The organism is Paenibacillus radicis (ex Xue et al. 2023), from assembly GCF_024722015.1.
GTDB lineage: Bacteria > Bacillota > Bacilli > Paenibacillales > NBRC-103111 > Paenibacillus_S.
The window spans coordinates 288,356-346,026 of sequence record NZ_JANQBD010000003.1 but is presented as its reverse complement, the minus strand read 5'-3'; the positions used below and the strand labels follow the sequence as shown (position 1 = coordinate 346,026).

At 43.6% G+C, this 57,671-nt stretch carries 61 protein-coding genes (1 of these 61 cut by a window edge); 60 read left to right on the top strand and 1 reads right to left on the bottom strand.

All coding sequences use genetic code 11. From position 1 onward, the window contains the following. The first annotated feature begins 118 nt into the window (after window positions 1–118). The 17 genes from smc (at window position 119) to NV381_RS06390 (ending at window position 15,240) form a co-directional block, all read left to right on the top strand. Window positions 119–3,691 (top strand): chromosome segregation protein SMC, encoded by a 3,573-nt coding sequence (smc, locus tag NV381_RS06470; protein WP_258212446.1) that lies wholly within the window; start codon window positions 119–121, stop codon window positions 3,689–3,691. 71 nt (window positions 3,692–3,762) lie between these two features. Next, window positions 3,763–4,770 (top strand): signal recognition particle-docking protein FtsY, encoded by a 1,008-nt coding sequence (gene ftsY, locus NV381_RS06465; RefSeq protein WP_258212445.1) that lies wholly within the window; start codon window positions 3,763–3,765, stop codon window positions 4,768–4,770. Between the two features lie 145 nt (window positions 4,771–4,915). Beyond that, complete coding sequence (locus NV381_RS06460) at window positions 4,916–5,251, top strand: putative DNA-binding protein (RefSeq protein WP_379370775.1); 336 nt, start codon at window positions 4,916–4,918, stop codon at window positions 5,249–5,251. Window positions 5,252–5,312: 61 nt separating this feature from the next. Further along, window positions 5,313–6,689 carry a signal recognition particle protein gene (gene ffh / locus NV381_RS06455; protein ID WP_258212443.1) on the top strand — a complete coding sequence of 459 codons (1,377 nt, stop codon included), beginning with the start codon at window positions 5,313–5,315 and terminating at the stop codon, window positions 6,687–6,689. Window positions 6,690–6,744: 55 nt separating this feature from the next. Next, entirely contained in the window at window positions 6,745–7,017 is a 273-nt protein-coding gene (gene rpsP, locus NV381_RS06450) for a 30S ribosomal protein S16 (RefSeq protein WP_171651650.1), read from the top strand. A 21-nt stretch (window positions 7,018–7,038) separates the two neighbouring features. Further along, window positions 7,039–7,269, top strand: coding sequence for a KH domain-containing protein (locus NV381_RS06445; RefSeq protein ID WP_171651649.1), 231 nt, complete (start codon window positions 7,039–7,041; stop codon window positions 7,267–7,269). Window positions 7,270–7,350: 81 nt separating this feature from the next. After that, window positions 7,351–7,872 (top strand): ribosome maturation factor RimM, encoded by a 522-nt coding sequence (gene rimM / locus NV381_RS06440; RefSeq protein ID WP_258212442.1) that lies wholly within the window; start codon window positions 7,351–7,353, stop codon window positions 7,870–7,872. Next, window positions 7,872–8,627 carry a tRNA (guanosine(37)-N1)-methyltransferase TrmD gene (gene trmD, locus NV381_RS06435; protein ID WP_258212441.1) on the top strand — a complete coding sequence of 252 codons (756 nt, stop codon included), beginning with the start codon at window positions 7,872–7,874 and terminating at the stop codon, window positions 8,625–8,627. The genes rimM and trmD overlap by 1 nt, the downstream gene beginning before the upstream one ends. 471 nt (window positions 8,628–9,098) lie before the next feature. Beyond that, window positions 9,099–9,440, top strand: a complete 342-nt coding sequence (rplS, locus tag NV381_RS06430) for a 50S ribosomal protein L19 (protein ID WP_171651646.1) — start codon at window positions 9,099–9,101, stop codon at window positions 9,438–9,440. Between the two features lie 83 nt (window positions 9,441–9,523). Continuing rightward, on the top strand, window positions 9,524–10,096 hold the full coding sequence (gene lepB, locus NV381_RS06425) for a signal peptidase I (RefSeq protein WP_258212440.1): 573 nt from the start codon (window positions 9,524–9,526) through the stop codon (window positions 10,094–10,096). 47 nt (window positions 10,097–10,143) lie between these two features. Then, on the top strand, window positions 10,144–11,013 hold the full coding sequence (gene ylqF / locus NV381_RS06420; RefSeq protein ID WP_258212439.1) for a ribosome biogenesis GTPase YlqF: 870 nt from the start codon (window positions 10,144–10,146) through the stop codon (window positions 11,011–11,013). 126 nt (window positions 11,014–11,139) lie between these two features. After that, entirely contained in the window at window positions 11,140–11,757 is a 618-nt protein-coding gene (locus NV381_RS06415; protein WP_258212438.1) for a ribonuclease HII, read from the top strand. 82 nt (window positions 11,758–11,839) lie between these two features. Continuing rightward, window positions 11,840–13,849, top strand: a complete 2,010-nt coding sequence (locus NV381_RS06410) for a hypothetical protein (RefSeq protein WP_258212437.1) — start codon at window positions 11,840–11,842, stop codon at window positions 13,847–13,849. After that, window positions 13,846–14,154: an EscU/YscU/HrcU family type III secretion system export apparatus switch protein gene (locus tag NV381_RS06405; protein WP_258212436.1), complete on the top strand. Its 309-nt coding sequence runs from the start codon at window positions 13,846–13,848 to the stop codon at window positions 14,152–14,154. The genes NV381_RS06410 and NV381_RS06405 overlap by 4 nt, the downstream gene beginning before the upstream one ends. Then, window positions 14,147–14,521: a YraN family protein gene (locus NV381_RS06400; protein WP_258212435.1), complete on the top strand. Its 375-nt coding sequence runs from the start codon at window positions 14,147–14,149 to the stop codon at window positions 14,519–14,521. Before NV381_RS06405 ends, NV381_RS06400 begins: the two co-directional genes overlap by 8 nt. A gap of 123 nt (window positions 14,522–14,644) precedes the next feature. Beyond that, window positions 14,645–14,965, top strand: a complete 321-nt coding sequence (locus tag NV381_RS06395; protein WP_258212434.1) for an SPW repeat domain-containing protein — start codon at window positions 14,645–14,647, stop codon at window positions 14,963–14,965. Window positions 14,966–15,069: 104 nt separating this feature from the next. Further along, window positions 15,070–15,240 (top strand): hypothetical protein, encoded by a 171-nt coding sequence (locus NV381_RS06390; RefSeq protein WP_258212433.1) that lies wholly within the window; start codon window positions 15,070–15,072, stop codon window positions 15,238–15,240. 98 nt (window positions 15,241–15,338) lie between these two features. Here NV381_RS06390 and NV381_RS06385 read toward each other — a convergent pair whose 3' ends face one another. After that, window positions 15,339–16,892 carry a YifB family Mg chelatase-like AAA ATPase gene (locus tag NV381_RS06385; RefSeq protein WP_258212432.1) on the bottom strand — a complete coding sequence of 518 codons (1,554 nt, stop codon included), beginning with the start codon at window positions 16,890–16,892 and terminating at the stop codon, window positions 15,339–15,341. A gap of 168 nt (window positions 16,893–17,060) precedes the next feature. On the opposite strand from NV381_RS06385, the gene NV381_RS06380 reads away from it, so the two are divergent. The 43 genes from NV381_RS06380 to NV381_RS06170 all read left to right on the top strand — a co-directional run. Further along, window positions 17,061–17,321: a hypothetical protein gene (locus tag NV381_RS06380; RefSeq protein WP_258212431.1), complete on the top strand. Its 261-nt coding sequence runs from the start codon at window positions 17,061–17,063 to the stop codon at window positions 17,319–17,321. 349 nt (window positions 17,322–17,670) lie between these two features. Further along, window positions 17,671–18,831: an ADP-forming succinate--CoA ligase subunit beta gene (sucC, locus tag NV381_RS06375; RefSeq protein WP_258212430.1), complete on the top strand. Its 1,161-nt coding sequence runs from the start codon at window positions 17,671–17,673 to the stop codon at window positions 18,829–18,831. Window positions 18,832–18,897: 66 nt separating this feature from the next. Next, window positions 18,898–19,830, top strand: coding sequence for a succinate--CoA ligase subunit alpha (sucD, locus tag NV381_RS06370; RefSeq protein WP_258212429.1), 933 nt, complete (start codon window positions 18,898–18,900; stop codon window positions 19,828–19,830). Window positions 19,831–19,937: 107 nt separating this feature from the next. After that, window positions 19,938–21,041: a DNA-processing protein DprA gene (gene dprA / locus NV381_RS06365; RefSeq protein WP_258212428.1), complete on the top strand. Its 1,104-nt coding sequence runs from the start codon at window positions 19,938–19,940 to the stop codon at window positions 21,039–21,041. 128 nt (window positions 21,042–21,169) lie between these two features. Continuing rightward, on the top strand, window positions 21,170–23,254 hold the full coding sequence (gene topA, locus NV381_RS06360; protein ID WP_258212427.1) for a type I DNA topoisomerase: 2,085 nt from the start codon (window positions 21,170–21,172) through the stop codon (window positions 23,252–23,254). Window positions 23,255–23,274: 20 nt separating this feature from the next. Next, the gene (trmFO, locus tag NV381_RS06355) at window positions 23,275–24,603 is read left to right on the top strand and encodes an FADH(2)-oxidizing methylenetetrahydrofolate--tRNA-(uracil(54)-C(5))-methyltransferase TrmFO (protein WP_258212426.1); all 1,329 of its coding nucleotides are present in this window, start codon (window positions 23,275–23,277) and stop codon (window positions 24,601–24,603) included. Window positions 24,604–24,832: 229 nt separating this feature from the next. After that, complete coding sequence (gene hslV, locus NV381_RS06350; RefSeq protein ID WP_258212425.1) at window positions 24,833–25,378, top strand: ATP-dependent protease subunit HslV; 546 nt, start codon at window positions 24,833–24,835, stop codon at window positions 25,376–25,378. Window positions 25,379–25,403: 25 nt separating this feature from the next. Then, on the top strand, window positions 25,404–26,789 hold the full coding sequence (hslU, locus tag NV381_RS06345; RefSeq protein WP_258212496.1) for an ATP-dependent protease ATPase subunit HslU: 1,386 nt from the start codon (window positions 25,404–25,406) through the stop codon (window positions 26,787–26,789). A gap of 206 nt (window positions 26,790–26,995) precedes the next feature. Then, entirely contained in the window at window positions 26,996–27,769 is a 774-nt protein-coding gene (codY, locus tag NV381_RS06340) for a GTP-sensing pleiotropic transcriptional regulator CodY (protein ID WP_258212424.1), read from the top strand. A 228-nt stretch (window positions 27,770–27,997) separates the two neighbouring features. Then, window positions 27,998–28,396, top strand: a complete 399-nt coding sequence (gene flgB, locus NV381_RS06335) for a flagellar basal body rod protein FlgB (protein ID WP_258212423.1) — start codon at window positions 27,998–28,000, stop codon at window positions 28,394–28,396. Between the two features lie 6 nt (window positions 28,397–28,402). Further along, window positions 28,403–28,849, top strand: coding sequence for a flagellar basal body rod protein FlgC (gene flgC / locus NV381_RS06330; RefSeq protein ID WP_258212422.1), 447 nt, complete (start codon window positions 28,403–28,405; stop codon window positions 28,847–28,849). Between the two features lie 26 nt (window positions 28,850–28,875). After that, entirely contained in the window at window positions 28,876–29,178 is a 303-nt protein-coding gene (fliE, locus tag NV381_RS06325) for a flagellar hook-basal body complex protein FliE (protein WP_258212421.1), read from the top strand. A 45-nt stretch (window positions 29,179–29,223) separates the two neighbouring features. After that, window positions 29,224–30,813, top strand: coding sequence for a flagellar basal-body MS-ring/collar protein FliF (fliF, locus tag NV381_RS06320; RefSeq protein ID WP_258212420.1), 1,590 nt, complete (start codon window positions 29,224–29,226; stop codon window positions 30,811–30,813). A 14-nt stretch (window positions 30,814–30,827) separates the two neighbouring features. Next, window positions 30,828–31,844, top strand: coding sequence for a flagellar motor switch protein FliG (gene fliG / locus NV381_RS06315; protein ID WP_258212419.1), 1,017 nt, complete (start codon window positions 30,828–30,830; stop codon window positions 31,842–31,844). After that, entirely contained in the window at window positions 31,837–32,655 is an 819-nt protein-coding gene (locus NV381_RS06310) for a FliH/SctL family protein (protein ID WP_258212418.1), read from the top strand. Before fliG ends, NV381_RS06310 begins: the two co-directional genes overlap by 8 nt. Further along, the gene (fliI, locus tag NV381_RS06305; RefSeq protein WP_258212417.1) at window positions 32,656–33,978 is read left to right on the top strand and encodes a flagellar protein export ATPase FliI; all 1,323 of its coding nucleotides are present in this window, start codon (window positions 32,656–32,658) and stop codon (window positions 33,976–33,978) included. It begins immediately after the preceding gene. Between the two features lie 16 nt (window positions 33,979–33,994). After that, complete coding sequence (gene fliJ / locus NV381_RS06300) at window positions 33,995–34,435, top strand: flagellar export protein FliJ (protein ID WP_258212416.1); 441 nt, start codon at window positions 33,995–33,997, stop codon at window positions 34,433–34,435. A gap of 28 nt (window positions 34,436–34,463) precedes the next feature. Further along, window positions 34,464–35,387, top strand: coding sequence for a MotE family protein (locus NV381_RS06295; protein ID WP_258212415.1), 924 nt, complete (start codon window positions 34,464–34,466; stop codon window positions 35,385–35,387). A gap of 25 nt (window positions 35,388–35,412) precedes the next feature. Further along, window positions 35,413–36,975, top strand: coding sequence for a flagellar hook-length control protein FliK (locus tag NV381_RS06290; RefSeq protein ID WP_258212414.1), 1,563 nt, complete (start codon window positions 35,413–35,415; stop codon window positions 36,973–36,975). Window positions 36,976–37,015: 40 nt separating this feature from the next. Further along, a complete protein-coding gene (locus tag NV381_RS06285; protein WP_258212413.1) occupies window positions 37,016–37,474 on the top strand; it encodes a flagellar hook capping FlgD N-terminal domain-containing protein in 459 nt (152 codons plus the stop codon). Beyond that, complete coding sequence (locus NV381_RS06280; RefSeq protein ID WP_258212412.1) at window positions 37,471–37,848, top strand: TIGR02530 family flagellar biosynthesis protein; 378 nt, start codon at window positions 37,471–37,473, stop codon at window positions 37,846–37,848. The genes NV381_RS06285 and NV381_RS06280 overlap by 4 nt, the downstream gene beginning before the upstream one ends. A gap of 87 nt (window positions 37,849–37,935) precedes the next feature. Continuing rightward, window positions 37,936–38,781 (top strand): flagellar hook-basal body complex protein, encoded by an 846-nt coding sequence (locus NV381_RS06275; protein WP_258212411.1) that lies wholly within the window; start codon window positions 37,936–37,938, stop codon window positions 38,779–38,781. Window positions 38,782–38,839: 58 nt separating this feature from the next. Next, window positions 38,840–39,061 carry a flagellar FlbD family protein gene (locus tag NV381_RS06270; RefSeq protein WP_258212410.1) on the top strand — a complete coding sequence of 74 codons (222 nt, stop codon included), beginning with the start codon at window positions 38,840–38,842 and terminating at the stop codon, window positions 39,059–39,061. After that, the gene (locus tag NV381_RS06265) at window positions 39,062–39,541 is read left to right on the top strand and encodes a flagellar basal body-associated FliL family protein (protein ID WP_258212409.1); all 480 of its coding nucleotides are present in this window, start codon (window positions 39,062–39,064) and stop codon (window positions 39,539–39,541) included. 40 nt (window positions 39,542–39,581) lie between these two features. Then, window positions 39,582–40,583 (top strand): flagellar motor switch protein FliM, encoded by a 1,002-nt coding sequence (gene fliM, locus NV381_RS06260; protein WP_171651616.1) that lies wholly within the window; start codon window positions 39,582–39,584, stop codon window positions 40,581–40,583. Continuing rightward, entirely contained in the window at window positions 40,573–41,877 is a 1,305-nt protein-coding gene (gene fliY / locus NV381_RS06255; RefSeq protein ID WP_258212408.1) for a flagellar motor switch phosphatase FliY, read from the top strand. The genes fliM and fliY overlap by 11 nt, the downstream gene beginning before the upstream one ends. Window positions 41,878–41,903: 26 nt before the next feature. Beyond that, a complete protein-coding gene (locus NV381_RS06250) occupies window positions 41,904–42,266 on the top strand; it encodes a response regulator (RefSeq protein WP_258212407.1) in 363 nt (120 codons plus the stop codon). A 46-nt stretch (window positions 42,267–42,312) separates the two neighbouring features. Continuing rightward, complete coding sequence (locus tag NV381_RS06245) at window positions 42,313–42,963, top strand: flagellar biosynthetic protein FliO (protein ID WP_258212406.1); 651 nt, start codon at window positions 42,313–42,315, stop codon at window positions 42,961–42,963. A 44-nt stretch (window positions 42,964–43,007) separates the two neighbouring features. Continuing rightward, window positions 43,008–43,718 carry a flagellar type III secretion system pore protein FliP gene (gene fliP / locus NV381_RS06240; protein ID WP_258212495.1) on the top strand — a complete coding sequence of 237 codons (711 nt, stop codon included), beginning with the start codon at window positions 43,008–43,010 and terminating at the stop codon, window positions 43,716–43,718. 79 nt (window positions 43,719–43,797) lie between these two features. After that, window positions 43,798–44,067, top strand: a complete 270-nt coding sequence (gene fliQ, locus NV381_RS06235) for a flagellar biosynthesis protein FliQ (RefSeq protein ID WP_258212405.1) — start codon at window positions 43,798–43,800, stop codon at window positions 44,065–44,067. Between the two features lie 12 nt (window positions 44,068–44,079). Further along, window positions 44,080–44,859, top strand: coding sequence for a flagellar biosynthetic protein FliR (fliR, locus tag NV381_RS06230; protein WP_258212404.1), 780 nt, complete (start codon window positions 44,080–44,082; stop codon window positions 44,857–44,859). 48 nt (window positions 44,860–44,907) lie between these two features. Continuing rightward, window positions 44,908–45,966, top strand: coding sequence for a flagellar biosynthesis protein FlhB (gene flhB / locus NV381_RS06225; protein WP_379370772.1), 1,059 nt, complete (start codon window positions 44,908–44,910; stop codon window positions 45,964–45,966). 23 nt (window positions 45,967–45,989) lie between these two features. Then, window positions 45,990–48,023, top strand: a complete 2,034-nt coding sequence (flhA, locus tag NV381_RS06220) for a flagellar biosynthesis protein FlhA (RefSeq protein WP_258212402.1) — start codon at window positions 45,990–45,992, stop codon at window positions 48,021–48,023. Further along, complete coding sequence (gene flhF / locus NV381_RS06215) at window positions 48,020–49,444, top strand: flagellar biosynthesis protein FlhF (RefSeq protein ID WP_258212401.1); 1,425 nt, start codon at window positions 48,020–48,022, stop codon at window positions 49,442–49,444. The genes flhA and flhF overlap by 4 nt, the downstream gene beginning before the upstream one ends. Then, window positions 49,437–50,312, top strand: coding sequence for a MinD/ParA family protein (locus NV381_RS06210; RefSeq protein WP_258212400.1), 876 nt, complete (start codon window positions 49,437–49,439; stop codon window positions 50,310–50,312). Before flhF ends, NV381_RS06210 begins: the two co-directional genes overlap by 8 nt. Window positions 50,313–50,360: 48 nt before the next feature. Further along, window positions 50,361–51,470 (top strand): protein-glutamate methylesterase/protein-glutamine glutaminase, encoded by a 1,110-nt coding sequence (locus NV381_RS06205; protein WP_258212399.1) that lies wholly within the window; start codon window positions 50,361–50,363, stop codon window positions 51,468–51,470. A 65-nt stretch (window positions 51,471–51,535) separates the two neighbouring features. Continuing rightward, on the top strand, window positions 51,536–53,581 hold the full coding sequence (locus NV381_RS06200) for a chemotaxis protein CheA (RefSeq protein ID WP_258212398.1): 2,046 nt from the start codon (window positions 51,536–51,538) through the stop codon (window positions 53,579–53,581). Between the two features lie 57 nt (window positions 53,582–53,638). After that, a complete protein-coding gene (locus NV381_RS06195; RefSeq protein WP_258212397.1) occupies window positions 53,639–54,100 on the top strand; it encodes a chemotaxis protein CheW in 462 nt (153 codons plus the stop codon). Window positions 54,101–54,105: 5 nt separating this feature from the next. Next, entirely contained in the window at window positions 54,106–54,726 is a 621-nt protein-coding gene (locus NV381_RS06190; protein ID WP_258212396.1) for a chemotaxis protein CheC, read from the top strand. Beyond that, window positions 54,723–55,217: a chemotaxis protein CheD gene (locus NV381_RS06185; protein ID WP_258212395.1), complete on the top strand. Its 495-nt coding sequence runs from the start codon at window positions 54,723–54,725 to the stop codon at window positions 55,215–55,217. Before NV381_RS06190 ends, NV381_RS06185 begins: the two co-directional genes overlap by 4 nt. A 3-nt stretch (window positions 55,218–55,220) precedes the next feature. Beyond that, window positions 55,221–55,637, top strand: a complete 417-nt coding sequence (locus tag NV381_RS06180; protein WP_258212394.1) for a hypothetical protein — start codon at window positions 55,221–55,223, stop codon at window positions 55,635–55,637. A gap of 18 nt (window positions 55,638–55,655) precedes the next feature. Beyond that, entirely contained in the window at window positions 55,656–56,441 is a 786-nt protein-coding gene (locus NV381_RS06175; protein WP_258212393.1) for a FliA/WhiG family RNA polymerase sigma factor, read from the top strand. A gap of 22 nt (window positions 56,442–56,463) precedes the next feature. Beyond that, window positions 56,464–57,671: the 5' portion of a DUF342 domain-containing protein gene (locus NV381_RS06170; RefSeq protein WP_258212392.1), read on the top strand. It continues 196 nt past the right edge of the window; the window shows 1,208 of its 1,404 coding nt (coding positions 1–1,208); it begins with the start codon at window positions 56,464–56,466; its stop codon lies off the right edge, out of view.

Sequence of the window (57,671 nt, the reverse complement as noted above, 5' to 3'; positions counted from 1 at the left end):
AGGAGCAGTTTTAATGTGCGTGAGACAGTGTTGGCAACTGATAGCAGTTAGGGAAGCGGTAGCTTAACATTGTTCAAGCAATTGGGAATTTGTGATACAATAGCGAGGAGGTGAGACGATGTTTTTAAAGCGTATTGAGCTGGCTGGTTTTAAATCATTTGCCGATAAAACGGAGCTGGAATTCGTACAAGGCATCACCGCTGTAGTAGGTCCAAACGGCAGTGGGAAAAGTAATATCTCCGATGGTATCCGCTGGGTATTAGGGGAACAGAGTGCCCGCAGTTTGCGCGGCGGCAAGATGGAGGATATTATTTTCGCAGGTAGCGACGCGCGTAAAGCAGTTAATTATGGAGAAGTATCGCTCACACTGGATAATACCGATCAGGCACTGCCGCTGGATTATAATGAGGTGACGGTGACACGCCGTGTGCACCGCAGTGGTGATAGTGAGTATTTAATTAACAGACAGCCGTGCAGACTAAAAGATATTACAGAACTCTTCATGGACACCGGAATCGGTAAAGAAGCTTACTCCATTATCGGACAAGGGCGAATTGAAGAAATTTTAAGTACAAAATCGGAGGATCGCCGGGGCATTTTTGAAGAAGCTGCCGGGATCGTTAAGTATAAATCGCGCAAACGAGAAACAGAAAAAAAGCTTCAGGAAACGGAGCAAAATCTGCTAAGGATTCACGATTTGGTTACAGAGCTGGAGGATCAGATTGAACCTCTTCGTGTGCAGTCGGAAAAAGCAATTCGTTTCAAAGAGCTAAAAAATGAGTTAAAGAGCAGCGAAATAGCTATGTATGTGTACCAAATCGAGGAAATTTATTCTTCTTGGACGGAGACTAACACAAAGCTGGAGAAGCTGAAGCGTGAACAGTTAGAGTTCTCTGCGATTGTAGGACAGCATGATGCGCATTTGGAAAAGCATCGGTGGGAGACTCGAAGGCTTGAGGAGGAAATCGAGCGTTTACAGGAGCATTTGCTGCAGCTAAGTGAGGAATTTGAGAAGTGTGAAGGCCAAGGTGAGGTTCTTAAAGAACGCAAGAAAAATTATTCTTCCAACCAGATGCAGCTGAAGCAAGCTGTGACACAGCAAGAGCAGAGAATGGCCGAGAAGGAAGTGGATTTGACCCTTTTTCGAGAGAAGATTGGTGTTATATCGAATGAATTGATACATTATCAAGCTAAGCTTAAGGCTGAAGAGGATCTGTTACTTGGGGTTGCTGGAGGGATCAGCAGCGGCGAAGAAGACCGATTGAAGGGCGAAATGCTGGAAACCTTGAACCAGATGGCTAATGCGCGCAATGAAGTACGTTATACAGAGCAGCAGATTGAGGCTTTGGGTAAACGGCTCGATCGTCTTGTGGACGAGCGTCGCAAGTGGAAGGAACAGCAGGATAGTATTACTGAACGCAAACGTGTGTTCGATATCCGACTTGAAGGAGTCGTTCGTCAGATTGAAACGGCACGCAATAAGTATCTTGAGTTAACACAAGGTCTAAAATCGAAGCAGCTTCTGTCTGAAGAAGCTCTGTCTACCGTGCGTAAATGGGAGCAGAAGCTGGATGCTCTTGTATCCCGGCGCGATACGATGCGTGAAATGGCCAATGATTATGATGGCTTTATTCATGGAGTTAAAGAAGTTTTGAAAGCCAAGGATCGTAACGAGCTCCGGGGTATTCGCGGCGCTGTGGCTGAGCTCGTAAAGGTACCGGCTAATGTAGAGGTGGCCATGGAAACCGCGTTAGGCGGAGCCTTGCAGCACATCGTTGTAGACAGTGAGTCCAATGGACGCGAGGCCATTGCTTTTTTGAAAAAAAGGCAGCTGGGCCGTGCAACATTTTTGCCGCTTGACGTTATTCGTGGGCGTTCAATTCCAGATAATGAAAAGCGCTCAATCGAAGGAATGGAAGGTTTTGTAGGGATCGGTGTTGATTTGGTCCAGTTTAACGATACATACCGCAATATTATTGGAAGCCTATTAGGTAACGTAATTATTGCAAGCCAGCTGGAGGTTGCCAACCGCATAGCAGCCAAGATCCAGTATCGATACCGTGTTGTTACGCTTGAGGGAGATGTGGTTAATCCCGGCGGTTCGATGACAGGCGGCAGCCAACAGAAGAAAACTACAAGCTTACTTAGCCGTCAACGTCAGATAGAAGAGATGGACAAAGAAATTGCTGATTCAGATAAGCAATTGCAGCAGCTGAGGATGAAAGCTGAGCAAGTGCGTAAGGAGATTGCTTCGGAATCAGGTAAGCTGGAGGAACTACGCTTAACAGGTGAAACTCTGCGCATCGAAGAGCAGCAGATTCGTGCCGGCTTGGAGCCGCTGCAGCATGAAGCCAAGCAGGTAGCTGAGCAGCTGGCGTTATATAGCCAGGACGGCGACACGCTTCAAGCGGAGCGCCGTGAGCTTGAAGCACGCGGCAAGACCGCGGTGGAATCGCTCGAACGATTGCAGGAGGAAGAAGCAATCATACAGCAGGCAATTCGTGAAGCGGAGCTTGCGCGTAAGGCGGGTGAACTCCAGAAGGAGGAGCTGCAGACGCAGCTGACCGACCTGAAAATCAAGGTAGCCTCTTTGTCACAAGAGAAGCAATCGCTGCAGGATCAAGAACGAAGATTTAAGACAGAGTTGTCCGAGCTGCTAACTGAGCTAGATTTAAATCGCAGCCTGGTGCAGCAGTTGGAGCTCGATTTAGCTAATCATCAGCAGGAGACTATACAGCAAATAGAGCAGCTTAACGATATCAAGCTGAAGAAACAGCAATGTTCCGATCAGTTGGATATGAAGCGTGCCGAGCGTTCTGGATGGTTAGTCAAGCTGGAGCAAGAAGAGAACAAGACGCGTGAAGAGCGGGGACAATTGCGCCAAGTCGAGGAGCAACTGCATCAAACTGAGGTACGAGTGACTCGCCTTGATGTGGAGCTTGAAAATTTGCTGAAGAAGCTTGCGGATGATTATGAGCTAAGCTTTGAGCTTGCAAAAGAACGGTATCCGGTACCTGAGGATGTATTGGCCACTCAAAATCAGGTGCGTGAGCTGAAACGTGAAATTGCTATTTTAGGCGTAGTCAATCTTGGCGCCATTGAAGAATTCGAGCGGGTTAATGAGCGCTACCAATTTCTCAGCGAGCAAAAAAACGACCTGGTTGAAGCTAAAACTACGCTGTACCAGGTTATTCATGAGATGGATGAGGAGATGGGAAAACGGTTCCGAATAACATTCGATGCCATCCGCTCCCACTTCGTAGTCGTGTTTGCGAAGCTGTTCGGCGGTGGCCGCGCTGATCTGATTTTGTCCGAGCCTAATAACATGCTCGATACCGGGATTGAGATAGTAGCCCAGCCACCTGGCAAAAAGCTGCAAAATCTGCAGCTTTTATCGGGTGGGGAGCGGGCACTGACGGCCATTGCGCTGTTGTTCTCGATCATCCGTGTGAAGCCGGTACCATTCTGTGTGCTCGATGAAGTCGAGGCTGCATTGGATGAAGCCAATGTGGCAAGGTTTGCCGAATATTTACGTGAATTTTCACAGCAAACCCAGTTCATCGTCGTTACCCACCGCAAAGGAACGATGGAGGAAGCGGATGTGTTGTATGGGGTAACGATGGAAGAAGGCGGCGTATCCAAGCTTGTATCCGTCCGATTGGAAGAGGATGAAGCAATCATTGCCAGCTGACGGTTTGTTTGAAATAAAGAGTAATTGAGAGAAGTTATAATCACATCAAAGGTAAAGGGAGTTTGGCTGGTATGAGTTTTTTTAAACGACTGAAGGAAAGCATTTCCTCAAAGGCTGAGGCTGTTACGAATAAATTTAAAGAGGGCTTAACCAAAACACGGGATGTGTTTGTTGAGCGGGTAGAAGACCTGTTCAGTCGCCGCAAAAAGATTGATGAAGATTTTTATGAGGAGCTGGAGGAAATCTTAATTGGCGCTGACGTTGGCGTTAATACGGTAATGAAGCTGATTGAAGATCTGCGTGCCGAAGTGCGCAAACGGAAGATCGAAGAGCCAAGCGACCTCCAGCCCATTCTTTCTGAAATGCTTATCGCACTGTTGAAGGGTGATGAAAACGCGGGCTTGAAAATGGCCCCTTCCGGCCTTACGGTAATTTTGTTCGTTGGTGTTAATGGTGTTGGTAAGACTACAACGATCGGCAAGCTGGCTCATCACTTGAAATCGCAAGGGAAAAAGGTGATGCTAGCTGCCGGTGACACGTTCCGTGCCGGTGCGATTGAACAGCTGGAGGCTTGGGGGCAGCGTGCCGGAGTGGAGGTCATCAAACAGCATTCCGGTTCCGACCCTGCGGCCGTTATGTTCGATGCACTGCATGCAGCTAAAAGCCGGGGCGTTGATGTGCTATTATGTGATACGGCCGGACGTCTGCAGAACAAAGTCAACCTGATGGAAGAGCTTAATAAGATTTACCGTGTTATTCGCCGCGAAGTTCCAGATGCGCCTCATGAGGTTTTGCTGGTGTTGGACGCTACCACAGGTCAAAATGCGTTAAGTCAAGCGAAGATGTTCGATGAAAAGTCAGGCTTAACGGGACTGGTGCTAACGAAGTTGGACAGCACATCCAAAGGCGGCATTGTAGTAGCCATTCGTCAGGAGCTGAAGCTGCCTGTTAAATTCGTTGGTCTTGGTGAAAAAATGGATGATTTACAGCCGTTCGATTCAGACCAATTCGTTAATGCGCTGTTCAGTAAGTGGATTGCTTCTGAAAACGAAGTGAATTCTGCCTCTGAAAAGGGTTAGTTTAGCGGGAATTAGCAGGGCGAATAAACTGTCAAGTAAAGATGCTTGACATCGTTCTTCATTTTGAGTATGATAGGTACTGTTGTTGCTGTAAAGTGTTTTACCTTAACGGAGGCGAGGCACTGTGACGGAAGATAATATCAATATGCTTACGAAAACGAACCGAATCAATATGTTGGTCGATTTTTATGAGAAGCTTTTGACCGATAAGCAGCAGACATTTTTGAAGCATTACTTTTATGATGATTATTCGCTTGGTGAAATTGCTGCTGAGTTTCAGATCAGCCGTCAAGCGGTCTACGAACATATAAAACGGGCGGAAGCTGCGCTCGAGGATTATGAAGCTAAGCTCCAGCTGCTGTTGAAGCATGAGCAAAGACAGCAGGTTGTGCAGCAGCTTCAACTATTCATGACTGAACTAAAGCCGGAACAAAGGCAGCAAGCCCAGTCTATGATGGAGCAATTGATCAACCTGGATTAGCAAGTAAGTGGTTCTGCTCTTAACCAAGAAGTGCAAAGTAACACTTGAGAGGTGAATTCGGATGGCATTCGAAGGATTAGCAGACCGGCTGCAGAAAGTGTTCAGCAAGCTGAGAGGCAAAGGAAAGCTAACAGAAGACGATGTGAACGAAGCGCTCCGCGAAGTTCGTCTCGCGCTTTTGGAAGCGGATGTTAATTTTAAAGTCGTCAAAGAATTCATTGCCAAAGTAAAGGAACGTGCAATCGGGCAGGAAGTATTGCAAAGCTTTACCCCTGCGATGGTTGTCGTTGACATTGTAAACAAAGAATTGACGGAATTGATGGGTGGATCTCAAAGCAAGCTTGCACGGTCCAACCGTCCACCTACTGTCATTATGATGGTCGGATTGCAAGGGGCGGGTAAAACAACCACAACCGGAAAATTGGCTAAGATGCTCCTGCAGCAAAATCACCGACCGCTTCTGGCAGCCGGAGATATATATCGGCCAGCCGCTATCAAGCAGCTCCAGGTTCTTGGAGAGCAGATAAAGGTTCCCGTGTTCTCGATGGGTGACCAAGTGAGCCCGGTTGAAATTGCAAAGAATGCGCTCCAGCATGCCAAAGATCATGGCAATGACTATTTGATTGTCGATACAGCCGGACGTCTACATATTGATGAAGCGTTGATGGATGAGCTGAAGCAAATCGTTGAAGCCGTTAAGCCGGATGAAATTCTGCTTGTTGTCGACGCGATGACCGGACAAGAAGCCGTTAATGTGGCGGAAAGCTTCCACAAGCAGTTGGAGCTAACGGGTGTAGTACTTACGAAGCTTGACAGTGATACTCGTGGTGGTGCAGCGATATCAGTTAAAGCTGTAACGGGATGTCCTATCAAGTTTGCGGCAATGGGCGAGAAGATGGATGCTCTGGAGCCGTTCCATCCGGATCGGATGGCTTCACGGATTCTCGGTATGGGTGACATGCTTACCTTGATCGAGAAAGCCCAGGCAGGCATCGATGCCGATAAGGCAAAAGAAATGGAACGCAAAATGCGGACCGACGGATTTACCTTTGATGATTTCCTCGATCAGATGGAGCAGGTAAAGAAGCTTGGACCACTCGATCAGATTTTGGATATGCTCCCCGGAGCAGGCAAAATGAAGGGGATTAAGGATATCAAGGTAGACGATAAGCAGATGGCGCGTGTTGCTGCAATCGTTAAATCGATGACCAAGGAAGAACGGCAAAATCCGGACATGCTTAGTCCAAGCCGACGCAAGCGGTTGGCTGCAGGCAGCGGCAACTCGGTGCAGGATGTGAACCGTTTTATCAAGCAATTCGATGATATGCGCAAGATGATGAAGCAGTTTTCCGGCATGATGGGGCCTAAGGGACCTAAGGGCGGACTTAAAGGCTTGAAAGGCAAGTTCGGTAAAGGAATGAAGTTCCCGTTCGGTTAATCCGAAGGAGGAATAAAATCATAGGCAGTTTATTCTAAGTTGGAGGTGATTTTCAATGGCAACACGTATTCGTCTTAAGCGTATTGGTGCTCACAAAGCTCCTTTTTACCGTGTGGTAGTTTCGGATTCCCGTTCTCCGCGTGACGGTCGCTTTATCGAAGAGATTGGTACTTACAACCCGATTACTAAACCGGCAATCGTAAATATTGATGAGGAAAAAGCGCTTAAATGGCTTCAAACTGGCGCTCAAGCTTCTGATACTGTACGCAATCTTTTCAGTCAAGCAGGCATTATGAAAAAGTTTCACGAGTCCAAGCTGCAGAAGTAATCTGCCGATTCGGAGGGTATTATGAAAGATCTAATAACCGTTATCGCTAAGGCGCTGGTTGATCATCCCGACGAAGTAAACGTGAAGGTAGACGAGGACGAACGCGACATTACGTACAAGCTGTCGGTTCATCCCGATGATGTCGGGAAAGTAATCGGTAAGCAAGGGCGTATTGCAAAAGCGCTTCGTACTGTAGTCACTTCAGCAGCAGTTAAAGAAAGCAAGCGGGTCTCGGTTGAAATTGTTTCATAATGGAGATGATAAGGGTTAGGAGAAATCCTAACTCTTTTTCTTCATTTATATATTCATATTCAGATGGCCGGAGGGGCTTTCATGAGCGATAAATTATATACGATCGGTAAAATTGTGAATACTCAAGGAATTCGCGGCGAGCTTAAAATTTTTCCTGAGACGGATTTTCCAGATGAACGGTTTGCCAAAGGAAGCGCTTTAGTTTTCTACGATCCAGAAAAACATACGACCTTACCTGTCATTGTGGAATCGGCACGCGAACATAAAAAGCTGTTCATTATTAAATTTGAAGGCTTCAGCAACATTAATGAAGTTGAGAAGTATAAGGGCTGGCTTTTAAAGGTGGAAGAAAAGTATGTGTTCGAGCTACCCGACGATGAGTTCTATCACCATGAGATCATTGGCTGTACTGTAGTTACGGACGAAGGGGAAGAGCTCGGCACTATTAGCGAAATTTTATCTCCTGGGGCCAACGATGTATGGGTGGTTGAACGTGAGGTTGGAAAACCCGTTTTATTGCCTTATATCGATGAAGTAATCCTAGAGGTCAATATTGCCGAGAAGCGGGTTAAGGCACATATTATGGAAGGTTTATTGGACTGATGAGAGTCGATGTTCTTACTTTGTTTCCCGACATGTTTGACGGAGTCTTTTCAGCGAGCATATTGGGAAAAGCCCGTGACAAGGGATTGGTTGACCTACATACAGTCAATTTCCGTGATTATGCCAATAATAAGCATAACACTGTAGACGATTACCCTTACGGCGGTGGTGGGGGTATGGTACTGAAGGCGGAGCCGATTTTTTCAGCAGTTGAAGCATTAACAGGCTCTTTAAATGGAAGCAATAAACCTCGCATTATTTTAATGTGCCCTCAGGGAGAGCCCTTTTCACAGCGTAAAGCAGAGGAGTTGTCAAAGGAAGAGCACCTCATCTTCATTTGTGGTCATTATGAGGGCTATGATGAGCGGATCCGAGAGTATCTCGTTACTGATGAGCTATCCATTGGAGACTATGTTCTAACAGGCGGTGAACTGCCTGCTATGGTCGTCATCGATAGTGTTGTCCGGCTTCTGCCGGGCGTGCTAGGCAATGAAACCTCTGCGGTCACAGATTCCTTTAGCACGGGCTTGCTGGAATATCCGCATTATACAAGACCCGTTCAATTCCGCGACTGGGAGGTCCCAGAAATATTAGTTTCTGGCCATCATGCTAACATTGAGCAGTGGCGTAGACGGCAGGCGATTTGGCGAACTTGGCAGAAACGTCCTGAGCTGCTGGAGCAAGTGGAGCTGACAGCTAAGGAGAAGCAGTGGCTGGAGGAGCAAAAGGGTAGAAATCGGGACAGCGGGCAGTAGCTTTCTGTTTATATCCTTAAGCTTAGCATCTAAGTCTTTAGCTCTAAGGTTTAAGCGCATCCCAAAGGGACAGCCGTGTTTTGCGTGGCAAAACAGCCGCTTCTAAAACAGTAGCTTAACGCAATAACGGATGGTTCATGCTCCAACTGAGAGCGTGTCCGTTAGGACGATAGCGTTCCTACATGCGGGAGATCCAACGTAAAGCGTGTCTCGTAGGGACGATAGCGATCCCTCCATCAAACTACCTAAGGTGCACCAGCAGGTGTCCAGAGGGCGGCAGCCCTTGGGGCCCTCCCAGCGGGGAGGGTTTGGGTGGGGATTGTCGGGACCCCTTGTATTCGTTCCCCCTTTATGATAATATATACAACGTTGTGGCATTTTTGCCCGATTACGGTGGTCCTCTACGCATGACATCTATAGATTCGACATCGGAGGCGGAATGAACACCTAAGTGGAAGGAGGAAGTCATATATGAGTTTAATTCAAGAAATTACAAAAGAACAAATTCGCCAAGATCTACCTAAGTTTCGTCCAGGTGACACTGTTAAGGTTCACGTGAAAGTTATCGAGGGATCCCGCGAACGGATTCAGCTTTTCGAAGGTGTTGTTATCAAACGCCGCGGGGGCGGAATCAGCGAAACCTTTACTGTTAGAAAAATTTCTTACGGTGTAGGCGTTGAAAGAACGTTTCCTTTAAATTCCCCGAAGATTGACAAGCTCGAAGTGGCTCGCCGTGGTAAAGTTCGTCGTGCGAAGCTATACTACCTGCGTGGTCTTCGTGGTAAAGCAGCTAGAATTCAAGAGATTCGCTAAGAAGAAAACAAACGGGGGCTTGTTTACCAAGCTCCCTTTCGTTTTTTTTGGAGACATTATTTTGTTGAAAGGGCAGGTCTGATATGGAGCAAGAACAAACCATGGAGAAATCGAATCCACTCAAAAATGAAGCATGGGAATGGGTTAAAGCGCTGCTGATTGCTGCGGCTCTCGTTTTTTTTATTCGCTGGTTGATTTTTGCCCCCTTTATTGTCGAAGGGCCGTCCATGGAGCCGAATTTCCACACCGGTGAACGATTGATAGTGAATAAAATTATTTATTCGATGGGAAAACCGGAACGCGGTGAAGTAATTGTATTTCATGCGACTAAAGATAAGGATTACATAAAGCGTGTGATCGCACTGCCTGGTGAAACCGTTAAGGTGGAAGGCGACAAAGTATATGTTAACGGCAAATTGTTAGATGAGCCTTACTTAAAGCAAGCTCTGGATGATGCAGCCAAAAGAGGGACACCCTATAATTCGAGAAATTACTCAGAAAAAACAGTTGCCGATGGAACGGTATTCGTAATGGGAGACAACCGGTCGAACAGCGCAGATAGCCGCGATATCGGGTTTATTGAATATGATAAAATTGTAGGAAGGGCCGATTTAATTTTTTGGCCATTCAAAAATATCAGCTTAGTTCATATGTGAAATATAGAAAGAACTGCTGCTGTACTGAAAAAAGTTGAGGTGACCGTATGACGATACAATGGTTTCCAGGTCACATGACAAGAGCTCGCCGACAAATTGAGGCAAAGCTCAAGCTGATTGATGTCGTGATTGAACTGTTGGATGCACGAATTCCGCTTTCCAGCAGAAACCCGATGATTGATGAAATTTTACAAAATAAACCGCGTTTGGTGCTTCTGAACAAAAATGATTTGGCTGACCCTGAAGTAACTGCTCAATGGGTTACCTATTTTGCTGATAAAGGGCTTCAAGCATTGCCGGTAGATGCAGCTAATGGGAATCAGATGAAAGAGATCATGTCGCGTTGTAAGCAGCTTATGGCTGCGAAGTTCGAGACGCAAATTAGAAAAGGGATTAATCCTCGAGCGGTACGTGGACTTATTGTCGGTATTCCGAATGTCGGAAAATCGACACTGATCAATCGATTGGCGGGACGCAAAATAGCGGCCACCGGAGACAAGCCGGGTGTTACTAAAGGCCAGCAATGGATCAAGGTAGGAACAGAGATGGAACTGCTGGATACTCCAGGTATTTTGTGGCCGAAGTTTGAGGATCAAGAAGTCGGTATGCGGCTTGCTGTTACAGGTGCCATTAAGGAAGAGCTGTTGTATACAGCCGATATTGCTTTGTATGCAGTTCGTTATCTGTGCACTCACTATGGATCGTCTTTAAAAGAACGCTTTGGTATCGAGAAGCTGCCGGAAGATCCTAGTGATACGGATGCCGTCATTGAGGTAATGGAAGCAATAGGGCGAAAAAGAGGAGCTCTGTTAAGCGGCGGCCGGGTAGATTTGGACAAGGCATCCTTAACTATTCTACGGGAGCTGCGTGCAGGCAAAATGGGTAGAATTAGTCTTGAAACGCCAAGTGAAGTATAAATCTTGCAAGCCGGTCACTCCTCAGGGGTGGCTTTTTTGTTTTTTATTCGTTTCCGGCAGACATCGTTTCTAGTATAATGTGCTGTACAAGCTTTTTTTGCTGTAGAGAAAGGAAGAAATACATATATGCTTTTGGAATATGAGCAATCGATTTGGAATCAGGGGATGCTCCATGTAGCCGGAGTAGATGAAGTTGGAAGAGGCTGTCTGTTTGGGGATGTGGTTGCTGCAGCAGTTATTTTACCCCCAGGGCTCGTTTTGGAAGAAGTAAATGATTCAAAGAAGCTGAGTGTAAAGAAACGGGAGCATTTATACGAATTGATCAATAAGGAAGCTATCTCTATCGGAATTGGAATAGTAGACGTGAGGACGATAGAACAAATTAATATTAAGCAAGCGGCGCGTCTAGCCATGAAGCAAGCTGTAGAGAAGCTGGATCCATGCCCTGATTATTTATTGGTGGACGCTGAGAAGGTCGATCTCCCATTGGAGCAAATGGCTATCATTCATGGAGACGCATTAAGTCAGTCGATTGCTGCTGCGTCGATTATCGCTAAAGTTACCCGCGACCGTATGTGTTTACAGTGGGAGGTACAGTTTCCAGAGTATGGTATCGCCTTACATAAGGGTTATGCAACAAAGCTGCATCGTGAACGCATTCAAGAATACGGCGCAACTTCCCTTCATCGAAAAACATTCCTGAAAAATATTTTGGTTGAGGTAGAACAGCAGGAGCTTTTTTAACAGAGCACCTGGAAACACTGCAAGATGTATCAACAAAAGCCGATATAATAGATAAATATAAATTGCTGGAAGGTGTGCGGTCTTGAATATTAGCGGATTAATTCGAAGCTTAATCGGTGACACCCAAGCGGCTGAGCCCAGAAAACTGGAGTTAAAGGTAGGGGAAGTTGTTAAAGGGTTGGTACTGCAGCTGCTAGCTGATCAGGACGCACTTATAAATATTGGCGGCGTGCAGGTTAGAGCCAAATTGGAAACACCTCTGAAGCAAGGTGAGGTAACTCTGCTTCAGGTTCAGCCGGAAACAACGCAGTCTGGCCAAATCGTGCTTAAGCCACTAGATGCATCGGGCGTGCAAATTGCAGATACTTCTTTGGCCGAGGTGCTTAAGAATGTCTCCATGCAGGATAACGCGCCTAATCGGCAAATCATTCAAACACTTCATCAATCGGGTATTCCGATTACGAAGGATAATGTTCAAGCCTTCACTCAACTCCAGGCTCAGGTGACTTCTCAGCAGATGGAAGATTTGCTTCCTTCAGCAGCTGTTGCTTTTCAAAAAGGACTTCCTCTAACATTGGATACGGTATCGGCAGTAAGACAAACAATCGCTGGACCCGCGTTTCATGAAACGATTCAGCAGCTGGATTCACAGTTGAACAAGTTGCTGGGCGAGGAGCACGGTTTATCAGGCGCAACACGATCTGCTCTGGATACCGTGAAGCAAGTGGTTGCCATGATCAAGGATTCCTCGAATCAAGTCCTACCGCAGCAGACGGGGCTTGCTACAGAGGTTTTGTCGAGCGCAGGTGAGAGTGAAACCCAGACTGCCAAAAGTACGGCCGTTGTGACAACCAGCCCCCTGTTAACATCAGGTGCAGGTGCTGCGAATTCAATGAATGAAGGTTCTAATCTTACTGGGCAAACAGGAAGTGCACAAGCGACGTTAAATGGAAATAACAGCATTCCCAAGTCGGGGCCTTCTACTCTACCGCAAGGTGATGTAACGGGAACTTCTGCTTCTACAGTCAGTTCAGACCAAGCCGAACCAAACGGACAGTCTGCTCAAGCGTCAGCTGCATCCAGACTGACAGCGCAAACCGTAGGAGCGGCTGCTGCAGGTTTGAATGGCGGACAAGCAGTAACGACTGATGACGGACTTGGTCAAGCACCTACTGCGACAAACACGCCATCACCACTTGCCAGCCAAAGCGTAACTCCAACAGCTGGCAAGGCTAGCTCCGGGAGCACTGCGGAACTTAACAATAATCCCACTGGCAATACAGCAAAGGGAGCTGAAACAGCTGTAACATCAAGTGGTGGAAATTCACAAGAAACAAGCTCTAATGACCATTGGCTTCCCAAGATGATGAAGGCATTGGGAATTGAGCATGAGCATCATATTGGCAAACTGCCTGATAGGATGGTCCAAGGTGGCTCATCCAATAGCGAATGGGGAACACAAGCTACTCCGAATCCGGCTGCGACTTCATTGGAAGATCAGCAGAAGTCCAGTGAAACGTTAAAAAGCGCATTGCTGCAATTGATGCAGGCAGATGATGTGCCACCCGCGTTCAAGGAGTCTGCTCAACAGGCCGTTCAACAGATAACCGGTCAGCAGCTGCTATTGAATTCAGACAGAGCCTCGATGTTTTCGCATATTACATTGTTTGTACCGTTGATGAATGCGAACGGTGAGCAAACGGCAGCGGTTCATATCCAGTCACGCAAGGGGGCGCGAGGGGAAATCGATGCGCAGAATTGCCGTCTTGTATTTGATCTCCGAATGAAATCTCTTGGGGATACGATGGTTGATGTGCAGGTGGTGGACCGAATTGTAAGCTTGCGTGTGTTAAATGATCAGCCCTTCATCCATGAGCTTTTGGAATCGAATCGCGAAGAGATTGCGGCAGGTCTTTCAAGTATTGGCTATCAGTTTATCTCCATAAAATGCGGTCCATATCCAGAAAAAGGACAAGATTTACAAGGGGCATCCGCTGAATCTTCAGGAAATAAGCAGGAAAACCCTGTGACCTCTCACCTGCAAGCAGTTTACGGAAAAAAAGCATACAAAGGAATGGATGTTCGCGTATGATGGAAAACAACCGGAGTCCCATCAAAAAAGCGGTAGCTCTAAAATATTCGCCTGATAATAAAAGTGCCCCCACATTGGTTGCCAAAGGTAAGGGGAATGTAGCTGAAGCCATCATGAAGAAAGCTAAGGACAACGGAGTTCCTGTCCAAGAGGATTCCTCGTTGGTTGAGGTTTTGTCCAAGCTGGACCTGGACCAGGAGATTCCTCCGGAGCTGTACAAGCTTGTGGCCGAAGTTTTAAGCTTTATTTACCGCTCTGATGGTCGTGCGAAGCAGCAGCAGATCAGAAAGAGGTCTAATGAGTAATGTGAAGCTTACACGTAAAATGCTGGGTGCATTGGGAGAACAATATGCGCTTGAGCATCTACAAGCATTGAACTACTCGATTCTGGCTCAAAATTGGCGCTGTCGGACCGGAGAAATTGATTTGATCGGTATGGATGGAGAATTGCTGATTATTATTGAGGTTCGTACTCGCAGCGGAAGTACTTCCTTCGGCATGCCGCAGGAATCCATTAATGCTTTGAAACAACAAAAGGTTAGGGAAACGGCATATTTCTACACTCACCGTCACCAGCTTCTCGATCGCCAACTAAGGTTTGATGTCATATCTATTGTTACAGACAGGGAGGGGCAGCTCCTCACATTAGACCATATACCGAACGCATTCTAGCAGGAAATGGCTTAGAGTGCTTTTTTTTGTATTTCTCAAGAATAGTTTAAAGGTTATGTCACATCTATGAAATCGCTTGCATATATATAAAATATGATAGAGCAAGCAGATGGAGGTGTGACCATGATTGTCAAAAATGTATTGTCTTCTTTTATTGGCGTATGGTTTATATTCACCCCTTGGATTTTTGGCTTCACGGGAAATAGCACAGAATACTATACTTGTCTCACATTTGGAAGTATCCAGTTTATTTTCTCGCTTCTTGCAAGTATGAAACCATGGAAATTTTCTGTAATGAACTGGGCCCCTCTTTTAACTGGCGTATGGTTTATCATTTTTCCTAATGCATTCGATATGTATATTGTGGATATTGTGGTGCTTGAAATACTGGGGCTTGCGACGATTTTGCTTAATTATGCGCTCATTTTTCCTGAATCCCAATAACCAACTATAATAATAAATATCCCCTCGATTCATAATAACTGCATATTTAGTACAAGAAACGTGCAGACTTTACCTATTAACTTATCGAGAAGAAGGGGATAGCTGTGTTTTCCAAGGTAAAAACAATGTTTAAAGATTATTTTATATCTGAGCAGAATAATGACTACGTTTATTACCCGACTGAAGACGGTGTTTTTGCTTACTATTACCGCGAAAATGAAGAGAACAATACGGTTACCAATGAATTGGAAAATGATATCGGCAAAAACAGTTAATAAATGAGCGTAGTTTTTCTACTTAGAAGCCTAAAACTCCTCCGTCAAGGTTGAGCTTTAGGCTTTTGTTTGATTCAACCCGTATAAAAATTTTTAAATTAAAAAGAACGAGAATAGTTTTTTTTATCCAGGCTCCGGTATTGCAACGCTTCGGCAATGTGGGGGGACTCTATGTGTACACTTTCTTCAATATCAGCAATCGTTCGGGCTATTTTTAAGACACGGTCATAGGCTCGCACGCTTAATCCTAAGATTTCAAATGATTTCCGAAGCAGCATTTCAGCATCGGTTTGAAGTCTGCAATGTATTTTCAGAAGCTTGCCTGTAAGCTCACCGTTAAACATGATGCCACATTTTTTATAACGTTCAAGCTGAATGTGCCTCACACGATCCACTTGTTCTTTCATTTCCAGTGAGGACAGCTGCGGCTGAGCTTCCAGAATTTGAGCATAATCGATTCGAGGAACCTCTACCTGCAGATCGATCCGGTCAAGCAGGGGACCCGAAATTTTGGAACGATAGTGTTCAATCTTCAACGGGCTGCATGTGCAGGGATGTGAAGCAGTTTCAGCACCAAAATATCCGCACGGACAAGGGTTCATTGAAGCAGCCATAATAAACTGAGCTGGGAAGCTATATACTGCACGGGCTCGTCCAATCGTCACATGCCGGTCTTCAAGAGGCTGCCGAAGAACTTCAAGCACGGCTCTTGAGAATTCGGGGAGCTCGTCAAGAAATAGTACGCCGCGATGAGCTAGGCTGATTTCACCTGGCTTGGGAATAGTGCCTCCTCCGACTAATCCAGCAGCTGAGATCGTATGGTGAGGCATACGGAAGGGGCGTTTACTAATCAAGCTGCTGCGGTCGGAAAATTTTCCGGAGGCGCTGTATATTTTCGTCACATCCAACGACTCCTGCTCGGACATGTCAGGGAGGATCGTAGGCAATCTTTTAACCAGCATTGTTTTGCCAGTACCTGGAGGACCTAACAGTATAATATTGTGCATACCTGCGGCACATATCATCAAAGCTCTTTTAACATGCAGTTGTCCGCACACATCGCTGTAATCCTCACTATATGAAAGGGCATCATCAGCTTTACTGTCCGGATTTATTAAATGCCGATAAATATTAGTATCATTAACAATAATCTTGTCCTGTTGAAGCTCGCTAATATGGGACAATGACGATACCTTCATCCCTGCGATAAGTGCGGCTTCTTCCGCATTGTGGCGTGGAACGATGACGCGCTCTATTCCTTTATCCTTGGCGTTAGCCATCATGGACAGAACGCCTGGAACCGGACGGACAGAGCCGTCCAGCGCAAGCTCCCCCAAAATCAGAGTATCCTCTGGCTGCTCCAGCTTTAGCTGCCCGCTGGTGGCTAAAATACCGAGAGCGATGGCCAAATCGAATGCAGCTCCTTCCTTGCGAACATCAGCGGGAGCCAAATTCACAGTGATTCGCTGTAAAGGAAACGTGTATCCGCAGTTTTTTATAGCCGCACGTACGCGCTCCATCGATTCTTTGACAGCGCTGTCCGGCAAGCCTACTATATTCATTTGAGGGAGACCATTACTTAAATCCACTTCTACCTCGACCAGTTTTCCTTCAACACCATGCAAGCAGGCACTTATTACTTTACCGTACATAACAAAGAACACCTCTCCTTGGAATAAGATCCATGGCCAAAGGTGCTTCCTTATATGCCTTATGATTTGGTTTAATTGTACATGCAAGCACAGTTTTTGGCAATTCACTTTAGAGTCAACGGTTAAACCTGATGAAAACTGGTTATACAGATAAAGAGGTGATGAGAAATGCAGGACAAACCTTATTTCTGTCCAAACTGTAGATCAAACCGGGTAAAATTCAGTGTGATTTCAAGTTTCTCGCAGCGGTTTCTTAAGGATGCTCTATCAGGCTCTGTACAAGAGGTAACAGAAGCTCAACAAATTCAAGAAGCAGAACCTATTATTCAATGCTTGGTGTGCAGCTTCACGGGCAATGAAATGCGGTTTATTAAGCAAGCAGAGAGAGAACCGCGGATGACGACGTCCACAGATCCCAGCTATACGTGATTATTAATATGGATGGCTATGCCAATGAGAATTCAGCGCATTTTTCTGAAAGATTGTTCAGAAGAATGCGTTTTTGTTATGCTTTCTATTTCCTTGGGAATGATATAATACGTGAAATTTTTCAGTGGCATAAAAAAGATTGATTGAAAAATGACAGCTTTACAAGAAAAAAAGAGGAAACCGTCGAAGAAAAGTGGTACAATTATGAAGGTTTTGTTGCACTGGCTGCAGCAAGCAGGATTCCGCATGATTTGCAGCGAAAGAATTCTTCGTTTGATGCGGGACTCGCGTACGAGCCGCAAGTTCTGATTCAAATAGTAAGCTATAACTGATAGGAGGATTTTGCTAAATGAATATCCATGAGTACCAAGGCAAACAAGTACTAAAGCAATATGGGGTTGCCGTACCTGAAGGAAAAGTTGCTTTTACAGTCGATGAAGCAGTTGAGGCAGCTAAGCAGCTCGGAACTTCCGTAGTTGTAGTTAAAGCACAAATTCATGCAGGCGGACGCGGTAAAGCAGGTGGCGTTAAAATTGCCAAAAACCTGGACGAAGTCCGTACATACGCACAGGAAATTTTGGGTAAGGTTCTTGTAACTCACCAAACAGGTCCTGAAGGTAAAGAAGTAAAGCGCCTGTTAATTGAACAAGGCTGCGATATTAAGAAAGAATACTACATCGGTGTCGTTGTAGACCGTGGAACAGGGCGTGTAGTAATGATGGCGTCTGAAGAAGGCGGTACGGAGATTGAGGAAGTTGCTGAGCATTCTCCTGAGAAAATTTTCAAAGAAGTGATCGATCCTGCGATTGGTTTGCAAGCATTCCAAGCACGCAAGCTGGCCTATGCCATTAACATACCGTCTGAATTAGTAAATAAAGCAGTTAAGTTTATGATTGCCTTGTATACAGCGTTTGTTGAAAAAGATTGCTCCATTGCAGAAATCAATCCTCTTGTTGTAACAGGCAGCGGGGATGTTATGGCTTTGGATGCGAAGTTGAACTTTGATTCCAACGCATTGTACCGTCACAAAGACATTCTTGAGCTTCGTGATTTGGAAGAAGAAGATGCAAAGGAAATTCAAGCTTCCAAGTATGATTTGAGCTACATCGCACTTGATGGAAACATCGGTTGCTTGGTTAACGGCGCAGGTCTTGCTATGGCAACTATGGATATTATTAAATATTACGGTGGCGACCCGGCCAACTTCCTTGATGTAGGGGGCGGTGCTACAGCGGAGAAAGTAACCGAGGCTTTTAAAATTATTCTTTCTGACGAGGCTGTAAAAGGTATTTTCGTTAACATTTTCGGCGGCATCATGAAATGTGACGTAATTGCTAACGGAGTAGTTGAAGCTGCTAAACAAGTGGGCTTAAGCCGTCCTTTGGTTGTCCGTCTGGAAGGCACGAATGTTGACCTCGGCAAGAAGATTTTGAATGAGTCCGGTTTAAATATTGTGGCAGCCGATTCAATGGCGGATGGAGCACAAAAGATTGTTGCTCTTGTATCGTAATTCGTACCATTGTACTAAACTCCACGACTTCTTCGTGAAAAAAATCAAGGGATGTGACCAAATCAAATGAGTATTTTAATTAATAAAGATACAAAAGTAATTACACAAGGGATCACAGGTTCCGTGGGCATGTTCCACACTAAGGGTGGTTTGGAATACGGTACGCAAATGGTTGGCGGTGTAACTCCAGGTAAAGGCGGAACCAATATCGATATTACTTTGGATAATGGCTCCGTAGTTTCCTTGCCGGTTTTCAACACAGTAGCACAAGCCAAAGAAGCAACCGGTGCGACTGTATCCGTTATTTATGTTCCACCAGCTTTCGCGGCTGATGCTATTATGGAAGCAGTAGATGCTGAGCTTGATCTGACGATTTGTATAACTGAAGGCATTCCAGTACTGGATATGGTTAAAGTGTCTCGTTACATGGAAGGTAAGAAAACTCGTTTGATCGGACCGAACTGCCCGGGTCTTATTACACCAGGTGAAATTAAAATCGGAATCATGCCGGGGTATATCCATACTCCTGGTCATGTAGGCGTAGTATCCCGTAGCGGAACATTGACCTATGAAGCCGTTCATCAATTGACGACCCGCGGCATTGGACAATCCTCTGCTGTAGGTATTGGTGGAGACCCGGTGAAGGGCTCTGAGTTTATTGATATTTTGACACTGTTTAATGAAGACCCAGATACTTACGCGGTTATTATGATCGGCGAAATCGGCGGTACTGCTGAAGAAGAAGCTGCCGAGTGGATTGCTGCTAATATGAAAAAGCCGGTTGTAGGCTTCATTGGCGGACAAACAGCTCCTCCAGGCAAACGTATGGGCCATGCTGGCGCGATTATTTCCGGTGGTAAAGGTACAGCAGCAGAGAAAGTATCTACATTGGAACGCTGCGGTATCAAGGTTGCTCCTACACCTTCTGAAATGGGCTCCACTCTTGTGAGTGTTTTGGAAGAAAAAGGTCTCTTGGACAAATGTATCACTAAAAAATAAATGAAGTAGATAGGCAAGCAGCCTTCTATTCCTGATAAGGGAGTAGAGGGCTTTTTTTCGTTCGTATCGGTCAAAAGTTGTTCTCAATGAAGGAGTGATATATACTAATGAACAATACAAACATTTTAATAGCTCTTCATCACATTGAAAATATAGGCTGGAAAACCATTCAAAGAATTGTTAACCACTTTCCAGAACTATCCGAAATGTTGCATTTGCAAGCTGCTGATTGGCAGGCATTGGGTTTGACTCCTTCTCGTGCAGTTGAATTAGCGAGGAATCTTTATGAGCTCACGCCTAAAAAAATGGAAATCCTGCTGGAAGGATATAATAGTAAGGGAATCGGTATCGTTACTTACTTCGATGAGGAGTATCCGACTCTTCTTAAGGAGACTGCACAACCGCCGTGGGTTTTATATTATCGGGGGAATCCGCATCTAATGAAACGCCCGTGCATTGCAGTCGTTGGGACTCGAACGCCGACAGTCTATGGGCGCAAAACGACTGAACAGCTGTCGGAAGCGCTGTCAGCATCGCAGCTATGTATTGTCAGCGGAATGGCTAGAGGAATCGATAGTGCCGCACATGAAGCTGCTCTCCGGGAGAGCGGAGGCACCATCGCCGTTCTGGGCTGCAGCATTGAGCATGTTTATCCTCCTGAGAACAAGCTGCTGTATCAGCTTATTGCCGACAAAGGCTTAATTATAAGCGAATATCCTTTGCAAACTAAACCGCATCCAGGATTATTTCCACAGCGGAATCGGATTATTGCAGGTTTAAGTCTTGGTGTGCTTGTAGTAGAGGCCGCTCTTCGCAGCGGATCACTAATTACAGTAGATCAGGCTTTGGAAGAATCACGTGACGTCTTTGCTGTACCGGGGCCCATCTCTTCACCGAAAAGTCAAGGTACTATAGCGTTGATAAAACAAGGTGCCAAGTTAGTCAGCGACGTTCAAGATATTTTGGAGGAATACACACATCGGATACCGGATGTTCAATCCGCATATAGTAAGCGTGTAGTGGAAATCAAGCCCGGCTTATCGACTGATGAGCAATTTATTGTAAATTTACTGCAAAATCAAGCCCTATCTATTGATGAGCTGTTAGCCAAAAGTCAATTTACCTTTGGACATTTGCACGCAGTTCTGTTAAATTTACTATTGACAAAGCGAGTAGAGCAGTTATCTGGGTCCATCTACGCTTTAAATTGAAATACTTAAGTGAGAACCTGCAGAAAATTGAGTAGAAGCAAAGGCAGCATGAGATATGATAGCCAGCTTCATTCTCACTACAAGTGAGGATTTCACTATATCTTATAATCGAGGGGGGAAGAACGGCTATGGCAGATTCTCTAGTCATTGTTGAGTCACCCGCAAAAGCGAAAACCATTGGCAAGTATTTAGGCAGCAAATTTATTGTCAAGGCATCGATGGGCCATATTCGCGATCTTCCGAAGAGCCAAATTGGTGTTGAAATAAAAAAGAATTTTGAACCTAAATACATAACCATTCGTGGTAAAGGCTCTATACTGAAGGAATTGAAAGATGCCCGCAAAAAAGTGAAAAAAGTTTATCTGGCGGCTGACCCGGATCGCGAAGGGGAAGCAATAGCTTGGCATTTGGCTCATTATTTGGAGCTGGATGAAACCGAGACATGTCGGGTTGTATTTAATGAGATAACGAAGCAGGCTGTCAAGGATGCTTTCAAAACGCCTCGTAAAATCAATCTCGATCTTGTAAACGCCCAACAAGCGCGTCGTATTCTTGACCGGTTAGTAGGTTATAAAATAAGCCCGTTATTATGGAAAAAGGTTAAAAAGGGCTTATCAGCCGGACGTGTACAGTCAGTAGCCGTTAAATTGATTTATGACCGCGAGAATGAAATAAAAGCGTTTGTTCCCGAAGAATACTGGTCAATAACGGCCAGGCTTCTGGCAGGAACTACAGAATTTGAAGCCAAGTTTCACAGCTTCAAAGGCGAGAAGAAGGAGCTTAGCAACCAGCAGGAAGTCAATGAAATATTAGCTGGTGTAGAAAAAGCGGTCTTTACTATTAATGAAGTAAAAGAAAAGGAACGGCAGCGCAATCCTTCGCCTCCGTTCATCACAAGCTCGCTGCAGCAGGAAGCCGCTCGTAAGCTGAACTTCCGTGCATCCAAAACGATGTCCGTTGCTCAGCAGTTATATGAAGGTATTGATTTGGGAAGCGAAGGGACGGTAGGTTTAATTACTTACATGCGTACCGACTCTACCCGGATTTCACCGGTAGCTCAGGAAGAGGCTAAAGAGTTTATCACTCAAAAGTATGGTGACGCTTATTATCCCGAGACCCCGCGGGTATATCTGAAAAAAGCGGCTAATGCACAGGATGCTCACGAAGCGATTCGACCCAGTTCGGTGCTGCGGGAGCCAGATCAAATCAAAGAGCATTTAAGCCGCGATCAATTGCGTTTGTATAAGCTGGTATGGGAGCGCTTTGTAGCGAGTCAGATGTCCTCTGCAGTGCTAGATACCATGACCGTGGATATAACAGCAGGTGATTCCATATTCAGGGCAGTTGGATCGAAAATGAAATTCCCTGGCTTTATGAAAGTTTATGTTGAAGGGAATGACGATGGTACAACAGAGGAAGATAAGCTGCTGCCGCCTATGAAGCCTGGTGAGAAGGTTAAGAAAAAGCAGATTGATCCCAAGCAGCATTTCACTCAGCCTCCGCCGCGTTATACCGAGGCAAGGTTGGTTCGCGCTCTGGAAGAGATGGGAATTGGCCGTCCGAGTACGTATGCGCCTACCTTGGAGACGATTCAAAAGCGCGGTTATGTAGCTATCGACGAGAAGAAATTTATTCCGACTGAGCTTGGAGAGCTGGTAATCCAGCAAATGATTGAGTATTTCCCTGAAATTCTTGACGTTGAGTTCACAGCGCAAATGGAGGGCGAGCTCGACCAGGTTGAGGAAGGCAAAGAGGATTGGGTCAAAGTACTTGCAACCTTCTATGAATCTTTTGAGAAAAGGCTCGAGGTTGCCGAAGAAGAAATGGAAAAGATAGAGATTCAAGATGAGGTATCTGATGAAATCTGCGAAAAATGCGGACGTCATTTGGTATATAAAATGGGACGTTTCGGTAAGTTTCTGGCCTGTTCCGGTTTCCCGGATTGCCGCAACACGAAGCCTATCGTCAAAGATATCGGTGTTACCTGTCCGAACTGTAAGGAAGGGAAAATCATCGAGCGTCGCAGTAAAAAAGGACGAATCTTTTATGGCTGCGACCAATATCCAGGCTGTGATTTTGTATCCTGGGATAAGCCGGTTGAGCAGCCTTGTCCGAAATGTGGTTCTATGATGATTGAGAAGAGGAACAAGAACGGCACCTTCCATCAATGCATCCAATGTGATTTCAAAGAAGAACAGCAAGAGAAAGAGTAAAGATTCAGGAGGAAATGATTTTGTCAGAGACATCAAAAGTTACCGTAATTGGAGCAGGCTTGGCCGGCAGTGAAGCTGCATGGCAAATTGCAAGTCAAGGAGTGCCTGTAATTTTATATGAAATGCGTCCGGTGAAGAAGACACCGGCGCATATTTCCGATCAATTTGCCGAGCTGGTATGCAGCAATTCACTGCGCTCTAATGGTTTAGCCAATGCTGTCGGCGTATTAAAAGAAGAAATGCGGATGTTGAATTCATTAATTCTTCAATCCGCGGACAAGCATGCTGTACCTGCCGGCGGCGCATTAGCTGTTGACCGTGACGGATTTTCAGCGGAAGTAACATCCAAGCTCAGAAATCATCCTTTAATAGAAGTACGGAATGCTGAGCTGGAGTCTTTGCCTGACGGCATAACGGTTGTTGCTACCGGACCCTTAACCTCGCCTTCACTTTCCTCTCATCTAAAGGAGCTTATGGGAGAGGAATATTTATATTTCTATGATGCGGCGGCACCGATCGTAGAGAAAGACTCGATAGATATGAGTAAAGTATACTTAGCTTCTCGATACGACAAGGGAGAAGCAGCCTATTTGAATTGTCCGATGACAGAGGAAGAATTTAATATTTTCCATGATGCGCTCGTATCGGCGGAAGTGGCTCCCATCAAGGAATTTGAGAAAGAAATTTATTTTGATGGCTGTATGCCGATTGAAGTCATGTCCAAGAGGGGCAAACAAACGGCGCTGTTCGGCCCAATGAAGCCGGTAGGTCTTATCAATCCCCATACTAATGAACTCCCTTACGCTGTGGTTCAGCTTCGTCAAGACAATGCAGCAGGTACCTTATATAATTTAGTAGGTTTCCAAACTCATTTGAAATGGGGAGAACAAAAGCGGGTCTTTTCATTGATACCAGGATTGGAAAATGCAGAATTCGTTCGTTATGGTGTTATGCATCGTAATACATTTATTAATTCACCCAAGCTTTTGAAACCGACTTATCAATTTGTAAATCGGGACAATCTGTTTTTTGCAGGTCAGATGACAGGTGTAGAAGGTTATGTAGAATCAGCTGCATCAGGCTTAATTGCCGGACTGAACGCAGCGCGCTTTGCAAAGGGTCAGGAATGCATAGTATTTCCGGAGGATACGACTCTTGGAAGTATGGCTCATTATATAACGACAGCCGATTTCAAACATTTTCAGCCGATGAACGCGAATTTTGGATTGTTCCCGCCATTAGGTGAAAAAATTAAAAACAAGAAGCTTAAAAATGAAAAAATAGCTTTGCGTGCAATTGAGAAAATTCAGAATTTTTCGCAAAACGAATACAATTCCACTTGTAAGTAAAAGCTGTATTATGTTACGATAATGTTGTTTTGATAACATCTTTTATTGGTATTCAGCAGAGCCTTTGTTGAATGGTTTGATAGGAGCGCTGCTGTTTATTCTTTAATAGTCATATATCATGTAAATCCAACCTCTGCATCGCGGCTGCCCTGTTAGTGCGTCTCGAACGAGGTTTTTCTATTGAATGACTGTTTTGTTTTGGGAGTACTATCTTTGGAGGTAGGTTGGAATGGAGCAAGCTTTTCATGCAACAACGATTTTTGCTATTCGGCATCAGGGCAAAGGTGCTATTGCAGGGGATGGCCAGGTTACTTTCGGCAACAGTATGGTAATGAAGTCACAAGCTAAAAAAGTGAGAAGACTGTACCGCGGGAAGGTAATAGCAGGCTTTGCAGGCTCTGTAGCAGATGCAATAACGCTTTTTGAGAAGTTCGAAGCCAAGCTTGAGGAGCATCAAGGCAATTTGCAGCGTGCAGCTGTAGAGCTTGCCAAGGATTGGCGGTCTGATCGTGTTCTAAGAAGATTGGAAGCTATGATGATAGTTATGGATACTTACAATGTGCTGCTAATTTCAGGCAATGGAGAAATAATTGAACCCGACGATGGAATTCTTGCTATCGGTTCGGGGGGGAGCTTTGCCTTATCAGCCGGAAGAGCGCTTCATCGCTATGCATCGCATATGAGTGCCAAAGAAATCGCACAAGCGGCTTTGACAATGGCAGCCGAAATATGTGTGTTTACCAATCACAATATTATAGTAGAAGAAATCGAGTGAATGAGGAGGTACTCTCTTGAAGCATATGGCTCTTACACCCAGAGAGATTGTCACCCAGCTGGATAAATATATTATCGGTCAAAAAAATGCCAAGAAGTCAGTAGCGGTTGCGCTTCGCAATCGTTACCGCCGCAGCCAACTGGACGAAGCAATTCGAGATGAGATCGTTCCTAAAAATATTTTAATGATTGGACCAACCGGTGTTGGAAAAACAGAAATCGCTAGACGGCTAGCCAAGCTGGTGAATGCTCCTTTTATTAAGGTTGAAGCGACCAAGTTTACGGAAGTAGGCTATGTCGGCCGTGATGTGGAAGCTATGGTGCGTGATTTGGTGGAAACCTCAATCCGCATGGTTAAGGTGGAGTGGGCGGATAAGTTGAAGGATAGAGCCGCTCAGCTTGCTGACGAACGGATTGTTGCACTGCTTGTACCAGGACCTTCCAAGCAGAAGTCTCAACGTAATCCATTAGAAATGCTGTTCGGTAACAATTCTGCCAATGAACCGCAGGAACAGGAGAATGACCCTTATCTGACGACACGGCGTCAGGAGGTTAAAGAGCAGCTGGCCAAAGGCGAGCTGGAGCAGAAGATCATCGAGATTGAGGTGGAGGACAGCACACCTACTGTACTCGATATGATGTCGGGTCAAGGCAACGAGCAGACCGGCATGAATATGCAGGAGTTGTTTGGCAGCCTGATGCCTAAGAAATTGAAGAAACGTAAGCTTCCAGTTAAAGAAGCGCGTAAAGTGCTGATTCAAGAAGAAGCCCATAAGCTGCTGGATATGGATGAGGTCATTGAAGAGGCCGTCCTCCGAGCTGAGCAGCTGGGAATCATTTTTATAGATGAAATTGATAAGATTTGCAGCTCCGGCCGCGGAGGTGGACCCGATGTATCCCGTGAAGGTGTGCAGCGAGATATTCTGCCTATTGTGGAGGGCTCAACAGTCATTACGAAATACGGTCCGGTGAAAACCGATTATATTTTATTTATTGCTGCAGGAGCTTTTCATATAGCAAAGCCTTCAGACCTAATTCCTGAGCTTCAAGGAAGATTCCCAATTCGGGTGGAATTAAGCAGCCTGACTCAGCAGGACTTTATGCTCATTCTAAAAGAGCCTAAATATGCTTTGACTAAGCAATATACAGCTTTGCTGGAAACTGAGGGCATTCAGGTTCAATTTTCAGATGAAGCCATAGAGGAAATTGCGAAAATTGCAGCAGAAGTAAACCAAAATACCGATAACATCGGAGCAAGACGATTGCACACAATCCTTGAGAAGCTGCTTGAGGATTTATCATTCGAAGCACCTGAAATTACGCTGGAGCAGATTATGATTACTCCTGAGTATGTGAGGGAAAAGCTTTCGGATATCGTGCAAAACCGAGACTTGAGTCAATATATCTTATAACATAAGAATTTATAAGTTTTCAGCGTAGCTGAACAATTCTTATGTTTCAAGAAAACTTACATCTGAATCGCGGTCGCTCATCCTGAAAGGCCTCGATAGAGGTTTTCTTATAACATAAGAATTATAAGTTTTTAGCTTCATCGAAAGGCTTCGAATATTTTTTATAAAAGTTTAATAAACCGTAGGTCGCACTGGGAGGCAGTACCATGACATTGTTGGAAAAGACTAGAAGGTTAAATAAATTATTGCAAAAGGAAGCCGGTAACTCGGTAAGCTTTAAGAACATGGCAGAGGTTTTAAGTGATATATTGCGTGCAGATATATTTGTTGTAAGCCGTAAGGGAAAGGTGCTTGGGAGGGCGGTTTCAACAACGGAGCAGCATTCAGAGTTGCTTGAAACGATCCTGCAAGAAAACCGATTTTCCGTAGAATATAACCAACTGTTGTTGAAGGTTGAGGAAACCTCATCCAATATGGATGCCAAAAACGATCATCATTTGTTTGGTGACCATTTGCCGGAGGAAGCTATTTCCATTACCATTGTCCCTGTTATAGGTGGTGGAGAAAGGTTAGGTACATTGATATTAACTAAGCGGGACGGTGCATTTATTGATGACGATCTGATTCTGGCCGAATACGGATCAACGGTCGTCGCGATGGAGATTTTAAGGGAAAAGACGGAGCAAATTGAAATTGAAGCACGAAGCAAGGCTGTAGTTCAAGTGGCGGTTGGATCTTTATCCTTTAGTGAATTAGAAGCTGTAGAACATATTTTCGAACAGCTTGAGGGATCGGAAGGTTTACTGGTAGCGAGTAAAATAGCAGATCGTGTCGGAATTACGAGGTCGGTTATTGTCAACGCCATGCGTAAATTAGAGAGTGCAGGAGTCATTGAAACACGGTCGCTCGGCATGAAAGGAACCTACATTAGAGTACTAAATGATCAACTAATACAAGGTATCCAAAGTATTAAATTATAGTGAATGTCTTATTCTAAGCCCTATATTACAAATATAGGGCTTTTTTCATATTGTAATTCTTTCTTTATTTATTCAATATAGATATAGTCCAGATTTACTAAAAAAAAGTTAGAAAATTCTCCTTACATATCAATATTTTTTTCGCTTAAATTGTCGAAGAAAGGAGGATAATGCAAACAACTTGTTGAATAGTACATTCAAACATCACACAAAAGGCAGGGAGATCCAGTGGATATACTCAATAAACCGGCATTTAATCAAATGGAACGATCTTTGAACGCCTCGACCATTCGTCAGCGTGTGATTGCTGATAATATTGCCAATGCGGATACTCCTTATTTTAAAAGATCCGAAGTTCAGTTTGAGGAATTACTGCAAAATGAGTTAAATGGTTCATCCATCCAAGGATACAGAACCGACCCAAGACATTTTGTTATCGGACGTCCTGCTAAACCAGAGGCTCAAATAGTTAAAGATGGCTTGTCCACGATTAACAATAATTTGAACAACGTGGATATGGACTATGAAATGTCTCTATTGGCAAAGAATCAGCTTCGGTATAATGTCATGGTTCAACAAGTCAGCAGTGAAATCAAAAAAGCCAGAACAGCCATTGAAGGGAGATAGCGTTAGATGAAGCTTACTAATGGTTTTGACATCAGTTCTTCCGCATTAACGGCACAGCGATTTCGAATGGATGTAATTTCTTCCAACATTGCTAACGCTGATTCGACTAGGGCAAGGCTGGTCAATGGAAAATGGATGCCATACCAAAGAAAATTAGTTACAGTTGAGGCAAAACAGCCATCGTTTCAGCAGACGCTTAGAAATGCGCAAGCAGAAACGGCTGGAGAAGGGGTTAGAGTAACGAAGGTCATTGAAGATACTTCTCCCTTTAAGCAGGTTTACAATCCTACGCATCCTGATGCAGACGAGAATGGATTTATTATGATGCCAAATGTTGATGTGCTTAAAGAAATGGTGGATATGATCTCAGCATCTCGTTCATACGAAGCTAACGTTACCGCTTTAAATGCTTCGAAATCACTTGTGACGAAGGCTTTGGAAATAGGAAGATAAGCGAATCGTGAAGAGGAGGTTTAATGATGATAGACAAGTTGGGGTTGCAGCCTTTACAAGGAGTGTTACAACCTGTTGCATCTAAAAGCTTGAGCGCTTCAGAAGTAACGGATCAATTCGGAAATTTTTTGACTGATGCTATGAATAAGCTGAATCAACAACAGCAAAGTGTTGATAAACTCAATGATCAGTTTGTGAAGGGTGAAATTTCGGATGTGCATCAGCTAATGATCGCAACGGAGAAAGCTTCCTTAGGTTTACAGCTGACGGTTCAAGTTCGAAATAAAGTAATCGATGCATATCAAGAAATTATGAGAATGCAAGTGTAATTGATCTGTTGAGTCGTAGCTACGGTCTTTGGATGGGGTGGAATAGTGAACGAGAATATAGTCCAATATTGGAACCGTGTGAAGCAATATTGGAGTCAATTTAGTAAAGCTCAAAAAATTACTTTTGTTTCAACATTAGTGCTTGTAATATTGACTATTGCTATAATAAGCTACAATTTTTCAAAGACTGAATATGCACTGGCATATACGAATTTGCAGCCAACGGATGCTGCTTCGATTAAAAATTATTTGGATGGCGCTAAAATTCCTTATCAGCTTAGTGAGGATGGGAAAAGCATTGGTGTTCCAAGAAGTGAGGTTGCCAATGTCAAGCTTGCCGTTGAATCCCAGGGATTAAATAAGACAGGTAACGTCGGTTACGGTGCATTTAATCAGAGCAGTACTTTCGGGACTACAGACAAAGAGTTCAACATTAAATATGTAAATGCGGTTCAAGGTGAGCTGCAGCAATTAATTAATTCAAACAGTGCAGTAGGCAGCTCAAAGGTATTAATTAATTTGCCTGAAGAGAGCGTGTTTCTGGCCAAGGGGTCTGAGAAGGCGAAGGCTAGCGCATCCGTTGTGCTTAACTTGAAGCAAGGCTATACATTGGATCAAGCCAAAGTGGATACCATGTACAATCTAGTATCTCATAGCGTAAAAGATTTACCTATAGAAAATATTACAATTTCCGATCAGAACGGTGAGCTGCTTGAGTATTCTAAAGGAAAAGGCAAGGTTTCAAGCGCTAATCTAGCAACTCAGAATTTTGAAATTAACAATCAATTCAAAAATGATATTCAAAAGAATATTCAGCAAATGCTGGGTGCTATTCTTGGAAAAGACAAGGTTATCGTTCAAGTTTTCTCAACTATGAATTTTGATCAAACCAACTCGAAGCAGCAACTGGTAACAGCACCGAATGCGGTTGATCAAAAAGGTTTGGAAATTTCTGTACAGGAAATTCAAAAAAACTATAATAGTGACGGAGGCGCCGCAGCGGCAGGTGTTCCCGGTACAGGACAAACGGATGTTCCAGGATATCCGGGCAGTACTAACAATGGGAAATCTCAGTCAGAAGAGCTTCAAAAAACGGTGAACTATGAGGTTAACCGAATTACTAACGATATAGTAGCAACACCATACGTTGTTAAAGATTTAACCATTAATGTCGGAGTTGAACCACCTAACCCGGCCGATCCTAATTCTTTGACACAGGAAACAAAGGATGCGGTGCAACAAATATTAGTAAATGTGGTCAGAGCTGCGTTGGCAGATAACAAGCCACCGGTAGCAGAGGCAGACCTTGCTAAAAAAGTAACCGTTTTTGCACATTCGTTTGCGAGACCGCAAACCGAAGCTCCAAGCTCGAATCAGCTATTGATTTACGGAGGTTTAGGCGGACTTGCATTGGCACTCCTCGTTATTGGCGGTTTCATGCTTATGCGTAGACGCAAAGCCCAACAAGAGGCTGAGAATGAACTGGCTGCTGAACCTGCAACGGTTGAGTTTCCGACTATTGATATTGATAATGTGACTAACGATAACCAAATACGCAAACAGCTTGAAACATTGGCGAAAAGAAAGCCGGAAGAATTTGTCAATCTGCTGCGTACTTGGCTAGTAGATGAATAGAGAGGTGTACTTTGTTGGCAAAAGTTCAGCAACAAGGATTAACAGGGCGTCAGAAAGCAGCCATATTGTTAATCAGTTTAGGCCCCGAAGTGTCGGCTCAAATATTCAAGCATCTACGCGATGAAGAAATCGAACAATTAACTTTGGAAATCGCAAATGTAAGAAAAGTCGATAATATTGAGAAAGAATCTATCTTGGCTGAGTTTCACCAAATATGTGTGGCTCAGGAGTTCATCTCTCAAGGTGGTATTGCTTACGCAAAGGATATATTGGAAAAAGCTCTAGGCTCCCAAAAAGCGTTGGACATTATCAATCGGTTAACAGCAACATTGCAGGTTAGGCCGTTTGACTTTGCAAGAAAAGCTGATCCTGCACAAATTCTCAACTTTATTCAAAATGAGAATTCACAAACGATCGCACTAGTATTGGCTTACTTGCAACCGGAACAGTCGTCCATTATTCTTTCCTCGCTCCCACAGGAGAAACAGGCAGACGTTGCAAAGCGGATTGCATTGATGGATAGCACTTCTCCAGAAGTTATCAGCCAGGTTGAACGAGTATTAGAACAGAAGCTATCAGCGACTGTAACACAAGACTACACAAATGCTGGTGGTATAGCTGCTATCGTTCAAATATTGAATGGTGTTGACCGTGGTACAGAACGTACCATTCTGGATTCCTTGGAAATTCAGGATCCTGAATTGGCTGAAGAAATCAAGAAAAGAATGTTTGTATTTGAAGATATTGTCAATATTGACAATCGTTCGATTCAACGTATTATTCGTGACATTGAGAATGCAGATTTGCAGCTAGCGCTTAAAGTTGCCAGTGAAGAAGTACGCGAAGCGATATTTAAAAATATGTCGAAGCGGATGGCTGAAACGTTCAGAGAAGAGATGGAATTCATGGGTCCTGTACGTTTGCGTGATGTTGAAGAGGCGCAAACACGTATCGTGGCCACTATCCGGCGACTAGAAGAGGCCGGCGAAATTATCATCGCTCGCGGTGGAGGAGATGATATTATTGTCTAATGTCATCAAGTTTACTCAATACATAGCTTTAGACGATAAAAAAGTCGTAGAAGTTGCGGTTAAACCTGAATTAAATGCAGTTCAAGATGATTCAAGTGAAGCCGGTAACCCGCATTTGGAAGAGCTTAATGAAGCCATACAAATTAAAGAGCAAATATTACAAGACGCTGAAGCTTTTGCTGAAGAACAGGTAAAGGCAGCAATGGAAGAAGCGGCAGCAATTAGACAGCAAGTTCAAGCAGAATCAGAGCTCTGGTGGAACGAACAAAGACAGCGGGATCTGGACCTGCAAAATCAACTTAAAGATGAAGGCTTCCAACAGGGCTATCAAGACGGACTTAAGCAATCAGAAGCGGAGCTTCGCGAACAATACGATGGAATGCTTCAGGAAGCTTCCCAGATATTGGATCAGGCTTATATTTTGAAGCAGCAGATCATTCAGGAGTCTGAGCCGTTCCTCATAGAATTAAGCTGCTCGATTGCAGAAAAAATCGTAGAACGTCAGCTAACTATTGAATCGGAATGGATCGTTGAACTTGTTCAAAAGGTGCTATCGAGAAGAAGAGAGAAAGGGATTATTACACTTTGTGTAGCTCCTGTTCATTTCTCTAATATTCAAGATGCAAGGGAAGAACTGCTGCTGCACATCGATTCTCAAGCGGAGCTGCAAATTATTCCCGATCCTTCGGTTCACGATCAAGGCTGTGTGGTCCGTTCATCATTTGGAAGCATAGACGCGAGAATTGATACACAGCTTAAGGAAATCAAAAATGCTTTGCAGCATCTAGCCGTCAGAAATGAGGGAAACTAGATGAGTCAAATACCGAATGCTTCCAAATACATTGAGCATCTTAGACAGATAGACCCAATCCGTGTTAATGGAAAGGTCACACAAGTCATAGGGCTGACAGTTGAATCTGAGGGTCCTGATGCAAGCATTGGCGATGTATGTTACATATATCCACTTAAATCCAATCAGCCGCTTAAGGCGGAAGTTGTAGGCTTTAAAAATAACAAAGTGTTGCTTATGCCATTGGGAGAGCTTCATGCGATTGGGCCTGGCTGCGATGTCGTAGGAACAGGGAAGCCTCTTACCGTACAGGTTGGCCATGAGCTGCTTGGTAAAGTTTTAGATGGCCTGGGACAGCCGTTGGATGGTACGTTTCTTCCTTCTAGAATGACTCAATATTCAACAAACAATGCGCCCGGCAATCCATTGAAGAGGCCGCGTGTATTGGAGCCAATTAGTGTAGGAGTACGATGCATTGACGGACTGCTTACAATCGGCAAAGGTCAGCGGGTTGGTATCTTTGCAGGCTCAGGCGTTGGTAAAAGTACACTTATGGGTATGATCGCTAGAAATACCTCGGCTGATGTAAATGTTATCGCTCTAATCGGTGAACGTGGCCGCGAAGTACTTGACTTCATAGAACGTGATCTGGGTCCGGAGGGCCTTGCAAGATCTGTCGTTATTGTTGCCACATCTGATCAACCTGCATTGATTCGTATTAAGGGAGCCTTGATCGCTACCAGCATTGCAGAGTATTTCAGGGATCGTGGACTTAATGTGATGATGATGATGGACTCGGTAACTCGTTTCGCTATGGCACAACGTGAAGTTGGACTAGCTGTAGGTGAGCCTCCTGCGACACGAGGATATACCCCTTCAGTCTTTGCCATGCTTCCTAAGCTTTTGGAACGCTCAGGCACTGGGCCTAAGGGTTCCATTACCGCGTTCTATACCGTACTAGTGGATGGCGATGACATGAATGAGCCAATTGCAGACGCAGTACGAGGTATATTGGACGGCCATATTGTTCTGGACCGGAGTATTGCGAATCGCGGTCACTATCCAGCAATTGATGTACTGTCCAGTGTAAGTCGTGTAATGAAGGAAATTGTATCCTCTGAACATTTGCTCGCTGCAGAACAATTGAAACGATTATTATCTGTCTATAAAGATTCGGAAGATCTTATAAATATAGGGGCGTATCAAAAAGGTTCGAATCCTGAAATTGATCTTTCCTTGGAATACATTCAATCAATTTGGGATTACACGAAGCAAAGAGTGACAGATAAGATGACTTATAGTGATGCACGGGAAAGATTAATCCAAGAATTCCAAAAAGGATGAGGGATGAGAACAAATTATGAGATTCCGTTATGCTTTTCAGAAAATTGTTGATCTAAAAACAAATGAGAAAACACAAGCGGAGTGGATGCTCTCCGAAGCTATAGGCAGGGTAAGGGAAGAGGAGTCATCTTTGACAGAGCTGCATACGGAAAAAGATGATCTTCATGATCAATTACATACTGTTTCTTCGAATAAAGCGACAATCTCACAAATATTGATGCTGCAGCAATTTGTTGATCACATCGATCAGAAAATTGTAACTAAGAACAAAGACCTTCAGCAAGCACAGCAGGTAATGCTTACCAAGCAGGAGGTACTGAATGGTAAAATGCTGGAAGAAAAAATTTGGTGCAAAGCCAAAGATAGAGCTCAGCAGCGTTTCACTGCAACGGCCCTTAAGAAAGAACAAGAGCAGCTAGATGAAATGGCAACCACCCGGTTTCGGAGATTGTCATAGAGCTTAAACGTACAAGGAGGTGAGTTTTGTGGCAGATGTGGATGTTGAGAATAACTCCTCGTATGGCGCAATGGAACGGTTTTTAATTTGGTTCTTGATCCCTTTTGTATTCACTGCCGTACTGCTGGGCGTGTTGTTGACTATATTTGATTACGATGTAATGAATAATGTTCTGCGTGCAGCTAACAAGATACCGATAGTTAATACAGTTCTCCCCGCTCCGAAAGATAAATCAGCTGAGTCTAAGCCATCCGATAAGACGGCGCAGCAACAGGCGGCTTCGGCCCCTGCAGCGGAAGAAACGGCTCAAGCACTCAATTCGAAACTGGAGCAAAAAGATCAGGAGCTGAAGAAAACAGATACTCTTGTTCAACAGAGGGACCAAACCATCAAAGAGCTTCAGCTTAAAAACAGTACTTTGGAAGAGCAAATGAAATCAAAAACACAAAATGATGACGAATATACCGAAAAAATTCAACAGCTATCTTCCATGTATGCGAAAATGTCGCCTTCCAAAGCAGCACCCATCATGGAAAATTTAACTACGGCCGAGATGGTGCTCGTTCTTAGCATGATGAAAGTAGATGATCGCGTAAAGGTTCTTGAGAAGATGAATCCTAAAAAGGCTGCTGACGCCTCGATTTTGTTGAAGGATCTCACAACAACAAAGGACAAGCAAATCGCTGCTCTTCAGGAACGATTAAAGCAGGTATCGACTCCAGATCCAAATGCCAGTCAAAAGCTCAGCAAGGACGATCTTGGAGCTACCTTCTCCAACATGACTCCCAAAAGCGCTGCATCCGTACTTCTGGAGATACAAAACACCAATCCCGAGAAGGTGATCTCTATTTTAAGCTCTATGGATAGTGCAGGGCGTTCAAAAATTATTACGGCTATTTCAGAGCTATCTAAAGAAACTGCGGCACTTATCTCAACTCGTCTAGCACAATAATATCGAAAGGAGGTGAAAAATAAAAATGGAAATTCAAGCGCAAGTATCAGTGAATCCAACAGCTTCGGCCTCATCGAATGCTTCGAACAACGCTAACGGAAGTACATCTGCAGCACCCGTATTATCCGGTCAAGCCAAGACAGGCTTCTCTGCAACTTTGAACAGCATGCTGGCTGGTGAAGCTGATGTGAGTCAAGGGGACTCACAAATCTCGTTAGTTGGTTTAAATGTGCTGGCTCAGTTAATGGCTGCTCTAAAAGAAGATTCAACCGTGTTACCGGAACAGGGCTTGGGAGATTCTTTGAAGCAATTGGATGATCTTATTAACCTCATGGACTCTGATACTGATTTTGCTTCAGCCTTTATGGATGATCCTGGTGTGCAAGCTTGGCTCGCACAAATTCAAGCACTTTTACAGCTCCAAACCCCAATTGCTTTAAGCGTGACTCCAACTCAAACAAATGAGACGGGTGAAGCTACAGTTAATGAAGCGGTTCAGCCTTCCAATGGGAATGCTCAGAATTCTAGGTTGAATCCGTTGCTGTTTGTTCCTTTGGAGACATCGTCTACTGACAATGAAACTGCTCAGACAGTACCGGTTACCGATTTGAAGCCTGTTACCAAAGCTGAAGCACATAAATTGCTGGAAAGCTTTAAAAATCTTTTGCAATCAAACCGTGACCAGAATTCCAATCTTTTGACCGGGAATACATTGCAAAAAATAGTAGCTGATCTTCAGCAAGTATTAGCGCCATTAGTTGCCGCTCCTGCTGTTAGTGATAATTCAAAGGATTCGGTTACGGACAGTGAAGTAGCTACACAGCTATTCCCTAATCAAACGAATGATCGGTCATCAGGAGTATCGACTGTTACCAATCCAATTAAAAGAGATACCACTTTTCAAGTGAATGTAACGGCTGTTAATCCTAAATTGGAATTTCTGGCAGCTAGAGTATTGCCTCCCAAGACAACGGTAGAAGAAGTGGTAAATGATGCACCATTATTTGAGCCGTTGCAGGAAATGGTAGTTGATACAACTGCTGACAACAGTGTCATGCCTATGCATGAATTTCTGAAGCAGGTTCAAAGCGGAGAACAATTAACGAAGACCCCGGTATTGCTGATGCACTCGCATAGCTTTACGGAAGATATGACTGATTTTGTTAAAGCTTTTACACTGGATGCAAGAGCGGATGGGATTACAGAAGCGAAGCTTTCCTTATACCCGCAGCACTTGGGTCAAGTAGATGTGAAGCTGACGATCCACAACGGTCAATTGATTGCACAGTTTATGGCTGACAGCTTGACTGGCAAAGAAATGCTGGAAAGTCAATTGAGTCAACTCAGAGCTACATTGCAAAGTCAGGGCATTCAGGTAGACAAGCTGGAAGTAACACAAAGCCAATCCTTCCAATCCGGGATGTTCCAGGAACAACGGCAGCAGCAATCCCAGCAGTCCAATAAGCAGCAAAAGGGTAACGGCACGAATAAAGCTTTATCCTTGGATGAAGAATTGGCTCAGGCAGCTGCAAAAACTGCACCGGTTTCAAATCGTCTTGGACAAACTTCTATCGATACTACGGCATAAGCCCTAACTCGGCTTTTACGAATGATTAGGAGGTGAACAAATGTCTGATTCAATAGTAAGTACCAGGAATGTGTATCCTTATTACTCTAAGACGAACATCCAAAATTCAGGTACTGTAAAAAAAGAGGATGCTGGCAAGCTGGGCAAGGATGAGTTTTTGAAAATTCTGATGACTCAGCTTAAAAATCAAGATCCTATGGAGCCTCTCCAGGATAAAGAATTTATTGCACAAATGGCTCAATTTACGTCTGTTGAGCAGTTAACCAATATGAATACCGAGATGAAGAATCTCCGTCAAACTTTGGGATTTGCCTCCGGCTTGATCGGAAAAGAAATTTCCTGGACTAATGTTACAAGTGACAGCAATAACCCAATTATTAAAAAAGGAATTGTTAGTTCGATCGTAGTGAAGGCTGATGGGCAATATGCTGTGATTGATGGTGAGCAAATCGGTTTGAATCGAATCACAGAAATTGCCAATTCGGAGGTTAAGCCATGACCGAACGGATTTCTGTAGGCCAGCTATATCCAGGAAGTTTAAGAACTCAGCAGTTAAAGAGAAACGATGCTCCAGCCCCGGCTAAGGAAGGAACGTTTCAGAATGTACTGCAAAATGAGTTGGTCCGTTTTAGTCATCATGCAGAGCAGAGGCTGCGTCAGAGAGGGATCGAGTTTCAGCCCGAGCAATTGGCCAAAATTCAATCTGCTATTGATAAAGCCGCGTCCAAAGGCGCCAAGGATTCTCTAATGCTGATCAACGATACCGCACTTATTGTGAATATTAAGAACAGGACTGTAGTAACCGCGCTTGATGAAGCGTCGATGAAAGATAACTTGTTCACTCAAATTGACAGTGCGGTCATTATTTCGTAACAGTAGGGCCGGACCTTTTAAGGAAGCCCCTGGTTGTGGATCGACCGAAGCAACCTAATCATATAACTCAATGGGAGGCAACATTCTATGTTAAGATCTCTATACTCTGGAGTTTCCGGTATGAGAGGGTTTCAAACCAAATTGGATGTGATCGGTAATAATATCGCCAACGTTAACACAGTTGGTTTTAAAGCCGGACGCGTTATGTTTAAGGATATTCTTAGCCAAACGGTTGCAGGTGTTACTCCCTCTGTAGATGGAACCAAAGGTGGAGTCAACTCAAAGCAAATCGGTCTTGGTGTGTCGATCAGTTCTATTGACACTATCCATACACCAGGTAGTGCAATGACTACAAATGTACCGACCGACTTGCGATTAGACGGGGATGGGTTCTTCCTTGTTAGTGATACTCCTGGTACAGGCGAACCTTTCTTGACTCGCGCAGGGAACTTTTCATTTGACGCCAACAATCAGCTTGTTACCTCAGATGGTATGTTTGTTCTTAGCTCGGATAATGCAATCATCGATCTGGACAATTTGGGAGCTGGCGGACCTGTAACTGCTTATTCCATCTCCAATTCAGGTGAGATCATTACGGTTGATAGCACTGGAACGACTACTAGCTCGGGTGTCTTTATCGGTATTGGTAAGGTTTCTAATCCTTCTGGTCTGGAAAAGGTTGGAGGTAATTTATACCGTCAATCTCCAAACTCCAATGATGCAGGAGCACCTGTTTCCGGAGCGATTCTTACAGCTAATGATCCGGTTAACGGAACAGGAGCAATCGTCGCAGGCCAACTGGAAATGTCCAATGTTGATTTGACAGGTGAATTTACAGAAATGATTGTGGCTCAACGTGCTTTCCAAGCTAACTCACGGATTATTACTACTTCTGACCAAATCTTGCAAGAAGTTGTTAATTTGAAACAATAATAGAAATGATGGGGGAGCCTAACCTCTCCCTCTAATTTTTATAAAACGGAGGCTAGTCATGATTCGACTAACACGGCTCAATGGGAGGATAATTACAATCAATGCTCTGCTGATTGAAAGTATCGAGGAAACCCCTGATACTATGATTACATTAATTACAAGTAAAAAAATTACCGTATTAGAGCCAGAAAAAGATGTGGTCCAGCTAGTGACCCAATATATGAAATCAATCGGTGCGGTTGCCGGAACAATTAAGAGTTTGGATTCGGAGGGGTTGTAGTTGTTTAAAAGTAAAATCTTCTTGCTAGTGGTGGCAATTCTTATTGCTATAACCTTAATATTAACAGCGGCTTTCATATTATTGGAATATTTAGACAAAAAACCAATCTCTGATCCTCAAGAGCTCGCACAAAATTCGGCAAAAGAAGTAAAGCCGGCCAAAAAGCTTTCCCCTGAAGAAACTAAGGCCAGCACTGTAATTTTAAAAGATATATTGACGAATCTTGCAACCAATAATAGGTTCATTAAAGCAAGCTTCGCTATTGAATTGGAAAATACGAAGGCCAAGGATGAATTTGAAAAGCTGGATTTCAAAATGAAAGCCATTATCGTACAAACGCTCTCCGATATGACACCAGAGCAGGTACAAGGCAGCAAAGGCTTGGATAATCTAACTTCGGCCCTTATGAATAAAATGAACCCATTGCTCTCCTCCGGGAAAATCAAGCAAATTTGGATTACAGACAGTGTTCTTCAATAATAATGGGTCTTAAAGGAAATTGCATGAAGGAGGTGACGAGATGGTTGATGTGCTTTCGCAAAATGAGATAGACGCCTTGTTGGCCGCGTTATCCTCCGGTGAGATGGATGCAGAGGAGCTAAAGAAGGAAGATACCCAGAAAAAAGTCAGAGCTTACGATTTTAAAAGGGCGGTTCGTTTTTCAAAGGACCATATTCGAAGCTTAACTAGAATTCATGAAAATTTCGCGCGCTATTTAACGACATATTTTTCGGCACAATTACGAACATTTGTGCAAATAAATGTGGTACAAGTCGAACAATTGCCTTATGATGAATTTATCCGCTCCATTCCAAAAATGACCATACTTAATATTTTTGAAGCAGAGCCTCTGGAAGGAAGAATGGTGCTCGAAGTTCATCCTAACGTAGCGTTCGCCATGTTGGACCGTTTGCTTGGCGGAGCAGGAACTTCACCTACCAAAATCAATGCGCTGACTGAGATTGAGACTATTGTAATGGAACGAATATTCAGCAGAGCGTTCGAGAGCCTCCAGGAAGCTTGGAAAACAGTCATTGATCTTTCTCCTCGTTTGGAAGCATTGGAAACCAATCCGCAGTTTATGCAGATTGTTTCTCCTAATGAGACGATTGCCTTAATATCCTTAAGCACTAAAATTGGGGATACGACGGGTATGATCAATTTATGTATTCCGCACGTGGTTATTGAACCAATTATGCCAAGGTTGTCTGTCCATCATTGGTTTGTATCGCAAAAGAAAACTAGCGCACCCGAAGAAGTAATGGCGCTGCAATCCAGATTACATAAGGCCAAAGTTCCTATTATAGCCGAATTAGGCGAATCCCAAATATCAATCCGCGAGTTTTTGAACCTGAATGCTGGCGATGTCATTGCATTGAACAAGCCGGTAGAAGATTTGTTGAACATCCGGATTGGAGAGAAATTGAAATATATAGGAACTCCAGGTACGAGTAGAGGAAAACTGGCTATTCAGATTACAGAGATTGTCACTGAGGAAGGAGCGGATGAGAATGACGAATAATAAAGATTATTTGTCTCAAGAAGAAATAGATGCATTGTTAAGACAGTCTTCCGGTGATAGTTTTGATAACGCGAGTGGAGAGGTTCATATCGATGACTATTTATCTTCCCTGGAGCAGGACGCTCTTGGAGAGATAGGTAACATTACTTTTGGCAGTGCAGCAACAGCGTTATCCACATTGCTCGGTAAAAAAGTCGATATTACAACTCCCAAGGTTTCTGTTATTCCAAGAGAAGAATTAGTTCAAGAATTTCCTAAACCTCATGTGGCTGTTCATGTAAATTATGTAGACGGGTTTGATGGCATAAACTTGCTTGTAATTAAAACGCGTGACGCTCAAGTAATTGCCGACTTAATGATGGGTGGAGACGGTACGGGACAAAATATTGAATTGTCAGAAATTCATATTAGTGCTGTACAAGAAGCCATGAATCAAATGATGGGTTCTTCCGCAACATCGATGTCTACCATTTTTAACCGTTTTGTCAACATTTCTCCGCCTGGAATTGATATTTTAAATTTGGCTGAAGGAGAAGGGGCCAGTTCACTTCCTCCTGAGGACGTCTTTATTAAAATTTCTTTCCGGTTAACAATTGGAGATTTGATTGATTCCACAATCATGCAATTGCTGCCGGTTCCTTTTGCTAAGGATATGGTATCGATACTAATGGGAGGGGGAGACGTAGTTGAGGAAACCGCGGCGGCCGCAGCCCCTGCTGCTCCAACACCACCACCAGCGCCTGTTCAACAGCAGCCTGTAGCACCACCTATGCATGATCCATATGCACAGCCGATGTATCAGCAGCCGATGTATCAAGATCCATCTATGCAGCCACAGCAGCCGATGTACCAGCAACCTATGTATCCGCCACAGCAGCCGATGTATCAACAGCCTATGTATCCACCACAGCAACCGATGTATCAACAGCCTCCAGCGCCTGCGGCTTATGGTGCCGGTCCTGTAAGGGATGTTAACGTGCAGCCAGCCCAGTTCACAGGGTTTAATACAACTCAACTAACCCCTGCTGAGGATACTAACCTTAATCTATTGTTGGATATACCACTTAAGGTGACCGTAGAGCTAGGTAGAACACATAAGGTAATTAAGGATATACTTGAGCTTTCGCAAGGTTCCATTATCGAGCTGGACAAACTTGCCGGTGAGCCGGTTGACATTCTTGTCAACAATAAGCTGATCGCTAAAGGTGAGGTCGTCGTAATCGATGAGAACTTTGGGGTACGTGTAACTGATATAGTGAACCAGTGGGATCGAATTCAAAAATTACAATACTAACTAACCCCTAGGAGGACTGTTTACCCATGGCAAACCGAATTTTGATTGTAGACGATGCAGCTTTTATGAGAATGATGATCCGAGACATTTTGACTAAAAATGGTTATGAAGTCTGTGGCGAAGCGAATGATGGCGCCCAAGCTATTGAAAAATTTAAAGAAGTGCGTCCTGATTTAATTACTATGGATATCACGATGCCCGAAATGGATGGAATTGCTGCACTAAAGGAAATCAAAAAATTAGATCCGAATGCAAAAGTTATTATGTGTTCCGCTATGGGACAGCAAGCTATGGTTATTGATGCTATTCAAGCAGGTGCCAAAGATTTTATTGTGAAGCCGTTCCAGGCAGATCGTGTTATCGAAGCCATTAAGAAAACGTTGGGATAATAACGGTAAGGGGAGAGTCTGACATAAACCGAAAGGAATGTGAAACTTGAATAGACTCGCAACCAGAATTTGTTCATTTATATTCGTGGGGATGATTCAACTAGCTGGATTCTCTATAGTTTGTTATGGGGAATCCGGCACTGCTGCGGATAAGTTTCCGAATGATGCGCCTAAAATGGACTATCCTGGAATAAGTACAGCTGATACTATGTGGATGGTCGTTAAAGTTATTTTTTTTCTTATTCTTATTATCGGATTGTTTTTCGTGATTATTAAGTTTCTAGCCAAAAAAAATAAATTTTTATTTGGTCGTTCTCTTCGCTCCTTAGGCGGAGTGCCGCTCGGGCCAAACAAATCCATTCAAGTCATTGAAATTGGTCACTCACTTTATATCGTTGGAGTCGGAGACAACGTTCAACTGATGGAGAAGATTGATGATGCCGAAGAAGTTGCTTATATAACGGATATGCTGACAGTCGGCGGCTCTAATACAGTCAATTTTGAAACTTTCAGCGGATGGCTGAGCAAACTGAGAAAGAAGCAGGATGACACGATTGATGTAGAAGAATCCGATATAACGGCATCCTTTCAGCAAGTATTCCACAATAAAATGCAGCATTTGTCTGATCGCAAGAAGATGGTGGAGGAATTGTTGATGGATGACAAAAACAAAGATCGGTTGAATGATAAGCCATGAAATGGAAAGCTGGAGCTTTAACCGCATTATCCTTGTTAGCCATAATGTTCTATAGTACATATGCTTATGCGGCTGACCCGATACCTGGAATCAATATTGATATTGGTTCCTCCGGTAATACAGGTGGGGCTGCAAGTACAATTAATATCATATTGCTAATCACCATATTAAGTATATCGCCTGCAATTCTTGTTCTGATGACCAGTTTTACTCGAATTATTATTGTGCTTGGTTTTGTCAGAACATCGCTTGGAACCCAGCAAATGCCGCCCAATCAAGTGCTGATTGGATTAGCTTTGTTCCTGACCTTTTTTATAATGGCCCCTACTTTGGGTGATTTAAATCAGACGGCATTGCAGCCGTATCTCAAGGGCGAAATTACTCAAACAGCAGCATTGGATAAAGCTTCATTATCGATAAAAAGTTTCATGTTTGAGCACACAAGGCAAAAGGATTTAAAACTGTTTCTGGATTATTCCAAAGCACAACCGCCAAGCGGCGTCGCGGATACACCTTTAACAGCTTTAGTTCCCGCCTATGCAATAAGTGAACTTAAGACAGCCTTTCAAATGGGATTCATGATATTCATTCCATTCTTGGTCATCGACATGGTAGTAGCAAGCACACTCATGGCAATGGGGATGATGATGCTTCCTCCCGTAATGATTTCATTGCCTTTTAAAATATTGTTGTTTATCTTGGTCGACGGGTGGTATCTTGTCGTGAGATCCTTGCTGCTAAGCTACAATACGTAAGGTCGGTGCTTACAAAGTCAGTTTTTGCCTAGTCAAAAACTCTTAGGGTACTCTGACCCAAGCAGGAGGAGAAGAAATCGTGAGTTCCGAGTTTGTCATCCATCTGGCCGGTGAGGCTGTGTATACGGTCTTGAAGGCTAGTGCTCCCATGCTGGTACTCGCTCTGCTAGTTGGATTGATCATTAGTATTTTTCAAGCAACCACTCAGATTCAAGAGCAGACCTTGGCTTTTGTTCCGAAGATTGTAGCCGTACTTCTTGCGGTATTGGCCTTTGGTCCTTGGATTCTGACAACGTTGGTTGACTTTACTTATAACCTGTTGAATAACCTTTATAAATATGTCGGCTAGGTAGTGAGTCTATTGGAATGGGTTAATCAATTTTTTCCTGGCTTCATGCTTTTCTTTTGTCGGATAACCTCCTTTTTTGTCGTAGTACCCGTCTTTTCGGCCAAAAATGTCCCGGCACATTTTAAAGTTGGGATTGCTTTTTTCGTAACATTAATGGCATACACAGTAACAGGCACAACAACTACGGTTCCGCTTGATTCTCTTTACTTGCTGACGGTCATACGGGAGATACTTGTTGGTGTCTGTCTTGGTTTTATTGCTTATATGTTTTTTACTATCGTGCAGATAGCCGGTTCCTTTATTGATATACAGATAGGGTTTGGGATTGCCAATGTTATTGATCCTATGACTGGAGCATCCTCGCCCGTTATCGGTAATTTGAAGTATATGATCGCGATGCTGTTGTTTCTGTCTTTTAACGGGCATCACCTTCTGCTCAAAGCAATAATAGAAAGTTATGAATGGATTCCATTATCCAATGACATGTTCACGAGGATGTACGGTGGGCAGATTTCAGAATTTTTGTTGAAAACTTTCTCAACCGTATTTGCTATTAGTTTGCAGATGGCATCTCCGGTTATCGTAGCCCTTTTTTTAACTGATATTGGACTTGGCTTGCTAACCAGGGTAGCCCCTCAATTTAATATTTTTGTTATTGGTGCGCCACTCAAAATGATCATAGGCTTCGTATTATTGATTTTGTTATTTCCGGCTTATGAGGATGTATTCAAGGATACCTTTATTTCAATGCTCGACCATTTGCAAAAGTTTTTTGGGTTATTTGCGGGTTAACCGGGAGGACTGGATGTGGAACGTATTCGTTTACAGCTAGATTTACAGATGTTTGCGGGCGAAAAAACAGAACCGGCTACTCCCAAAAAACGGCAGGAATCCAGAGAAAAGGGACAAGTTGCTAAGAGTATGGATTTGCCTGCTGCCTTTATTTTGTTTTTCGCATTCTTATCGTTCTATTTGTTCGGCGGTTATATGAAGGATCAGCTGATGAATGTGTTCCGGTCTGTATTTAACGATTATTTATTGCTTAATCTATCTATCGAAAATGTGGGCTCACTCTTCAAACAACTGGTTATTCAGAGCTTGATGCTTCTTACACCGATCCTGTTAATAACTGTAGTCACAGCTATTTTCAGTAATTATTTGCAAATAGGATTTCTAATGACTACCGATCCACTCATGATGAAATTCAATAAGCTGAATCCGATAGAAGGTGCCAAAAACATTTTCTCTATGCGGACTGTTGTAGATTTTATGAAGTCTGTACTTAAAATGTCCATTATCGGCTATGTTGTTTATTCAACGCTTTGGGCTGAGAAAAGTCATTTAATGGATCTTGCCAGACTACCTCTGGAAAATATATTTGTGTTTGCCGGATCCGTTACGTTTAAGTTGGGAATCAAAATCGGACTTATTCTGATCGTACTAGCACTGTTTGATTATATGTACCAGAAATATGAGTTTGAAAAGAACCTGAGAATGTCCAAGCAGGATATTAAAGATGAATATAAGAAGACGGAAGGGGATCCGTTAATAAAAGGTAAAATCCGTGAAAAGCAGCGAAGAATGGCTATGCAGCGTATGATGCAGGAAGTTCCAAAAGCTGATGTTGTCATTACTAACCCTACGCATTTCGCTGTAGCATTGAAGTATGATTCGAAAAACATGCAGGCGCCAACGGTTCTTGCGAAGGGCACGGATTATATTGCATTAAAAATTAAGCAGATTGCGAAAGAGAACAGTATTGTTACTATGGAGAACAAACCTTTAGCTCGCGCGCTTTATGCTCAAGTTGAGATTGGAGAAGCCATTCCGGCCGATATGTTCCAGGCTGTCGCTGAAGTCTTAGCCTATGTATATAAGGTAAAAGGTAAGGCTAACTAGCTTAGGAAAGGAGGACATGCGTAATGAAAGTAAAAGATCTGGTCGTACTGATAGGTGTAATTGGCATTATCATGATGATGGTTGTTCCTATACCCGTATGGCTTATAGATGTATTGCTGATCATTAATATTTCTATTGCTTTGATGATTATCCTTGTTTCCATGAATACTCAGGAAGCCTTGCAATTTTCAATATTTCCTTCCCTTTTATTAATAACCACCTTGTTTAGGCTAGCCTTAAATGTCTCGACAACTCGTAACATTTTGGCAAATGCGGATGCCGGTAATGTGGTCAAAACCTTTGGTTCTTTTGTCGCCCAGGGTAATATCGTAGTCGGTTTTGTAGTGTTTATAATCCTGGTTATTGTTCAATTTATCGTTATTACCAAAGGTTCTGAGCGCGTTGCCGAAGTAGCTGCCCGATTTACTTTGGATGCTATGCCAGGTAAGCAGATGGCTATTGATGCAGACTTGAATGCAGGCTTGATCAATGAGCAGCAAGCGAAAGAGCGCCGTGAGAAAATTTCCAATGAGGCTGACTTTTATGGAGCGATGGATGGTGCCAGTAAATTCGTAAAGGGAGATGCCATTGCCGGCATTATCATCCTGATTATCAATTTATTGGGCGGACTCGTTATAGGAATGAGCATGAAGGGTATGAGCATCTCCGAAGCAGGAGAACTATACTCGATCATGACGATAGGTGATGGACTAGTTAGTCAGATTCCTGCTCTTCTAATTTCTACGGCAGCGGGCTTGATTGTTACCAGAGCTTCATCGGATGGTAATTTGGCTCATGATTTAACGAAGCAGCTTTTCTCTTATCCTAATCTCCTGTATATTGTCGCCGGTACCATTACTTTGCTGGGTATTTTTACCCCTATTCATTTTTTCACTACATTCCCGATTGCTGTTCTGTTGGCTTTTGCGGCAATGAAAATGAAGCAAAATTTGGTCAAGCAGCAAGCAAAGGAAGAATTGCTGGAGGAAGAACAGCAAATTGAGGAAGTTCGAAGTCCTGAAAGTGTCATTAGTTTATTGCAGGTGGATCCCATTGAGTTTGAGTTTGGCTATGGATTAATTCCACTGGCAGACACTCAACAAGGCGGGGACTTATTAGACCGTATTATATTAATTCGTCGACAATGTGCGCTTGAGCTGGGGGTTGTCGTACCGGTAATCCGAATACGTGACAACATTCAACTGAAGCCAAATGAATATGTAATCAAAATTAAAGGTAACATGGTTGCCCGCGGTGAGCTTCTATTGAATCATTACTTGGCCATGAGCCCGGGCATAGACGATGATTCAATCACAGGTATCGATACTCTGGAGCCTGCTTTCGGATTACCAGCCATGTGGATCGATGAAATAATGAAGGAACGGGCTGAATTATCCGGTTACACTGTAGTTGATCCGCCTTCTGTTGTAGCCACCCATTTAACGGAAATCATTAAGAAGCATGCTCATGAGCTGCTGGGACGTCAGGAAACAAGATCATTAATAGAGAATGTCAAAGAAAGCTATCCTGTGTTGGTGGATGATCTAATTCCTAATGTGTTATCCATAGGGGATATCCAGAAAGTGCTTGTGAAATTATTGAAAGAAAAAATATCGGTACGTGATCTGGTCACAATACTGGAGACTTTGGCGGATTATGGAACTTATACCAAGGATCCTGAAATCTTGACCGAATATGTTAGACAAGCTTTATCCAGGCAAATTACACAGCAATTTGCAAGTAATGGGGATTCGCTTAAGGTGATAACCGTTGGTCCCACACTCGAGAAGAAAATTGCTGAATCCGTACAGCAATCGGATCAGGGCAGCTATCTGGCTTTAGACCCATCTTCTACGCAAATGATATACCAACGAATAACCGATCAAGTGACGAAGCTTCTTCAATCAGGCCAACAGCCAATCGTATTGACCTCTCCTACGATTCGGATGTACTTAAGACAGCTTTTGGAACGGACTATGCAGGATATACCGGTTCTTTCCTACAGCGAACTCGAACCCAACGTTGAAATTCAAAGCATGGGGGTAGTTAATTTATGAGAGTGAAGCGCTACGTAGTTGATTCTATGCCAGATGCTTTACAAAAAATTCGAACTGACTTAGGAAAAGATGCGGTCATCTTAAGTACAAAAGAAATACGTTCGGGCGGCTTTATGGGGATGTTTTCCAAGAAAAAGATTGAAGTGCTCGCGGCAACGGATTCAACAGCCGCAGCAAGCTCTACTAAAACAGCCTCATCGCCAACACCTGCGGTGCTGCAGGAACAAGCACCTAAGAGCTATAATTCTTTACAGACTGCTCAGATGGCGTACTCAAGACCGAACAACAGTGCGGGAGCTGTGCTGCCAAAAAGAAACATGGATGAGCCTGCACTGTCTTTTCCTGAGGTACCGGATGTCCTTATACCCAGCCCACCTCCGGTTGCCGTAAAGGTTCAAAATCATATGCCACAAGCACAACAGGCGCAATATGTACCACAAGTACAACAAACACAACAGGCACAATACGTACCACAAACACAACAAGTACAAAACGCACAACAAGCGCCGCTAGCATCAGCAACGGTAGCGGTTAATTCAAAGGAAGATATATTGCTCCAAGAGCTTAAGCAGATGAAAGAGTTTATGCATAAGCTTTCAGTCCAGGGCTTCCAGCAGTCTCCCATGGATCCGTCCTTGGCAACGCTGCAGCAGCGGATGCTGGATCAGGAACTAGACCCGGTTCTCGTCCAACAAGTTATTACTGAAGTGACGGAAATAGTCAATGCTGAAGGTATGACATTGACAGACGAGCTGGCAATGAAATTAATTCGCAAGCAATTGCTTGGTCTGTTTATGGTAGGGGAATCGAAGCATATGGCCCCTGATACAAGAATAGTTCATTTTGTAGGACCAACAGGGGTAGGTAAAACAACGACGATTGCCAAGCTGGCTGCAGAGCAGGTGCTTAAATATAACCGTAAGGTCGGATTCATCACTTCCGATACTTACCGAATTGCAGCGATAGAACAGCTAAAGACGTATGCGACCATTTTAAACGTTCCGTTGGAGGTTGTTTTTTCTCCTCAGGACCTGTCTAAAGCCTACGAGCAATTAAAAGATTGTGATCTTATATTTATGGATACTGCAGGCCGCAATTATCGCAATGAGATGTATGTATCCGAATTAAATTCGCTTTTACGCTCACAGGGAAAGAGTGAAACGTTTCTTGTATTGAGCTTAACAACCAAATATAAAGACATGAAAGCAATAACGGATAACTTTACGAAATTTAAGCTGGACAAGGTATTGTTCACTAAGATGGATGAAACCGACTCATTCGGCTCCGTCGTCAATCTTGTCCATGATTTCAAGCTTCAATTATCCTATGTTACCAATGGGCAAAGTGTACCGGATGATATTACGGAATTGGCGGAACAACATATCATTGACTTGATACTGGGGGCCAGTAACAATGAATGATCAGGCACAAGGACTTCGGAATCTCATTTCAAGCCATCAAAACCAGCAGTTACCCAAGACGACACGAATTATTACTGTAACGAGCGGCAAGGGCGGGGTAGGCAAATCAAATTTTACTTTGAATTTTGCTCTTACCCTACAGAAGAAAGGCTATAAGGTTCTTGTGTTTGATGCTGATATCGGCTTAGCCAATATTGATGTTTTGATGGGGATTACAGCTAAGTATAATTTGTATCACCTCCTCAAAAAGGAAAAGACGATCTGGGAAATTATTCAAACCGGCTATAATGATCTTCAATTTATCGCAGGCGGATCCGGATTTAATGATTTAATAAGGCTAACGGAGGAACAGCTCGATTATTTTGCAAATCAGGTTAATCAATTAAATGGTTCAGTTGATTTTATTATTTTTGATACGGGAGCTGGATTGTCGAAGGAAACGTTGAAATTCATTCTAGCTGCGGAAGAAACATTCGTTGTTACTACACCGGAGCCTACATCCATCACAGATGCTTATGCCATTATAAAAATGGTTAACTCTATGAATGAGCCAGTCAAGTTCAAGCTTGTTGTAAATCGGGCGACGGATTGGAAGGAAGGCAAGCAAACAGCAGACAAGATCAGCATGGTAGCCAAGCAATTCCTTCAGCTTGATATTCCGACACTAGGGTTTGTTGCTGATGATAACCATGTATCAAAAGCAGTTAAAAAACAGGTTCCTTTTACAATTGAATTCCCTTCTTCTCCAGCTTCTCAGGCTATAGATAAGTTAGTGGAGGATTACATTGCCAAACAAACACCTGCTGAAAATCAAGATGGGGCGGTCAAAGGATTTTTATCGAAAATGATAAGACTTCTTAAACAGTAACAACCTCTTGTGCCAACCAAACAGACAACATGGAGGTGTTAGATCATAGTGAAACCATATGGAGTGCTCGTAGTCGATGATTCTGTTTTTATGAGAAAAATCATTACTGACCTCATTACGGAGGATCCTCAGTTTCAAGTAATTGCAACCGCAAAGAACGGTAAGGAAGCCGTAGAGCTTGTGAAAAAGCTTAAACCGAACGTGGTAACCATGGATATCGAAATGCCCGAGATGAACGGACTTGATGCTCTGAAGGCCATCATGTCTGAGCAGCCGACACCAGTGGTCATGCTGAGCAGTTTAACACAAGATGGTGCGAGGGAAACGATAACTGCATTAGAACGAGGTGCCGTTGATTTTATCGGAAAGCCATCAGGGTCCATCTCTTTAGATCTTCACAAAGTAAAAACAGCACTGCTGGAGAAGCTTCATATAGCAGTTAAAACGAATGTCAACAAGTTTCAATTAAATCCATTGGTTGCCAAACCATCACCAAGAGTAGCACCAGTCTCAGAAACCGTAGTTCAGTCGATTTCTGAAAAGCAGCAGCAATTGAAACCGTCATCACATGTAAGTCATCTTGTAGCTATCGGGACTTCGACTGGAGGGCCCAGGGCACTTCATCAAGTCATTTCGCAAATTCCTGGACATATACCGGCTCCAATCGTAATCGTTCAGCATATGCCGCCTAATTTTACCAAATCTTTGGCGCAGCGGCTGGACTCTGTATCCGAGCTGAAGGTAGTGGAAGCAGAAAATGGAATGATTCTTCAAAATGGCACTGCTTATGTAGCGCCTGGAAGTTATCATATGACTATAGCCCGGAACGGCCCAGGAATGTACAAAATTCATTTGAATCAAGAGGAGCCAAGGGGCGGTCATCGACCATCCGTTGATGTCCTTTTTGAATCGATACTTCCGCTCAAAGAATTAAAACGTCACATCGTTCTTATGACAGGAATGGGGGCGGATGGCGCTAAAGGGATGCTGGCATTAAAGCAGGCAGGGGCTGTTACTACTATCGCGGAATCGGAAGAAACCTGCATTGTATATGGGATGCCAAGAGCTGCTGTGGAGTTGAACTGCGTTATGCATGTGCTGCCTCAGCAGGAAATTGCCCGGAAGATATCCCATGCAGTCATTACGAATACGAATTGAATTTAATTTAAGTGAAGTGTAACTACTGCATTAAGGATGAACTACATTGACGGAGGTGTATGGTTTTGGAGATGAATCAATATTTATCTATGTTTATTGACGAATCCAGGGAGCATTTACAAGCTTTGAACGATAATTTGATGAGTCTTGAAAGCAGCCCTGAAGATATTAGTATCGTACATAACATTTTCCGATCTGCGCATACACTCAAAGGAATGTCGGCAACGATGGGCTTTGAGGATCTGGCTTCACTAACACATGAGATGGAAAATGTTCTGGACCTGGTCCGGAATAGTAAGTTAAAAATGGATTCTTTTATTTTTGACTGTATCTTCAAAAGCTTGGATTCCCTGGAATCTATGGTTGAAGATATCATTCAAGGGGGAACGGGGAAGGCCGACGTATCCGTGATCGTTGCAGCCTTGAAATCCATCGTAACTGGCGAGTATTTAAAAGGTGGCGGAGCTGCCGGAAATGCTGCTCCTGTGAAGGGGGAAGCTTCCTCTGCTGAAGTATTGGATGAATTTCAATTATCCATTATCCAACAGTCGATTGAAGCAGGAATTAGCGTATTTTACATTGAGGTTGGGGTTCGTGAGGATTGTGTTCTCAAGGCTGCCCGTGCCTATATGGTGTTCAATGTATTGGAGCAGAATGGTGAGGTTATTAAGTCGAACCCTCCTGTAGAGGATATTGAACAAGAGCGATTTGATAATGAGTTTTCTGTCTTTTTCATATCCAGTACGGATCAGGCGAGCCTCCAGAAGCAAATATCCAGTGTATCCGAAATCGATAAAGCTATAGTTAGCGTATTGGACTCGGCCAAGCTGGATGAACTGATGAAGCCTCCAGTTATGGCTGCTCAACAAGAGATTGCAGCAGCTTCAGCAATAGCCGAGGCTGAGTCACCGGAAAAGGCAGAAGTTAAGAAGCCGGCAGCAGCAGCAAATGCTCCAGTGGCTAACAGAACCATTCGTGTTGATATTGAACGATTGGATACGCTTATGAACCTGTTTAGCGAGCTGCTGATTGATCGGGTCCGTCTGGAACAGCTTGCCAGTGAAATTAAAAAGAGCGAGCTGACCGAAACAGTTGAACATATGACTAGAGTCAGCAGCGATCTTCAAGGAATCGTATTGAAACTGCGCATGGTTCCAATAGACACTGTATTTAACAGATTTCCGAGAATGATTCGTGACGTAGCCAAAACCTTGGATAAAAAGGTGGATTTAATCATTACTGGTGCCGACACAGAGCTGGATAGAACCGTAGTTGATGAAATTGGCGACCCGCTTGTTCATTTGCTGAGAAATGCGGTTGATCATGGAGTTGAGCCTACAGTAGATCGAATTGCAGCTGGAAAGTCAGAAACGAGCACAATCAATTTACGGGCATATCATAGCGGAAATCATGTGTTCATAGAAATCGAAGATGATGGACGTGGAATTAATCGTGATAATGTTCTGAGAACGGCAATTAAAAAAGGAGTCGTAACGCAGGACCAGGCTACTCGATTGTCGGATGAAGAAGTATATTTGCTGCTTTTCGCATCAGGGTTTAGCACAGCTGACAAAATTTCTGATTTATCCGGTCGTGGCGTAGGGCTGGATGTTGTAAAAACCAAGATTGAGAGCTTGGGAGGAAAAGTACAGGTTACTTCCAAACTAGGTAAAGGCTCCAAATTTTCCGTTCAATTGCCTCTGACCTTGTCAATCATTTCAGCAATGCTGATTCGTATGGGCAGTGAGAAATATGCGATTCCGCTTTCCTCTATCGTGGAGACAGCAGCTATTAAACAAGAGCAGATTCGCGTCGTACATGGCAATCTGATGGTGGATTACCGCAACAGTGTTATCCCTTTGGTTCCATTAGCCAAGCTGTTTGATGTACCAGGTGCAGCCGATGAGTTTACAGGGGAAACACAGATTGTGGTCATACGTAAAGGTGAACGACTTGCGGCCCTTGTGGTAGACGAATTTATTGGTCAACAAGAAATTGTTCTAAAGACGCTGGGTAAATATTTCACCAAATTGTTTGCTGTTTCCGGTGCAACTATTTTAGGAGACGGGCAAGTGGCGTTAATCATTGATACGAATGCACTTATTAAGTAATCTTCAGTAAATTAACTTAACAGATGCTAGCTGATAACTAAGAGGAGGCACGGGGATATGGGAGAAGAAATCAAAGTAATCGTATTTGCCTTGGCACATGAAGAGTACGGCGTTGAGGTAGAAAAGGTGCGTACGATCGAGCGTATGCAGCCAATGACTAGAGTTCCCAAAACACCTGAGTTTGTTAAGGGTGTCATCAATTTGCGTGGCGTGGTTACCCCTGTTATCGATCTTCGCGGCAGATTTGGATTTACCGAAAATGAATATACAGACAATACACGAATTATTATTGTGGCAGTAAAGGATATTGAAGTAGGCTTGATCGTTGATTCCGCTAATGATGTCATAGATGTCGACACGGATTGCATTGATGACCCGCCTGAGGTTGTTGGAGGAATTAAAGCCAGATATTTGCAAGGAATAGCGAAAGTAAGCGACACTCGACTCTTAATTCTTTTAAATCTTGAAGAAGTTTTAAACAAAAGCGAAATTATCCAACTAGAAAATCTGGAGGAGTAATTTGTGTGGGATTATTTGATCGATTCGCAGATTTTCAAGTGGACGTCCTCAAGGAAGTAGGAAATATTGGCGCTGGACATGCAGCTACTGCTTTGTCCAAATTGCTCGATAAACCGGTAGATATGTTGGTTCCGCAAGTCCGGATGGTAGCTTTTGAGGAAATTGCGGATAGTGTCGGCGGAGATGAGCAAGTGGTCATTGCTATTTTCCTGAGGGTAGAAGGAGAGACTCCAGGTAACTTATTTTTCATATTATCGCTAGATTCCGCCAAAAAATTATTGCGTAACCTGGTAGGGATTGACGTGGTTGATGACGAACATTATACAGAGATGGAGCTTTCCGCTTTAAGCGAAATAGGCAATATTTTAGCAGGTTCTTATTTATCTTCATTAGCTGATTTTACAAGACTTTATATGTCACCAACGGTACCTTCCTTGGCTATCGATATGGCGGGTGCGATTCTGAGTTACGGTCTTCTCCAATTCGGTCAAATGGGAGACTCTGCTTTACTTATTGATACGAAATTTTTGGACGGCAATGATGAAATAGAAGGTCATTTTTTCCTCATCCCCGATCCGGAATCTTTCGACAAAATTTTTGCTGCTTTGGGAGTAGAAACTCCATGATTCAAGATAACTATATTAAAGTAGCCATGGCTGATCTGAATGTTACACACTTGACCGGGGTGCTGAAAACGACAGGGTTAGGGTCTTGCGTTGGTCTTACTCTATATGATTCAAAAGCTTTGGTCGCAGGAATGGCGCATGTTATGCTGCCTGATTCCGATATTGCGAGAGAAGGCAAATTAAATATCGCCAAGTATGCTAATACTGCGATTCCGGATATGATTTCCAGGATGCAAGCATTAGGAGCTGTGGTCAGCAGATTAGAAGCAAAAATGGCGGGTGGCGCACAAATGTTCGCTTTTGCAGGCAATTCCGACACGATGCGTATTGGACCTAGAAATGTTGAATCCTGCAAAGTGATGCTGAAGCAATTTTCCATACCATTGCGGGCAGAAGACACGGGTGGCAACTATGGAAGAACCATTGAATTCGACTGCCAAACGGGCGTCCTTTTAATCCGAAGTGTATTACAAGGAGTAAAGGAGCTGTAGGCTATGTTAGGTACTATTCGCTGGAATTTTATTGTTGGCGGCATATCGTTTGTACTTACATTTTTGATTTCTATTTTCAATAATATTTGGATGACGACGTTGTTAAGAAGCTTTTACAGTTTCATTATATTGTTTGCGATCGTCTTTTTGTTCCGTTGGGTGCTAGGGACGATTGCAGGATTTAACCAATTAGCCGTAACTGAGGCGCTACACCATGAACCAGCAGATGAACATAAAGGGACAACACTAGATATGTCAACACCGGATGAAGATGCGGCCCTGCACGAAATGCTTAAGGGATCGAATTCATCCGGTGGAGGAACGGGCTTCGCTCCATTGAATCCCCCAAAGCTATCTAGCAAACAGAACTTGGATGCAGGGGAGCTGGCTCAAGCCGTACGTCACATGACGGAAAAATAAGGGTGGTGGCAACCGTTAATGATTCAACAAAAGTCGCATTTATCCAATATTGACGTCTGGAAGCAGTGGAAAGAATCCGGCTTGATTGAAGCAAAACAGTCGCTGATCGAAACTTATTTACCTTTAGTGGATTATGTTTCGAACCGTCTGTCTATTGGCTTACCGAAAAATGTGGCAAAAGATGATTTGGCCAGCTTTGGCGTTATGGGATTAATTGATGCTATTGAAAAATTCGATTACTTGCGTGGTTTGCAATTTGAAACCTACGCTTCCTGGCGTATCCGTGGTGCCATTATAGACGGTCTGCGCCAGGGAGACTGGGTACCAAGATCCGTACGTGAAAAATCAAAGAAAATTGAAGAGGCTTACCAGAAGCTGGAGCAGCAGTACTTGCGTTCCGTTACCGATGAGGAAATTAGTTCGTATTTGCAAGTTAGTGAAAATGATTTTCGGCAGATGGTGCAAGAAATAGCTATTACTACCGTTTGCTCTATTGACGACCCTATTCGTGAAGAAGATTCGGAAACGCGGCTTTCCTTGCTCATAGATGAGAAGGCTAAAAATCCTGAATATAAAGTAAATGAGTTTTATTTGAAAGAAACTTTGGCCAAAGCGATTGAAAGGCTGACAGAAAAGGAAAGAACGGTAGTTTCACTTTTTTATTATGAGGAATTATCCTTAAGTGAAATAGCTGAGGTAATGAACCTGTCGCCTTCACGGATTTCACAGCTGCACTCCAAAGCGATCTTAAGGCTTCGAGGCTCACTCGGGCGTTACCAAGAGCAGTTGTTTCAAGATTCTTGATACTTAGAAAGTGAGGGAAATTATGGCGGAGCAAGCAATTCCACTCAGTTTTTTTATGGAAATTTCTTTGTCCGATGATAAGCTTAATGCTTTCTTACAATTTAAAAACTATGAAGATAGCTTGACTTTTAATATGGAACAGCTTGAAGAGGTTTTAAAAAGCTATCAAATTATTCATGGAATCAATCGCTCAAAATTGAATGACATTATCCGTAATCCTAAAGAGATATTTTTGACCAAAACATTGATTGCTACCGGGACGCCACCGAAAAACGGTCAAGATGGATATATTAGCTATCAATTTGATTTGGGCAACGATTCCAAAAAGCCAACAGAGCTTGAGGATGGCAAAGTCGATTTCAAAGAGGTTACAACCATCCATAATGTACGCAAAGGGCAATTAATAGCTCAACGCATTCTTGCGACTAAAGGTATTCCTGGCAGAGCTGTAACGGGAGAGGCATTGCCTGCGAAGGACGGAAAGGAAGCTCGTCTCAAACCTGGGAAAAATGTGGTTATGGATGCAGAGCAAATCGCTATGTATTCGGCTATTGACGGAATGATCACTCAAACTGAACGTGAAAAAATAAATGTATTTCCTATTTTTGAAGTTAACGGCGATGTTGACTATAACATAGGAAATATAGATTTTGTAGGTTCTGTTGTTATTCGCGGTAGTGTCTTGACGGGATTTAAAATTAAAGCTGCTGGAGATATACGTATTACGGGTAGCGTTGAAGGCGCCGACTTGGATGCGGATGGGTCTATTGAAATTAGCGCTGGTATTTTGGGTCACAATAAAGGTACAATCCGCGCCGGCAAACGGATTAAAAGCTCTTTTATACAAGACGCTACTATTATAGCTCATGAAGTTCTGGTCAGCCAAAGCATTATGCATTCAACGATTCGTGCAAGTAAAGAGGTCATTTGCAAAGGAACCAAGGGACTTATTGTGGGAGGCACTATTCAAGCTGGAGAGCTGGTTGCCGCTCGAACAATAGGAAACTCGATGTCTACGGCAACTGTAATTGAAGTTGGAGTGCTGCCTGACCTGCGCAATGAACTGGTACAATTAAGAACACAGCTGCGAAATGTAAACGAGAATGTGGATAAAACCGACAAAGCGTTGGTCCTGTTGGATCAATTAGCAGCAACGGGGCAGATGGGGCCTGATAAGGTGGCCATGCGGATAAAGCTTAACCACACCAAAAGACAACTAACAGAAGAGCA

What these genes read in the sequence shown, in the direction of transcription:
- NV381_RS06460 (WP_379370775.1), top strand. Translation starts at nt 4,916, where the DNA reads ATGCTTACGAAAACGAACCGAATCAATATGTTGGTCGATTTTTATGAG.
- NV381_RS06395 (WP_258212434.1), top strand. Translation starts at nt 14,645, where the DNA reads ATGATTGTCAAAAATGTATTGTCTTCTTTTATTGGCGTATGGTTTATA.
- flgC (WP_258212422.1), top strand. Translation starts at nt 28,403, where the DNA reads ATGAAGCTTACTAATGGTTTTGACATCAGTTCTTCCGCATTAACGGCA.
- NV381_RS06210 (WP_258212400.1), top strand. Translation starts at nt 49,437, where the DNA reads ATGAATGATCAGGCACAAGGACTTCGGAATCTCATTTCAAGCCATCAA.
- flhA (WP_258212402.1), top strand. Translation starts at nt 45,990, where the DNA reads ATGAAAGTAAAAGATCTGGTCGTACTGATAGGTGTAATTGGCATTATC.
- sucD (WP_258212429.1), top strand. Translation starts at nt 18,898, where the DNA reads ATGAGTATTTTAATTAATAAAGATACAAAAGTAATTACACAAGGGATC.
- sucC (WP_258212430.1), top strand. Translation starts at nt 17,671, where the DNA reads ATGAATATCCATGAGTACCAAGGCAAACAAGTACTAAAGCAATATGGG.
- NV381_RS06400 (WP_258212435.1), top strand. Translation starts at nt 14,147, where the DNA reads ATGAGTAATGTGAAGCTTACACGTAAAATGCTGGGTGCATTGGGAGAA.
- hslV (WP_258212425.1), top strand. Translation starts at nt 24,833, where the DNA reads ATGGAGCAAGCTTTTCATGCAACAACGATTTTTGCTATTCGGCATCAG.
- hslU (WP_258212496.1), top strand. Translation starts at nt 25,404, where the DNA reads ATGGCTCTTACACCCAGAGAGATTGTCACCCAGCTGGATAAATATATT.
- lepB (WP_258212440.1), top strand. Translation starts at nt 9,524, where the DNA reads ATGGAGCAAGAACAAACCATGGAGAAATCGAATCCACTCAAAAATGAA.
- ylqF (WP_258212439.1), top strand. Translation starts at nt 10,144, where the DNA reads ATGACGATACAATGGTTTCCAGGTCACATGACAAGAGCTCGCCGACAA.
- NV381_RS06275 (WP_258212411.1), top strand. Translation starts at nt 37,936, where the DNA reads ATGTTAAGATCTCTATACTCTGGAGTTTCCGGTATGAGAGGGTTTCAA.
- NV381_RS06250 (WP_258212407.1), top strand. Translation starts at nt 41,904, where the DNA reads ATGGCAAACCGAATTTTGATTGTAGACGATGCAGCTTTTATGAGAATG.
- rpsP (WP_171651650.1), top strand. Translation starts at nt 6,745, where the DNA reads ATGGCAACACGTATTCGTCTTAAGCGTATTGGTGCTCACAAAGCTCCT.
- ffh (WP_258212443.1), top strand. Translation starts at nt 5,313, where the DNA reads ATGGCATTCGAAGGATTAGCAGACCGGCTGCAGAAAGTGTTCAGCAAG.
- fliP (WP_258212495.1), top strand. Translation starts at nt 43,008, where the DNA reads ATGTTCTATAGTACATATGCTTATGCGGCTGACCCGATACCTGGAATC.
- NV381_RS06415 (WP_258212438.1), top strand. Translation starts at nt 11,140, where the DNA reads ATGCTTTTGGAATATGAGCAATCGATTTGGAATCAGGGGATGCTCCAT.
- NV381_RS06380 (WP_258212431.1), top strand. Translation starts at nt 17,061, where the DNA reads ATGCAGGACAAACCTTATTTCTGTCCAAACTGTAGATCAAACCGGGTA.
- fliI (WP_258212417.1), top strand. Translation starts at nt 32,656, where the DNA reads ATGAGTCAAATACCGAATGCTTCCAAATACATTGAGCATCTTAGACAG.
- NV381_RS06385 (WP_258212432.1), bottom strand. Translation starts at nt 16,892, where the DNA reads ATGTACGGTAAAGTAATAAGTGCCTGCTTGCATGGTGTTGAAGGAAAA.
- NV381_RS06285 (WP_258212413.1), top strand. Translation starts at nt 37,016, where the DNA reads ATGTCTGATTCAATAGTAAGTACCAGGAATGTGTATCCTTATTACTCT.
- fliM (WP_171651616.1), top strand. Translation starts at nt 39,582, where the DNA reads ATGGTTGATGTGCTTTCGCAAAATGAGATAGACGCCTTGTTGGCCGCG.
- flhB (WP_379370772.1), top strand. Translation starts at nt 44,908, where the DNA reads ATGTTTGCGGGCGAAAAAACAGAACCGGCTACTCCCAAAAAACGGCAG.
- smc (WP_258212446.1), top strand. Translation starts at nt 119, where the DNA reads ATGTTTTTAAAGCGTATTGAGCTGGCTGGTTTTAAATCATTTGCCGAT.
- NV381_RS06270 (WP_258212410.1), top strand. Translation starts at nt 38,840, where the DNA reads ATGATTCGACTAACACGGCTCAATGGGAGGATAATTACAATCAATGCT.
- NV381_RS06195 (WP_258212397.1), top strand. Translation starts at nt 53,639, where the DNA reads ATGGGAGAAGAAATCAAAGTAATCGTATTTGCCTTGGCACATGAAGAG.
- NV381_RS06445 (WP_171651649.1), top strand. Translation starts at nt 7,039, where the DNA reads ATGAAAGATCTAATAACCGTTATCGCTAAGGCGCTGGTTGATCATCCC.
- NV381_RS06405 (WP_258212436.1), top strand. Translation starts at nt 13,846, where the DNA reads ATGATGGAAAACAACCGGAGTCCCATCAAAAAAGCGGTAGCTCTAAAA.
- flhF (WP_258212401.1), top strand. Translation starts at nt 48,020, where the DNA reads ATGAGAGTGAAGCGCTACGTAGTTGATTCTATGCCAGATGCTTTACAA.
- fliY (WP_258212408.1), top strand. Translation starts at nt 40,573, where the DNA reads ATGACGAATAATAAAGATTATTTGTCTCAAGAAGAAATAGATGCATTG.
- NV381_RS06180 (WP_258212394.1), top strand. Translation starts at nt 55,221, where the DNA reads ATGTTAGGTACTATTCGCTGGAATTTTATTGTTGGCGGCATATCGTTT.
- trmD (WP_258212441.1), top strand. Translation starts at nt 7,872, where the DNA reads ATGAGAGTCGATGTTCTTACTTTGTTTCCCGACATGTTTGACGGAGTC.
- fliJ (WP_258212416.1), top strand. Translation starts at nt 33,995, where the DNA reads ATGAGATTCCGTTATGCTTTTCAGAAAATTGTTGATCTAAAAACAAAT.
- NV381_RS06290 (WP_258212414.1), top strand. Translation starts at nt 35,413, where the DNA reads ATGGAAATTCAAGCGCAAGTATCAGTGAATCCAACAGCTTCGGCCTCA.
- NV381_RS06280 (WP_258212412.1), top strand. Translation starts at nt 37,471, where the DNA reads ATGACCGAACGGATTTCTGTAGGCCAGCTATATCCAGGAAGTTTAAGA.
- topA (WP_258212427.1), top strand. Translation starts at nt 21,170, where the DNA reads ATGGCAGATTCTCTAGTCATTGTTGAGTCACCCGCAAAAGCGAAAACC.
- dprA (WP_258212428.1), top strand. Translation starts at nt 19,938, where the DNA reads ATGAACAATACAAACATTTTAATAGCTCTTCATCACATTGAAAATATA.
- codY (WP_258212424.1), top strand. Translation starts at nt 26,996, where the DNA reads ATGACATTGTTGGAAAAGACTAGAAGGTTAAATAAATTATTGCAAAAG.
- rplS (WP_171651646.1), top strand. Translation starts at nt 9,099, where the DNA reads ATGAGTTTAATTCAAGAAATTACAAAAGAACAAATTCGCCAAGATCTA.
- rimM (WP_258212442.1), top strand. Translation starts at nt 7,351, where the DNA reads ATGAGCGATAAATTATATACGATCGGTAAAATTGTGAATACTCAAGGA.
- NV381_RS06175 (WP_258212393.1), top strand. Translation starts at nt 55,656, where the DNA reads ATGATTCAACAAAAGTCGCATTTATCCAATATTGACGTCTGGAAGCAG.
- fliE (WP_258212421.1), top strand. Translation starts at nt 28,876, where the DNA reads ATGATAGACAAGTTGGGGTTGCAGCCTTTACAAGGAGTGTTACAACCT.
- ftsY (WP_258212445.1), top strand. Translation starts at nt 3,763, where the DNA reads ATGAGTTTTTTTAAACGACTGAAGGAAAGCATTTCCTCAAAGGCTGAG.
- NV381_RS06185 (WP_258212395.1), top strand. Translation starts at nt 54,723, where the DNA reads ATGATTCAAGATAACTATATTAAAGTAGCCATGGCTGATCTGAATGTT.